Raw genomic sequence first — 57,671 nt, 5'->3', positions numbered from 1 at the left:
CCCAAGTTGTAATTGGTAATACATTGCTGTCTTTCTCCCCTGGGAGTGCCAAGTTATCAGCTTGGGAACGATAAAACTCATTAACCTCAGGTAAGTTGCTCTTGTCTGGGTCAACGAAGAACACCCAGAAGTGATCATTGATAACGTTGAGCGCGAGCTGACCTCGACAGACAGGGCCCTTGATGTAGGCCATGACAGTATTCTGTGCATTGTCGAGCATGAATTTGTAGCGAGACTTGACGGGTAAGTCGATGAATGCGGTCATGGGGTTAGCTGCCACTTTGACTTCGTAACTTGGTAGCTCACTGACGGTGTAATCGGCATTCACAAACCACATTTGCCAGTTCGCGAGTGTGGTTTGGTTGAGATCAAACGGCATGTGTGTTTTATCTACAATCGTTCCTTGTTCAGCGATGATTCGATAGTAGACGCGGTCCACATCTGGGTTGTCGTATGGGCGACGAGTTGAAATACGCTTTACTGGCTCACCGGGCGGTGTAGCAGAGCGAACAAGGCTAAAGAACCTTGGTATTGGGTTGCTGTCGGATGTTAACTCGGAGAAATAGAGGTGAGAGAGAAAAAGATGCTCGTAGATATAGCGTGCTGCTAACTGGTTTTTCAGGTTGGGGTGATTTAGAAAGTCTTCAAAACGCCTGATTTGTTCAATTTCAGGGGTAGTTAAAGGCAAAGGAGCGTTCATGATTGCCCCTGTTTGTAGCCAATTGATGAGTGTCGCGTATTCTTGTCTATCTAAATTCGGCATGCCGTAAGGCATCCCCCAAGTTGGGTAGTCAGCTTCGTATTGGTCGAACTCTGCCATGGTAGGGCATTGCTGTTGACGGTCAATCGCAAAGTCGAATCCCTCTAGCTGCTCTTGTTCTGGGAGCGGATGTTTTTCTTTCTGCATCAACATCCTAGCCACTAATCCCGCCTCTAGGTTAGCGGTTGGGTTTTGTATCCGTTCGTTGAGTATGGGGTGGAAGCCATGTTTACGCCACTGGTTAGTGGTGTCGTGATCCTCAAACAGACGACTAGGTTTCGCGGCAACCAATCGTGTGCCCTCATAAACTAGCTCCTTACTTGCCCCGCGATCAATACCTTCTGGTGACGACATTTTCAGCTGGCAAGGCGCATCGTAGCAGGCATGACAAACAACACAGCGGTTATCGATGATTGGTTTAACATCACTGATATAGTGAACAGCGGCATCGGTTGATATCGAGGCCTGACGATTTTGTACCTTTTCTTCACCGAAAAGTTGGTCATAGTTGAGGCCTGCGTAGGTTGCACAGCCAGAGAAAATGGTGACCAGCAAAAGAATGAGACTTTGTCGTGTTTGCATAAAATGAACTAATTGAGTTTTATCAGTTAATTAAAGCAGAGAAACTCGCTTTCGCCATACGAATAACAGGCTGCACGCAGTAAATGTACAACGCCTGAGTGTGTAAGAAAATGGATGAGGGCAGTGGCCTGCAATCAATACGAGGAGGCACAGCATTGGTTGGAGAATAATTCTTTAGACCAATGAACATTTAATAGGTTAGGGCGTAAGAAATATCGTACGGCATGATAGGGGTATACTATGGATTCTGTGGCTATCGACCTTGCGCGGTTTCAATTTGCTTTCACGGTTTCGTTTCACATCATTTTCCCGGCGTTTACTATCGGTCTCGCGAGCTTTCTCGCAGTGCTGGAAGGCTTGTGGTTAAAAACGGGCGAAGACAAGTACATTCAGCTCTATAAATACTGGCTGAAAATATTCGCAATAAGCTTTGGTATGGGTGTGGTGAGCGGCATTGTGCTCAGTTATCAGTTCGGGACAAACTGGAGTGTTTTCTCTGATAAGACCGGCCCGGTATTGGGGCCTTTGATGGGATATGAAGTTTTCACTGCATTTTTCCTCGAAGCAGGATTCTTGGGTGTCATGTTGTTTGGCATGGAACGAGTAGGCAAGAAAGTGCATTTCGCATCAACCTGTGTGGTCGCATTTGGTACGTTCTTATCTGCCTTCTGGATATTGTCAGTCAACAGTTGGATGCAAACTCCCGCAGGGTTCGATTACAACGAAGCCGGGCAGTTTATTCCGGTAGATTGGTTTGAAGTGGTATTCAACCCATCATTCCCTTATCGCCTCGTACACATGCTGTTCGCTGCTTACCTGACAACGGCCTTCGTCGTAGCCGCCGTTGGTGCGTATCATTTACTCAAAGCGCCTCATAACCCTCTGGCTCGTACCATGTTCTCGATGGCAATGTGGATGGCAGCTATCGTTACACCACTACAAATCGTCGCCGGTGATTTCCATGGCTTAAACACACTTGAACACCAGCCCGCGAAAATCGCAGCGATGGAAGGGCACTTTGAAACCCATCAAGGCGCACCCCTCATTCTCTTTGGCATTCCAGATGAAGAGAACAACAGGATGGATTACGCCGTCGAGATACCTAAGCTTGGCAGTTTGATTTTAACGCATGACTTAAACGGTGAAGTCAAAGGTTTAGACGCTTTCCCTGAAGAAGAACATCCTCCCGTGACCATAGTCTTTTGGAGCTTTAGAGTCATGGTAGGGATTGGTTTCGCTATGCTCGCGATTGGTTGGTACAGCTTGTGGTTGCGTAAAAAGAATAACCTTTACGAGCAAAGGCCCTTCTTACATATTTGTACTTGGTTTGGGCCGGCGGGTTTTATCGCAGTCTTAGCGGGGTGGATAACGACCGAGGTAGGTCGCCAGCCGTACACGGTTTACGGACTACTGACAACAGCCGATTCTGCATCACCGATTGATGCCGCAGCGGTGAGCGTCTCCTTAACCGCGTTCATCGTTGTGTATTTTGTTGTGTTTGGTTGCGGTTTTTTCTATCTCTTACGCCTCATGAGAAAGTCACCATCGAAATATGAGCAATCGCTCGATGCTCGCCTACCTGATGGCAGCGAAGCGCCAGCGACGACTCATTCAAATCACTTAACCTGAGGACTGGAATATGGATTACGCGCTAATTTGGTATGCCTTGATAGGTCTAGCAGTCTTGATTTACGTGATTCTCGATGGGTTTGATTTAGGAATAGGTATTTTGTTCCCAAGCGCACATAGCGACAATGAACGAGATATGATGATGAACAGTGTGGCGCCTGTTTGGGATGGTAACGAGACCTGGTTAGTTTTAGGGGGCGGGGGGCTTTTTGCTGTCTTTCCGCTCGCATACGCTGTGATTATGCCCGCACTGTATGCGCCACTCATTATCATGCTACTCGGGTTGATCTTGCGTGGGGTGTCGTTTGAATATCGATTTCGTACAAAACGGGGTAAGTTTCTTTGGGATACTTCTTTCTTTCTCGGTTCGCTACTCGCCACCTTAATGCAAGGTGTGATGCTGGGTACGTTGTTACAGGGTATCGATGTCGAGGGCAGACAATTTAGTGGGGTGTGGTTCGATTGGTTAACACCATTTAGTCTCTTTTGCGCTTTCGGTCTTTTATGTGCTTACACCTTGCTTGGCGCGTGCTGGTTAATCATGAAACTACCGGATGACTTAGCTGGGCGTTATTACACGATAGCCAAACGTTGGGGGTTAGCGCTGGTGGTTAGTATTGCAGTGGTCAGCCTATGGTTGCCTTTGACCAATGCGTTGGTGTTTGAGCGCTGGTTCAGTGTACCTAACGTGTTTCTGTTTATCGTCATTCCTTTACTGGCGGCGGCATGTGTTTGGCAGTTATTCGCTTCGTTACTGGCGCACAAGGCACTGCGAGCCTACCTGTGTGGCATCGGGCTGTTTCTCATTGCAGCGCTTGGGTTTGGCGTGAGCACATTCCCTTATTTAGTCCCGTTCGCACTCACGTATGCCGAGACTGCTGCACCAGACTCAAGTCTTAAATTCCTTCTTGTTGGCGCGGTGATATTGTTACCCATGATTATTGCCTACTCCGCGTATTCGTATTGGGTATTTAGAGGGAAATTAAAGCACGGGGAGGGGTATCACTGATGAGTGAGAGGTTGAAAAGGGCGTTGTGGTTTTTGGCTATTTGGTCGGCAAGTGTATTGTCGCTGTTTGTCGTTTCTTATGCTATCCGAAGCGTTTTAATGTAAAACGGTGATAGTCCCTAAAAACAGACAAAATAGGTTAAAACGAAAACCAAGATTTAGTATACGCCAATAGTTTCGACCCAGTTAAATAAATGGTGGGTACAAAGAAAAAACCAGATGCTTATCAAGCATCTGGAGAACTAAAAAGGTTCTTAAACAACGTCAGTTGGCTAGGTGACCTAATGACTAGCATAGGTCATAACTAACAATACAATCTGCATGCCAACTATGCGTGTTTATTATATTCAATGACTTACCGAAATGATGTGTGTATGGTTTTATATAGTCATGCTTCTGCTGTTTCAAAATGCAACAGTGATTTGCAATATGCTATGAGCGTGTCAGTTCAAAATCATAAAAAGCAGCGGTGTTGGGCTGTAATCTGTTTCCACTAAACGTATACAGCATGACACCTTGCTCATTACCAGCTAATCGAGGCGTGCTTCCGACCACAACCCAGCTCTCTTCATTTAGTGCTTTATAGCTTGCAATGACGTGCGTTGCGGTGACATCCAGTTTGAAGGCGACAGCAGTGTCGCTGTATCTAATTAACTGGTTAACTCGAGGCAAACCATTCTCTTCTGTGACAAATACCAAAGACAGTTCACCATTAAACATCTCCTTACTGATCTTAATGTAGTTGTCTTTGTTCCAGAACACGCCAATGCCCGCCTGCTCAAAAGTTCGCTGAGGGGTAAGCTCAACCTTAACCTGCACAGAGTATTCGCTCGCACTGATCGGGTGAAGGAACAGATTGTCTTTGGTATCACTGCCCAGCCCCCACATGTTTCCCTCTGCAATTTGCACTCGCAATACATCTTCTTTGATAGACCAAAGCTCATTGTTATTATTGATGATGTTCCATTGGGTTAAATCAAACATAGGTGTTTCCTTAAATCATGCGTTGGCGAAGTTGATAGAAGACGTCGTCTAACACAACAGGGTTCGACATATCTGTTTTAGCGAGCTCGTTTTGTACCGTATCGAAATAAAGCTGATTGTTCATATCTGATAATTCAGTGTAATAGTGAATTCGGCGCCCGAGAATAAAATTGTATTGTTTTTCAACGGGTAGAGATAGGAAATCATCAATGGTCGACAAAAAACGTGCCTTGTCTTGCGGTAAGACACCATTGATTTCCATCAAAAGATTAATCGAATGAAAGTTACCATATCGGCTACTGATACCGTTAAGCTGCTCAATCAAGGCTCTTTGTTCGAGAACCATCTCTTGTTCATTCAGCGGTGTAAACCGGCCAGACTTAACCATGTCATCGAGTTCGGTGCCTTGTTTCACGGCAAGTGACAGCAGGCGAATTTCCTCGGGGTCAATTTGATTGAGTAGATTGGCCGTCTCGGTTACATGCTCTTGTGACAACTCTTTACCGCCGAGACCTAAAATGATGAACGTCATCATCTTCATGCCAGCTTGCTTAGCGTGTTTTGCCGACTTAAGGATAGACTTTGGCGTGATGCCTTTTTTCATTTTTTTCAGTACATCGATAGAGCCAGATTCCATACCGCAATAGAGCATGTTTAACCCAGCGTCGCAGATCGCTTTCATCTCTTGCGCTGACTTTTTCGTCATTGTTTGCGCACGGCCGTACGAGCTAATCTGTTTTAAATCTGGAAAGGCTTGTTTAAGCGTGTTCAAAACCTCTATTAGGTCAGACGTTTCCATCGCAAATGAATCGCCATCTTGCAAAAAGCACGATTCGAATTTACGACCTTTGTAGAAGGCTTTTGCTGCCCAGATGTCGTTTTTGATTTCTTCAATAGGGCGTATTGAGAACTCCATTCCCTTAAACAGTGTGCAGAAACTGCATTTGTTCCACGGACAGCCTTGCGTTGTTCTAATTAACAAGCTGTTTGCTTCTGAGGGCGGGCGAATAGGGCCTTGTTGAAAATGAAGTTGGGACATACTGAATAACTCGACATTTGCTATGTGATGATGAGGAGTTTAATCCTTGTCGTGTTAAAGAAAAACGCTATAGTAATTGATATATTCTCAAATTTGGGTTGAAAGTATGCTCTTGAATGACCTTGTAGTGGTGTTGAAAGTCGCGGAGTTTCGCAGTATTACCGCAGCGGCGAACAGTTTAGATATGCGTATGGCAACGGCGAGTGCGGCGATAAAGCGAGTGGAATCCGCTCTTGGTGTGGAGTTGTTTGTTCGTACCACAAGGCAGCTTAGGTTATCTCCAGCAGGAGAGCGATATTTACCACAGTGCGAGCAAGCTCTTCAGTTGCTCGACAGCGCGAAACAAAACGTTCAGGAAGATATGGATGTATTGGGTGGAGAGGTTCGTATCGCGCTTTCTTCGGATCTGGGTCGAAATGTTGTTACGCCTTGGTTAGATGACTTTCTTGCTGAAAGGCCGGAGGTGGCGTTAAGAAGCAATATCAGTGATAGCAATATAGATTTTTATCGTGATGCAGTCGATATGGCTCTGCGCTATGGTTCACCCAACGATGCAAGCATGTATGGTTTCAAAATTTGTGATGTACCAAGGTTGCTGTGTGCCTCTCATGCATATCTAGATAAAAACGGAACACCTTCAACGTTAGATGAACTCAAGCAACACAACGGATTGTTTTATCAACTGCAAGATATCGTTCAAGACGAGTGGCGCTTTGATCACCATGGTGAAAGTCACAAAGTCAAACTAAAAGGAAACAGAGCGTCAAACGATGGTGATTTGGTTAGGCGTTGGTGTGTATCGGGGCAAGGGTTCGCGATTAAGTCATGCTTAGATATGGCAGATGACTTACTTCAAGGGCGAATCATCAATGTGATGCCCGAGTACAAACCGACACCGACAGAGCTTTGGTTAGTATGTCCGAGTCGTCAGTCCATCACACCTACCGTTCGTTTGCTGCGAGACTTTTTCAGAGAGCGAGCTAGCCAGGTATTAAATCAACTCACCGGGAAGGGGCACATAGATGGCGTTTAGCTTTGTGCCGATGTCGCTTTTCGAACGTCAAAGGTTCGATGAGTATAAAATACCAACCATGATAAGGTGAGAAATCAAAACCGTCGCAGTGAGGGTTTTTCTTAGTGTGAGATAGGCTTCATTGTCCTTAGGCTCGAAAAACCAATTAAACGTGTGAGCGAGAATGAGTCCGATGGTAATAACGGTAAAGTTATGAAAACTTATTGTGCTCAGAGCAATCACAAACAATGTGATGAGGTTCGACATTAAAAGTGCGGTGTTATTCTCACCGTTATTTTCGATGACACGCCCCCAAATTGCTCCTGACATAAAGATCGCAATGCCCGCGCTGTAGGCAAAGTAGGCGTATATCGCTAGCCCGCGTTCCATATCATTTAGAAGCAAGACCGCAGCAGGGAGTGCGATGTAGGGAATCAGTCCCATGTATCCAAGAATATTTCTCATGTGCTTCCTTACGTGCGTACATCGACAATGATCATTGATTTACGAGTTAAGTATAGGCTTGGCTGCCGAACTGGTCTGAGTCATTAGCTGTTCGACTTCACTATAAAGCCAAAGTGTGAATGGGTGGTGTCGATCTCTTAGGTGGCAAAATAGTGAGCATTGACGGCGGAAGGTGTCTTGGTAGAGCTCAGAGGGGAGAGGGTAAGTTTTGAACGTATCTTGAAGCAACTGCATATTCTTAATTGACATCACACCTACGGTATCGCTTTGGCGGATTAGCTCGATCATCATACTGGTATCACTCGAGCGGACACTAACACTTTTTTCAATTTTGTATTTCTTAATCAACATCTCAACTTTAGAGGCTTCGATATACCCAGGTATTACACTTACGCAGATGGGGTAGGTGAGTACGTTACTTAATGAATTGTCACTCAATGGATGATCTTTTCTGGTAACAAGAATGAACTGGTCATCGGGTAGTGGCTTCTCAGAGACATTCTTATTTGTGTCCATAGGTAAGTAACCCACTCCCCACGCGTTTCGAGTCTGTTCTAACGAGTTTAAACTATGGTCGTTCCATGGATGGCAAGTGACCGTCATCTCCGGCGCTAACTGAGTCAGTTTCGCCACAAGTGGCGCAGCGATTGGTGCCATCAGTGTCGTGGGAAAATAAAGCGTTACTTCGCCACGCTGATTATCAATAGACCAAGTTTCATCGGTATATAGTGCATCAAGCTGGTCGAGCAGGGTAGGGATTTTACTGACCAACGACGTACATTTTTGTGTCGGCTCTAAGAGATTATTGTGACGCACGAAAAGTTCATCAGAGAATTGTTCTCTCAACTTTTTTAACATCACACTCACGGTTGGCTGGCTGATATTGAGCTTGCGTGCGGTTGCCACTGTTTGTCTCGTTTCATAGAGGGTGACGAGTAGCTTGAGTAGGTTGTAATCTTTAGTCATAAGAATTCCGAGCACTAGGGTTGTTAAAAAGAACGTTCAAAAATAGAGCGATTAAAATAGCGCGTAATATTGCGGGCCATAGCCATTATTCATAGCATCGACCATTTTGAGTAAGCGTGGAAGAGCGTAACGGAAAAATACTTGATACCCCGTACAAAGCCGGTTCATTGATTGACCTTCTTCGGTTATCTCTGTGCGATTTTTGGGGCACCCACCTTGGCAGAGTAGAAGGAAGTCACACTGCTGACAGGTGGTGTTGAGTTCTTGTTGTTTTGCCTGGCCAAAATTAATCTGCTGTTGGTTATTGACCAGTGATTCGAGGCTTGTTTGCATACCGTTGCCTAGCTTATGACTGTCATAACCATAGTGGTCACAGCTATAGACACTGCCATTGGCTTCCATCATTAATTGCTGACCACAAGTTGGTGCGTGATGGCACATTTGACTGGCATGTCCCATTAATATGAGCAAGCAATTTTCAAAGAACTGAACGTAAACCTTCCCAATATCGTTTTTACACCACTCGTCAAATACATCACATAAAAACTCTCCCCATTGTTCACCCGATAACGACCAATCAAAACGTGAACGACGATCAAGTTCATGGTCTATGCAGGGTTGAAATTGAAGATACTGGCTGCCGTTATCACGCAAAAAACGGTATATGTGCACTCCGTGACGAAAAGTACGATTGTTGACAACCGTTAGCGTGTTGAATTCGACTTGTGCTTGCTTTAGATGGGTTAAACCACGCATTGTTCTCTCAAAGCTTGATTGCCCTTTGAGATCGATTCGTGCCATATCATTGAGTAGATTCGGGCCATCTAAGCTAATGCCGACCATAAAATTATGCTGCTTAAAGAAGGCTGCCCATGATTCGTTGATAAGCGTACCGTTAGTTTGAATGGTGTTAACTATGCGTTTTGTTCCTGCTTGTTGCTTTTGAGAAAGCACGACATTTTGAAAAAACGCTCGACCACGGAGTAAAGGCTCGCCACCATGCCAGATAAAATCGACGTTTTTGCTGTGTTTCGGTTGCGAGTCTATGTGATTCTTAATCACTAGTTTGAGTTGTTCATCAGACATAGGATCACCACACCCAGAGTTGTGGTTGAGGTAATAGCAGTAACTACAATCAAGATTGCATTTAGACCCAACGGGTTTAATAGACAGGCTGTAAGGGACAGAGGAAGTCATGATTTTGTCCTCAATATAGAAATTAAAAAAGCACGCCACTCATTTGTGGCGTGCAAGGAGAGAGTAATGACTCGCGACAGTTTTACTCGATGGTGTCGTTACCCATACCGACACCCGTGCCTTTCTGTGCGGGTGGGTATGCTTCAAGCGATTTTTGATATTTATTGATCGCCTGATAGAAATACGGCAATACCCAAGATTTTTGCTTCATCCAGTGATACCACCCAGGAGTTTCTGGCGTGCGTTCATAAGGGTCAGCTTTTATGTTGACCAAGACACCGAATGGCCATGCTTTGGCGGGTTCAGTCCAGGTTGTCTTGGTTTTTAGGTGTACTTTCCATTCGTTGACACGAACAGCATTCAAGTCTCCTTCGTTGTAGAAGAAGAACTCTTGGCGCTGACTTGGGCCATCGTTTTGCAACATGTCCATTTGGTTGTAGCCATCAAGGTGTGCGACTCGTTCTGTGCCCTCAATATTATGACCATTCAGCAGACGCTGTTTAATGTCATTTTCACCCGTTGCCGCCATGATCGTTGGCAACCAGTCTTCTGCTGACATCATGCCATCGACATAGGTGCCTTGTGGGAGCTGTTCAGGCCAGCTCACGAGCATTGGTACACGGAAACCACCATCCCATGTGGTTCCTTTTTGTCCACGGAAAGAGGCTGCTCCCGCATCTGGCCAGTGATCAGTGTTCACTCCATTATCTGATGTAAACATCAAAATGGTATTATCCAGTTCACCCATTGACTCAAGTTTATTAATCAAAATGCCAACCTGATCATCAAGTTGCTTTAAGGCATCGTAATAGGTAGATGTTTGACTCGCCCCTTCATATTCACGGCTCACGTGCGTGATAGTGTGCATTCGTGAGGGGTTGTACCACATGAAGTAAGGCTGATCGCCATTCATGTTTTTATGGGTTTCAAGCCAGTCTGTTGCGAAGGTTAAGAACTCCTCATCGATCCGTTTCATGCGCTCTTTGCCCAGCTTGCCTTGGTCCGTGATTTTCTGTTTACCGACTTCGCCAAAACGAGGGTCAACGGTTTTATCATGTTGCTGAGTTGCGAGAGAGTGAATGACATTGCGCGGCACGCCAGTGAAATTCGGATCTTTTGGGAATTCAGGCTGTTCTGGCATCTCCATCACGTTAAGGTGATACAAGAAACCGTAGTATTCATCGAAGCCGTGAACCGTAGGTAGATGGCTGTTGTTGTCACCTAGGTGAGATTTACCCACATGAACAGTAGCGTAACCTTTCTGTTTGAGCAGCTCAGCCAGTGTCGGAGTCTCTTTCTTGAGCCCAAGTTTTGACCCGGGTTGACCCACAGACGTTAAGCCACTGCGAAATGGGTATTGACCAGTAATGAAGGCAGCACGGCCTGCAGTCGAACTGCTTTGTGCGTAATAGTCACTGATCATAACACCGCGCTCGGCGATTCGATCGATGTTGGGTGTTTTGATTGCCCCAAGGCCACGGTGATAGGCTGAAATATCCATTGGTGCAACATCATCTACCATGATAGCCACGATGTTAGGCTGTTTGGCGAGTGCTGGGGTAGAAGCCAGCGCGGCTGCCGATGCAACGGTGGCAGCCAGTGCTGTTTTTATCATTTTATCAGGGTGTTTCATGCGTTTATTCTCCAAAGAGGTATGGGGCAAGCGTACAGAAAACCCGCTGAAAATAGCGTGATACCTTCTATTATGATTTTAAATAGATGAAGTCGTATTAATTACACAAGTCTAATTCTTGAATGATGGCATGAAAAACTAAATGAGTTCTACTTGAGCGCAATTCCCTAAATGTTCATCAGAAGTGGGCTGGGTTAACCCTCTCTTAACCTAGGAGTCTTTATCGTACATGTAAACTTCGTACTTACTTGTGTGAGAGATAGCACCAATGACGTTCCGACATTCAGTCATCGCTTTGATGATGACAGGCCTATTAGGGTGTTCGTCAACTAGCAATGTAGATTTTGCAACTCAAGCAACTAACAATCAAATGCAATCAATTGAGTTATTGATCAAGACATACCACCAATCAGAGCCTAAGGTGCATATGCTGCTCGTGATGCCTTTATTGCCTGAGCCATATCAGAAAAAATGGCGTGACGACTTGGTGTGGTTGACCAAGCAGATGATCGCGCTTTATCACGACGATGAAGAGTGGCGATTCTATGGGGCGATTCATCATCCCGCGATGATGAAAATTAACGCCAAACATAACGATTTTGGTCATACCATCAAAGCCTACTGGATGACTTATCTTGTTGGGCAAGCACTCGATAATCCAAAGTGGCAGCGCTTCGCTGAAACAGGTATGGAGAAAACACTAGAGCGTGCGGCGTTTAGTTATCCAAAAACGAACCTTATCGGTGTTTTAAGTGATGCTGAATATCAATCTATTCCTTTTGATGAAATCTACTCTTGGCAGAGTAAGCCATACAGCTATGGCGCGTTCTCCTGGCAGTGGGCAGAGCTTGACCAAGCGCTCATGACCTTAGCGATGAAACAAGGGCAGCAGTTGGATCCGGCACTGGTTAAACAGCTATTCTTTACGACTACCAGTTTTCAACAGTATTGGGTAGACCAGCAGTATGGCGGTGTCGGTTTGATGCCTAAATCGGTTAAGCAGTTTCATTGGGGGAATGGGTATCATCAATTTGAACATGCTTTGGTTGGCTATCTTAGTGCGCAGGCGTGGTATCAGCAGCCTGCAACACTCTATTACGCCTTGCCGGATAACAGTGATGCTTCACTCCAGCCTTATTACTTTAATGGTAAAGAGTTAGAGCGTTCTGTTAGTGAAATGTCGATTGATAAACTCGGTTTAAAGCAGGTAAGAACCCGTTTTGTGATGAACGAGAAGAATCAGTAGACCTTATGTTTACAACCCCAAAATTCGTTGGCTACGTGATGCCGTTAAAGCGATGTATTTGCCTCGCTGATAAGCTTTGGGATGGTATATCATAAACTTGCGCGTTGCTTGTAAGTTAATGTTTAGAAAAGAGTAATAAATTCACCTTAGCATGAGAATAGGGTAGTATTCGCTTCAGTGAATATTTTCAATTGGAATGAAGAACCCATGTTGCTAGAGCAAATCTTAGAAGTCATCGAGTTTACTGACAGCGACCTATTAGAAGATGCAATGTCACAGTGCAATAAAGAAGGCGTGGTGTCGAGTGAGCTGTTTCCATTCTTAAACTGTGTTTTTGAGCTAGCACCGAATGAACTGTGTGCACGTTTATCAAGACTTGGTTTCAAAGGGCAGCTGACAGTAGAAAAAGTCGAATCGAAATCCGGAGTTCAATTCCAGATTGTCGACAATTTACGTCAAGGTATCAACCAAGCGACAACGATGACAGAGCAGCCCGCTTAACTACCTAACCAATACCCACATGAGTATTGGTCTATTTTTAACTTTATATGGCATGGTGTTCTGTAAATTTAAATTGGAATCTTACAGATGTTGATGACTAGGCTTTGCGTGCTCCAACAGGGTGATTTGTGCCCTCACTGTGGTTTCATCATTGTTATGCCTCCAGACCTTGATCCTACATGTATGTGTTGTGGGAAAAATGTGCTCGAGAGTGATGATTGAAGGCAGAGTGACAGTTGTCGGGCTATGCTTGAACAAGATAATTGATTAAGAGCAAGTGACTGAGATTATGTCTCTATTCCATAAGGGTAAAGCTCACAAAAGCGAAGGCGACACTAAGAAATCCAACACGGATAAAGTTAAAGAGTTACTGATTGCAACTCGTTATGGAGTATCAGCATCAGAAATACCCATTATCATCAATGTCGCGCAAGATCAGGCACTGGCGATAATCGATACCCTGAAAAAACAAGGTGAAGATATTCACTCATTGGGTGAGGGCGATAACCCCCCTGAACTGGTGTTGTACTCGATTGGTCAGATTGATCAAGGCATCACCCCAACCGAACAATAGCTAACCATTGTCTTTGCTTTAGTCTTATTTCTTCCCGATTTTCACCTACCAGATTCATACCTTAGTCTAAATTGTCGACAGTTTACTTGATTGTTGACAGATTGATCGTCTATTTTTTGTTCATTGATATGAATTGTAGACAGATTGGACGTTTAGGTTGTGAACAGTATCAGCAGTCACCTTGAGGTGAAATCACCAGCTCTGAGAGAGAAAGAGCATACGAAATCAGAAAGCCTGACAGAGAATTTGATCGAATCGATTGTCAGTGGCGTTATCCCTTCGGGTAGTAAAATCTCCGAGCCCGAACTTGCCAAACAATACCAGGTGAGCCGAGGGCCTTTGAGAGAAGCGATTATGCGTCTTGAAGGCCTTGGACTGATCGAGCGCACACCCAATATTGGCGCACGCGTTATTACACTGTCGGCAGAAAACCTGTTAGAGCTATATACGGTACGGGAGTCTCTAGAGGGCATGGCTGCGCGTCTAGCGGCGCGCAATATATCGCAAGAAGAACTGCTAGGTTTGGAAGTGCTGTTGTCAAAGCATGCTAGCCATATTGACGAAGTGGAGGGCGCTTCCTATTTTCACCAGCAAGGCGACTTCGATTTCCACTATCGCATCATTCAAGCGAGCCGCAATAGCAAGCTCATTGCCTTGTTGTGTGATGAGCTCTATCACCTTTTACGCATGTATCGATATCAGTCCCCAAGGGCAGACTCACGCCCGAATGAAGCATTAGCTGAACACAAATTTATATTGCAAGCGATACAAAATCGAGATGAAGAGTTGGCGGAAATGCTAATGAGAAGGCACATCTCCGGTAGCAGAAAACTGATTGAACAAAACATAGAACACACCTCTGAATCACCAATACAGCAAGGAAACTAGCTATGGGACTCTCACAAGGCGCGAAATTTAGACTCGCCGTAGAACAGAATCATCCATTACAAATTGTCGGAACGATTAATCCCTACTGCGCCATGATGGCAAAGAACATTGGTCATCAGGCCATCTATCTATCCGGTGGTGGGATTGCTAACGCCTCTTATGGGCTACCCGATTTAGGTATCACTACGTTAAATGATGTTTTGGTTGATGTAGAACGCGTGAGTAATGCTTGTGATCTGCCATTGCTGGTGGATATCGATACCGGTTTTGGGGGAGCATTTAATATCAGTCGCACCATAAAAGCGATGGAAAAAGCCGGCGCGGCGGCAGTGCATTTGGAAGATCAGGTTGCACAGAAACGTTGTGGTCACCGACCAAACAAAGCCATCGTTTCACAATCTGAAATGGTCGATCGAGTGAAAGCGGCGGTTGATGCAAGAAATGATGAAGGCTTTGTCATCATGGCACGTACAGACGCACTTGCGGTTGAGGGGTTTGATAGTGCGTTAGAGCGTGCAATTGCCTGTGTTGAAGCAGGCGCTGATATGATCTTTCCAGAGGCGATGACTGAGCTATCACAGTATCAACAGTTTTCAGATGGATTGAAGCAAGCGATAGGAAAGCATGTACCAATCCTAGCCAATATTACTGAGTTTGGTCAGACACCACTATATGGTTGTGACGAGTTGGCAGAGTCGAGTGTCGATATGGTGCTATATCCGTTAACGGCGTTTCGTGCCATGAATGAGGCCGCAGAGAACGTGTATCAGCATTTGATCTCGGTAGGCAATCAAGAAGCGTTACTTGAACAGATGCAAACACGCAAAGCGCTCTATCAACACCTCGATTACCACTCTTACGAAGACAAGTTAGACCAACTATTTAAAAGCGAGCAATAGCATTAATCGAAGCCCAAGAAAACTGATTACCTAATCCAATAACGTGAACACCTGAAATAAGTGATGCCAAAAGAGTATCCAGTCAGGTTTAAAAGGAGTTCAACATGCCACATCAGGACATTGGTGGCGCAGGCTTACGTGGCCAAAGCGCTGGAAGCACCGCATTATGTACAGTCGGAAAAACAGGAACAGGCTTAACCTATCGAGGTTATGACATTACCGATCTTGCTAATTATGCGCAGTTTGAGGAGGTGGCGTTTTTATTGTTGCGTGGTCATCTACCTAATAGTGCGGAGCTCGATGAATACAAAACCCATTTATTGAGCTTGAGAGGTTTACCGAAGCAGCTTAAAGAGGCGTTAGAGCTTGTTCCAGCGGATGCACATCCAATGGACGTGATGAGAACAGGCTGCTCGATGCTGGGTAACTTAGAGCAAGAGCATGACTTCTCACAACAGCTTTCAGCCACAGAGCGTATGTTGGCGTTGTTTCCCGCGATTATTTGCTATTGGTATCGCTTCAGCCACGACGGCGTGCGAGTGGATACTGAAGATAAGTCAGAAGATTGCATTGGTGGTTACTTTTTGAAAATGCTGACGGACAGCGCTCCAAGTGAACTGCACAAACAGGTCATGCACTGCTCCCTGATCTTATACGCTGAGCATGAGTTTAATGCCTCTACTTTTGCCGCTCGCGTGTGTGCTTCAACGCTATCGGATATACATTCCTGTGTAACGGCAGCAATCGGTACTCTGAGAGGGCCGCTGCATGGTGGGGCGAATGAAGCCGCGATGGAGATGATTGAGGATTGGCAAACTCCTGACGAAGCCGAAGCGAATATCATGCGAATGCTGGCCAACAAAGACAAAATAATGGGCTTTGGCCATGCCATTTATCGAGAGAGCGATCCGCGAAATGCCCTGATTAAGCGTTGGTCAAAGGAACTGTCGCAAACGGTGGGAGACACGCACCTATATTCGGTTTCAGAGCGCGTTGAGTCGGTGATGAAGCGAGAAAAGGGACTGTTCTGCAATGCCGATTTTTTCCATGCTTCTGCCTATCACTTTATGGATATTCCTACCAAACTCTTCACCCCGATATTTGTCATGAGTCGTCTAACCGGCTGGGCGGCACACGTCTTTGAGCAGAGAGAAAATAACCGCATAATCCGCCCTAGCGCAGATTATACCGGCCCAGAACATCAAGATTGGGTTCCTATAGAGGATCGCGCATAGCGAGGAAAGGACGCCAAAGATGAATAACACAAAATACCGAAAACCACTGACTGGAACAAATTACGACTATTTCGATGTACGTGAGGCGGTGAATCAACTAACCCCGGGCAGTTATAAGACATTGCCTTATACCTCTCGCATTCTCGCGGAGCAGCTAGTCAGGCGCTGTAATCCAGAAGAGCTTGATGCTTGCTTAATGCAATTAATCGACCGAAAAAAAGATCGTGATTTCCCTTGGTACCCAGCCCGCGTTGTCTGCCATGACATTCTCGGACAAACTGCGTTGGTCGATTTGGCCGGACTGCGTGATGCGATTGCCGAACAAGGAGGGGATCCTGCACAAGTGAACCCTGTTGTTGAAACGCAACTTATTGTTGATCACTCATTGGCGGTGGAGCACGCAGGCTTTGAGCCGGATGCGTTTAATAAAAACCGCGCGATTGAAGAGCGAAGAAACGAAGACCGTTTTCACTTTATTGAGTGGTGCAAAACCGCATTTGAAAATGTCAGTGTGGTGCCTGCTGGTAATGGCATTATGCACCAGATAAACCTTGAAAAGATGTCGCCAGTTGTACAGACAAAAGATGGGATTGCTTATCCTGATACGTGTGTTGGTACAGATAGTCATACCCCTCATGTAGATTCTCTTGGTGTGCTGGCCATCGGCGTTGGTGGCCTAGAAGCGGAAACGGTGATGCTTGGTCGTCCCTCGATGATGCGTCTGCCTGATATTGTGGGTGTGGAGCTGATAGGAGAGCGACAAGCGGGGATCACCGCAACCGATATTGTACTCGCACTGACTGAATTTTTGCGTGATGCGAAAGTGGTATCGTGTTATCTCGAATTTTTCGGCGAGGGTACGAACACACTCACCATCGGCGATCGCGCCACGATTTCAAACATGACACCCGAATATGGGGCAACGGCGGGGATGTTTGCGATAGATCAGCAAACCCTTCAATACCTTAAACTGACCGGGCGTGAAGAGCAGCAAGTTGAGTTGGTTGAGCTGTATGCCAAAACAATAGGCTTATGGGCAGACGATTTGAGCGAAGTCGAGTACGAGCGTGTTTTACAGTTTGATTTATCTACTGTGACACGCAATATGGCTGGCCCGTCAAACCCACACCGTCGATTGCCAACATCAGAGCTTGCGGAGCGCGGTATCGCGGCGAATTATCAACAAACCGAAGGTGAGTTGCCTGATGGGGCAGTGATCATTGCTGCCATTACTTCCTGCACCAATACCAGTAATCCGCGTAATGTAGTGGCGGCAGGCTTGCTAGCGAAAAAAGCCAATCAGTTGGGGCTGGCTCGCAAGCCATGGGTGAAGTCGTCATTTGCGCCAGGCTCTAAAGTTGCCAAGTTGTATTTAGATCAAGCGGGTTTGCTTGAAGAGATGGAAGCCTTGGGTTTTGGCATTGTTGCCTATGCGTGCACGACCTGTAACGGCATGAGTGGTGCGCTTGATCCAGAGATTCAAGACGAGATCACCAGGAGAGATCTCTATACCACCGCAGTGCTTTCGGGTAATCGCAACTTTGATGGTCGTATTCATCCGTATGCGAAACAGGCATTTCTCGCTTCGCCGCCACTTGTAGTGGCTTACGCACTCGCAGGTTCCATCCGTTTTGATATTGAGCGTGACGCATTAGGTTATGACCAGCAAGGTAACGCTATTTATCTTAATGACCTGTGGCCAAGCGATGAAGAGATTGATGCAGTTGTGGGGGAGTTTGTGAAGCCTGAACAGTTCAATCAGGTGTATATCCAGATGTTCAAATTGGAACAAGGAGAATGTGCTGAAAGTCCACTCTACGACTGGCGACCAAAAAGTACTTATATTCGCAGGCCGCCGTATTGGGAGGGGGCACTAGCAGCACCTAGAACGCTAAAAGGCATGCGACCGCTTGCTGTACTTGGTGACAACATCACAACTGATCACCTTTCCCCTTCTAATGCCATTTTATCTAGCAGCGCAGCGGGTGAATACCTAGCCAAAATGGGATTAGATGAAGCGGACTTTAACTCTTATGCTACACATCGCGGCGACCACTTAACAGCGCAAAGAGCGACGTTTGCTAACCCAAAGCTTCTCAATGAAATGGTGCAAGAAAACGGTCAAGTCAAGCAAGGCTCATTAGCTCGAGTTGAACCCGATGGCGAAGTGGTTCGCATGTGGGAAGCAATAGAAAGCTACATGCACCGAAAACAGCCTTTAATTGTGGTGGCAGGAGCCGATTACGGCCAAGGTTCATCACGTGATTGGGCTGCAAAAGGGGTGAGACTTGCGGGTGTTGAGGCGATAGTTGCCGAAGGCTTTGAACGTATCCATCGAACCAACTTGGTCGGTATGGGGGTTTTACCGCTTGAGTTTACAGGAGGGGTGACACGCAAAACACTACAACTGGACGGGAGTGAGCTCTACGACGTTGTTGGTGAGATCACACCGGGCACCAATCTGGCGTTAATCATTACCAGAGCCAACGGTGAAAAGCTGGATATCGCCGTCAAATGTCGCCTCGATACGCAAGATGAAGTCAAGGTGTATCAAGCCGGTGGCGTGTTACAGCGCTTTGCGCAAGATTTTCTCGCTTAAAGGAGCAAACGATGGTTATGGATAAACAAATTCGTGTTGCAGCAACCTATATGCGGGGCGGAACAAGCAAAGGCGTGTTCTTTCGGTTAGAGGATTTACCAGAGATCGCACAGACAGCAGGGCAAAGTCGGGATGATTTGTTGCTGCGTGTGATTGGAAGCCCAGATTCCTATGGCAAACAAATTGATGGCATGGGAGGCGCAACCTCCAGTACTAGTAAAGCTGTGATTGTGAGTAAGAGTGCGAAGCCTGATCATGATGTGGATTATCTATTTGGACAAGTGTCGATAGACAAAGCCTTTGTCGATTGGAGTGGCAATTGCGGTAACTTATCCGCCGCCGTTGGCCCGTTCGCATTACATTCTGGCTTTATCCCTCCTGAACGTATTCCCCACAACGGTGTCGTGTCAGTGCGAATTTGGCAAGCCAATATAGGCAAGACCTTGGTGGTGGAAGTGCCGATACAAAATGGTGAAGTGCAAGAGCTCGGGGATTTTGAACTGGATGGGGTGACATTCCCAGCAGCAGAAATCAAAGTGGACTTTGTTCGTCCAACGGGAGAAGACGAGGCTTTGTTTCCGACCGGAAACCTGATCGATGACCTTGAGCTTCCCGGAATCGGCACGCTTAACGCCACGCTAATCACCGCTGGCATTCCTACCGTTTTCATTGATGCGGAATCTGTTGGTTACACGGGTGTTGAGCCGCAAGAGGCAATCAATAGTGATATTGAAGCGTTGAGTCTGTTTGAAACTATCCGAGCGTATGGCGCGCTCAAAATGGGATTAGTGAGCGATATTGAGCAAGCGAAAACGCGCCAACATACACCTAAGGTCGCGTTTGTTAGCCGTGCTAAACCTTATCAAACTTCCAGTGGTAAACAGATCAATAGCAAAGAGATAGATTTGAACGTTCGAGCGCTGTCGATGGGCAAATTGCACCATGCAATAATGGGGACTGCCGCAGTCGCAATCGCCTCAGCAGCAAGTGTTCCAGGGACGTTAGTCAATCACGCCGCAGGTGGTGGTGAGAGGCAGGGGATCACATTTGGTCACCCTTCCGGGAAGCTGACGGTAGGGGCTCATGTAACAAACACCGATGCAGGGTGGCAAGTGGAAAAAGTGAGTATGAGCCGCAGCGCGCGTATCATCATGGAGGGCTTTGTGCGTATTCCCTCCGATATTGTTAAATAGAAATCAGTGATGCCTAGGACAGGCAAAGCGTCACTAGAGGGAATGTTATGTCAGCATACGAGCAAGAGTACAATTGGGCGAAAGGTAACCCACAACAGTTTTGGTTGACCCAATCTCAACATATTGATTGGTTTACGCCACCAAAGACGGCACTAGCTACCGATGAGAATGGCATCGAACGTTGGTTTCCTGATGGTGAGCTGAACACCGCTTGGATCGCCTTGGATTACCATTGCGAACAGGGGAGAGGAGAGCGAGTCGCGCTGATATATGACTCGCCCGTAACGGGCACTGCGAAGCAATACACATACAATGAACTGCGTGATCAAGTAGCAAAAATAGCAGGCATGCTTGCACAGCAAGGCGTCGTCAAAGGTGACCGTGTTGTTATCTACATGCCGATGATTCCAGAGGCGGCGATGGCGATGCTTGCTTGTGCAAGGCTTGGTGCGATTCACTCAGTCGTGTTTGGTGGTTTCGCTCCTAATGAGCTTGCGGTACGCATCGAAGATGCAGAGCCAAAAGTGGTGATGACCGCGTCTTGTGGCATTGAAATCAATAAAGTGCTTCCATACAAGCCGCTGGTGGATAAAGCAATAATGGACAGCCGTTGGAAGCCTGAACATGTAGTGGTGCTACAACGAGGCCAATGCATCGCAGAGCTCAATCAAGAGCGCGACATTGATTGGCATGACGCAATAGAGCTAGCTGAAGCTCACCCATGCGTTGCCGTGAAATCGACCGACCCTCTTTATATTCTCTATACCTCTGGCACGACAGGGAAGCCGAAAGGCGTTGTGAGAGACAATGGCGGGCATGCGGTCGCGATGAAATATTCAATGAGCGCACTGTACAACATGCCACAAGATGGCGTGTACTGGGCTGCCTCTGATGTGGGTTGGGTTGTGGGACATTCCTACATTGTCTATGGGCCGCTAATTCATGGCTGCACGACGATTTTATTTGAAGGAAAGCCAGTGCGCACACCCGATCCTGGTGCATTCTGGCGTGTGTGTGAACAATACCAAGTCAATGTACTGTTCTCTGCGCCTACCGCGTTTAGAGCGATTAAAAAAGAAGATCCAAACGGTGATTGTCTAAGTCAATATGACCTTAGCCATCTAAAAACGATCTTCATGGCAGGCGAACGTCTCGACCCACCGACCCTAGAGTGGGTTGAAAGCAAAACTCACAAACCCGTAATAGACCATTGGTGGCAAACAGAAACGGGTTGGGCGATAGCAGGCAACCCAACAGGCATAGAGCAGATGCCAATCAAAGCAGGTTCTGCCACGAAACCTATCCCGGGCTATCAGGTTGAGATTCTAAATGAAGTCGGTGAGCCGCAAATCACCAATCAACAGGGCTTTGTCGCATTAAAACGCCCATTGCCACCAAGCTGCTTACCGACGGTGTGGCGCAATCATGACCGTTTTGAATCAGGGTATTTAAGTCAGTTCCCCGGATACTACGTCTCAGGTGATGGCGGGTATCTAGACGATGATGGGTATCTGTTCATCATGGGGCGTATAGACGATGTGATTAACGTTGCAGGCCATAGGCTCTCGACTGGAGAGATGGAAGAGATTGTTGGCGGCCATCCTGCTATTGCAGAGTGCGCAGTAGTCGGTGTACATGATGATTTGAAAGGTCAATTGCCTTTAGGTTTTGTGGTGCTCAAAGATGGCGTTGATGTTGATCTAGAGGAGCTTGAGGGACAGTTAGTGGGGAAAGTGCGAGATGAAATTGGGGCTGTTGCTTGCTTCAAACATGCGTTAGTGGTGGAGCGTTTACCAAAGACACGTTCAGGAAAAATTCTACGTAGAACCATTCGTCAAATTGCGGATGGGGAGCATTATACGGTGCCGTCTACGATTGATGATCCTACGAGTTTGAATGAGATTGAGAGAGTGCTTGGGTAGAACGAAAAAGCCCCAGAAATGGGGCTTAAACTAGACTTTTACTATTAGTTAATACGTTAAGTATTACTCAGGTAGATGCTCTGGTTGAACTTCAATTGGGTGCTCTGGGCTTACACAGAAGTCAGGGTGGTCGATGTTATCTTCATCATCATGACATACTGGGTTTTGAATTTCAGGTGTTAGGTCATTATCGATAATTTCACGATTATTTGCATTTTCGAGAGCAACAATTGCATTTACATCACTTTGTGATGCGGTTGATGCAGGTTCAAAGTCGAACAAGTAACCCGCAAGCTTAGAGTGAGCGCTATCGTATTCATGGAATCGAATGTACTGGTACTCTGAGATGCTACCTAGGTTATAGAAGTTAGGGATAGTTACTGAATCAACATTTGTTGAGTAAATTGCATGTTCAACACCGTCATCCCAAAAAGTCCATACAAACTGTAGATCAGGATTGAATCCGTTGAACTCAAATGTGAAGTTCTCTGGTTGAGTTGGGTGACCAACTTTTAGGTAAGCGTCTGGATCCATTGTGGTTAAAGCTGTGTTACCACCTTCAACCACTGTACGGCTTGTGTGAGTAAAGCCTAGCCCTTTGTGCTCAGCATTTTGAGAATATGCAACAAATGACTGGCCTTCAATTGAAGGGAAGTTTGCGATATCAATAACAGCTTCAGGTTTGGCCTCTTGATAGAAGTGGTCGTAAGCTTCACCATCAATCAAGTAGTGAACGCCAACATATGACTCCCAGTTATCCACATTCACAGGAGAAGAACTGTATGCATTTAGCGCAATCACAGTGTCTAGTGGCATATCAACATCAGACTCGATGATAGATAGAATTTCGTTATTATCAGATAGCGATTTTAGTTCTTCAATAGTTACAAATTTAGCAAAGCTGAGAGTACTATCTAGATCAGTACCAGGTCCCCAGCCAGTACTACGATCTTCTTTGTTATAACTTAGCTCTAGTAGAATGCCTGGAATGTCTGAGCGTACTTCGTAAACTAAAACATCTTCAAAAAAACTATCATCGCCCGCAAATTGGATGTGTTCGTCACCCATAGCAAACACAACGCTATCTGGCTTACGAATGCGAACATAGAAAGAGTCGTTTTCGATGTCAGAGATAACACAAGAATCGCCGGCCGTAACGTAACCATCAACTTCGATAGTTGTTGGCATACGCACTAGTTCTTTTTGGTATGATACTAGTTCGTTTACTGCGCGAGTTGGAACAGCAGTAAAGTAATGACCCGCTGGAATATCGCCTAAAGTGATTGAGCCATTGTCATCAGTTACCAAAGTATCAACATGATTGCCGTTAGCATCATGTAGAAAAACATCTAGGTTAGGTATGCCGCAAGTCTTCTCACGGTTTAGACTCATACCTGACGTAGTTGTAAACGTAATCGGAGTATTAACTGATACCTCTGGCGCGTCAGAACTAGAGCTAGAATTACAACCCGCTAATAAAGCCGAGCCAACCAATGCTGTAAGCAATTTGATTTTCATTATTATTTCCCATAGTTATTGTAAATATCTGCGCGGAATTTTATATACCGAAAAAATATAAATGTAATTAATAAATTGGCACCATGAATTGAGATAAAACCATTAGTTACATCTTGAGATGGAATCGAACACAAATAACTCAACAAGTGACAATTAGATGACATTGACATGGCTTGGGCATGACATAATTGGTCATCATTTGAACTGATTGTTGGCTTTTTGAGAGATTGCTCCAAAATTATAAATGCTATCGATTGATTATCATGTTGTTGCGTTTGGTTTGGGTGAGTTGAGGTTTGAGTGAAAATGTTAATCGTAATGTTGGTTATATTTAATGTGTAATAGTTACTGTTCACGGGTTTTTAATGTGCTGCTTTGGGTGGTTTTTAATAATGTTAGTTGGGTGAATTTGAACTTGAGAAAACATTTCCAAAATTAATTTACGGAGTTTATTTTATTTATACGTCCATGGTAATTTTGTTTAAATACCCTTCAAGATAATTAAAGGTGTTCATTACCCTATTTCAGATAAATAGATCGCTAACCCAGAGAGAATGTGCTTCTGGACAATACAAACGGTAACTATATAAGCGAAAGCCCCTTTCAGTCATTCATCAGTTCAGCAGGTTAAGCTATCGGCATCGCATTGCAGGTTAGGTAAGGTTAACCGTCAATCAGACATAGATGTTGGTTAACACAAGGAAAAGAGTAAACAATAGGTGTTTTATAGAGAAAATCGGCTTAGTTGTTTATAAACACAACTTTTACAGTCTCAATCCTCATTTAGTATGACAAATAAAGCATGCTGGGTGAATATGGAAAGTATATAGAAGAGCAGTGGGGGATTTTGCGATTCTAGTCACATAGGAAGAGGTTTTTGAAACTGGCTTTCATTATTGCCTAAGTGCTCCCATCGCTGATATAGCCTTGTTATTTCTCGGCAGAAAATAGGTATTCTAACTATGAAGTCAGTTGAAGGAAGGGGATGTCCAATGATGAGTTTATTTAGATTTTATTTTTTGCGTGGTTTAGAGTCAAAGTCGCAAACCATTTCAATTTGTACTGGGCTACTGTTTGTTATGTTAACTGTCACTGTTGGCGTTACAATGGGCTACTTAAGTAATCAAAATCTAGCTGTAGCAATGGTTTGGATGCTAAGTCCAGCATTTGTCTTTAGATTGTATATGTTGATGTCACCTTACTACCGTGCTGCAGCGATGAAAACTTGGGGGTAACGTCGGTTAAATTGGATACGGTGATTTGCTCAACCATTATAATTTTATTCTTCTAAAGATTACTTAGTCCATGAAAAAGCCAAGCGTTAGCTTGGCTTTGTTGATCTTGCAATAGCCTAACGACTAACCGTTAGACTCAGCCTTAGATTTTTCAGCAAAGATATCAGCCACTTTCTCTCTTTCTAGCTCACCCTGCAGATGACCCTCTTCATCAACCACTGGCAATGAGTAGTCATTTGACATTGAATCAGTTAGCACCTCTTCGATGGCGAGATCAGGAGAGACAGTTGGAACGTCTTCATAAAGCTCAGGCTCAATGATGTCGGATATGGAATTGTCCTCTGCAGCCTCGGTTAAGCCCTCTTTCGTGATCAGGCCTTGATACTCGTTGTCGGTAACGTGATAACCGTAGTCTTGCTTTTTCATCTTCATCTGTTTGAGTGCGTCTTCAATCGTCAATGCAGTGATACGCAAAGCCGGCTTTTGCATGACGGTTTCAACGGTTAACGCACGAGCACGGTTAACGTCTTTGACAAACGCTTCGACATAATCGTCGGCTGGGTTGAGAAGAATATCGTCAGGAGTACCTTGTTGTACCAACTCACCATCTTTCAGAATCGCGATACGATCGCCTAAACGCAGTGCTTCATCAAGGTCATGGGTGATAAAGACAATCGTCTTGTGTAGCTTCTCTTGCAGTTCGATAAGCTGATCTTGCATTTCACTGCGAATCAAAGGATCAAGTGCCGAGAAAGCTTCATCCATCAACAGAATTTCAGCATTGGTGCACAGGGCTCGAGCGAGGCCGACACGCTGCTGTTGTCCTCCAGAGAGTTGAGAAGGGTATTGGTCTTCATAGCCTTTCAATCCGACCGTCTCAAGCCACTCTCTCGCATGTTGATTACGATCTTCCTTCTTCATGCCTTGAACTTCGAGCCCATAGCCTACGTTATCAAGCACTTTTCGATGAGGGAAGAGGCCAAAGCGTTGGAATACCATCGACATTTTGTGTCTGCGAAAGTCTTCAAGCTCTTTAGCGTTCATCTGCATCACATCTGAGCCTTCAACATCAATTTGCCCTTCGCTTGGGTCAATTAAGCGGTTGAAGTGTCGGATAAGGGTAGATTTACCTGAGCCAGATAAGCCCATGATGACGAAAATCTCACCTTTGTGGATCTCGAGATTGATGTCTTTCAAGCCAACAGTATGACCAGTTTGAGCCAATACATCGTCTTTACTTAGACCTTGCTTTACTAAAGGCAGAACAGACGCAGGCTTTGGACCAAACACCTTATATAGGCCAGAGATTTTAATGAGTGGCTTAGTCATGTTTGTGATCCCCTAAGTGCTCTTGCGTGCGTTTGGCATAGGCTTGTGATGCTCGGTCAATCAAGATTGCCATCGCAACAATCGCGAAACCGTTGAGTAGCCCTAGTGTGAAGTATTGGTTAGTGATTGACTTCAGAACGGGTTGCCCTAAACCTTTTACGCCGATCATCGAGGCAATGACCACCATAGACAGTGCCATCATAATGGTTTGGTTGATACCCGCCATGATGGTTGGCATCGCAAGGGGAAGTTGAACGCCCATCAAACGCTGACGCTTACTCGCACCGAAGGCTGTAGCGGCTTCCATCACCTCTTTATCAACTAAACGAATACCGAGGTTGGTCAAACGAATGACAGGAGGGATAGCGTAGATTACCACTGCAATCAGTCCTGGGACTTTACCGATACCAAGTAGCATAACCACAGGGATCAAATAGACGAAAGCAGGCATGGTTTGCATAATATCAAGCAGGGGGGTGACAAAGGCCTGAACTCGATTGGAGCGCGCCATCGCGATGCCGATAGGGATACCTAGCACGATGGCGAGAAGTGTACACACGGTAATAATACTCAAGGTACGCATGGTGTCTTCCCACATACCAAAGTAACCAATCAACAAGAGTGAAATAACACAGGCTACCGCCAATTTTACCGAGCGACTCGCGACGTAAACCAATCCGGTACAGACTATGAGTACTAGCCACCATGGGGTGCTGAGGAGAAGCTTTTCAAACCAGATTAGGAAGGAGAGGAGGGGGTCGAATATCGATTCAATCAAGTCACCGTATTCGCGAGAAAAATCTTTATATGCACCATCGAGTGTTTTTCTAATGGTGCGCATAGTTGACCGTTCCATCTCTGGAAAACTCGTCAACCAACTACTGTCAGCCATTGTTCTATCCTTAAACAACGTTATTCAACTCAAAACCTTATGAGTTGTTGTAACAACTACTGTAACAAATTTACAACGCCCAAGTACAGTTAATCACCGTACTTGGGCGTGAGGGGTAATTAAAGCTGTGCGGAGATTTTCTTCGCCACGTCTTCTGAAACCCAAGTTTTCCAAATCTCAGGGTGAGACTCTAGGAAGTGGAACATTGCGTCTTCGGCATCTGCTTGCTCGTCTTCCATCCACGCTAATAATGCGTTCATATCCGCATTTTTGAAGCCTCGTTTACTCAGGTAATCCATCACATCTGGATTAGACTTGGAGAATTCAGATGCAACGACGGTACTGACTGGTGACTTAGGATACATAGTGACTTTAGGGTTGCTACAGTCAACTTGCGTCGTGCAAGACAAGAACTCTTCTTCATCTACACCACTACCAAAGTCGACTTTAACCATATCGTACTTACCGAGTATGGCCGTTGGCGCCCAGTAATAGCCCGCCCAACCTTCACCGCGCTCGTAAGCCTTAGCAATAGAGCCGGAAAGACCTGCACCAGAGCCTGGATCGATCAGCTCGAAGCCTGCTTTATCCATTTCCAATGCGTCAAATAGATTCGATACCGAAATCTGGCAACCCCAACCCGCAGGACAGCCATACAGGCCACCGACATCTGGATTTTCTGGGTGTTTGAATAGCTCTGGGTGTTTCTTAAGCCCTTCAGCCGTTGCTAATTCTGGATACTTTTCGACGAGGTATGCAGGCACCCAGAAGCCTTCTTCGCCCCCTTCAACAAGGGATTCACCTGCGCGAGTTAGGCGTCCTTCAGCGATACCTTGCTCCAACGCCTCTTTCACAGAGTTCGTCCAAAGCTCTGGAGCAATGTCTGGCTGGCCTTTCTCGATCATTGAGGTGGCGGTTGGCATGGTGTCACCGGGTACAAGTTCGGCGTCACATCCATAACCGTGTTCAAGAATAAAGCGGTCTACGTTAGCGATGAGGCTAGCCGAGTTCCAGTTCATATCGGCAATACTGACCTCGCCACAATCTTGTGCGTAAGCTTGCGCACTTAATGTGGTTGCCACGGCTAAAGCCGCCAATTTCCATTTCATAATTTGTCCTTAAATATCAATGAAGTCATGTTAAGGTTAATGAATGTATTGTGTAAAAACAAGTCATTGGAAATTAACGCAAATGTTAATAAGTGGGTTTTGCAGGCGCTACATGTGTGTAAGGTTATGAAATGATTAAGGTATTTTAGGAGAGTGATACGGGACTAAATAGTGGGCTTTATTTCAAGCCCACAGTAGAAATAAGTGCTTAGACGAGTTTAAAGGTGATCATAAATAGTTTGTCGATGTTAGGATAAATATCACGAATCAACGTTTTTAATTCCGCTAGAGGAATATGCTCTTGCTCTGCGTGAAATTCACCAATGTCATCGAAATGAAGTGGTTCAACGGCTTCTATTTTGATTTTGCCTACATACGCCTTTGATTTTAACGTGTAGACATCAACCACCGTGCCCGGAACATAGTGAGACTCTGCTTCATCACGAATCGTGATGGTTTTTTTACCTTCAGTGATCAGTGGCGTCAGGAACTCAAAAAAGGTGATTTCGGTTGGTGCGTCCATCAGTCTTCCTTGTTCACTCGTTTGTGTTTAGGCACATAGTTAAGAATTGAGATAGGTACAGGTTTGCGCGGTTCAAAACCTTCCACTTCGCGACGTTCAATCAAGTGACCCAAGCGGCTCTCAATCATACACAAATTCTTGAAATTATCTTTTGATACAAATGAGATCGCTTCACCTTGCGCATCTGCACGACCGGTACGACCAATGCGGTGGACATATTCGTCGGCAGGGAAAGGCAGGTCGTAGTTAATTACTCGGCTCAAACCTTCGATATCAATACCACGTGCACCAACGCCCGTTGCAATCATATATTTGATTTTACCCGCTTTAAAATCCGCAAGTAGTTGAGAACGCACCGCTTGGCTGCGACCACTGTGGAAAGCTTCTGCAACAATACCTCGCTTCTCTAATTGCGAAGCAAGTTTAGCGGCCCCGTGCTTGGTCTCGATAAAGATCAATGCTTGGTCCCAATCGTTTTCATTGATGAGGTGGCTTAAAAGGGAAGATTTTTTATCTTTGTCGACGGTGATCAGCCATTGTTCGATGTTTTTCTTCGAGGCCGCGTTTGCAGCGATAGAGATTTCGTATGGATCATGTACTGCGGTTTTCGCGAGATCACGTACTTTGTTTGACAGCGTAGCGGAAAAGAGCAAGTTCTGAATATCGACAGGTAAACGGTCAAGGATCTTGTTGATGTCGTCGATAAAGCCCATATCCAACATACGGTCTGCTTCATCAAGTACAAGAATTTCTACTTCTTCGAAATAAACCGCGCGCTTGCCATACATATCGAGCAGGCGGCCTGGTGTCGCGACGAGAATATCCACACCTTCGATAAGAGCTTGTTTTTGCGCCTGTTCGTCAACGCCGCCATACATTGCAAGAGAAGTTAGGTCTAGATGTTGAGCATAGTCTCTGACTTTTGATTCAACCTGAATGGCGAGTTCACGAGTCGGTGCAAGGATCAGCGCGCGAATACGTTTCTTTTTCTGGGTTTGTGTATCTTTAAGCTTTTCCAAAATAGGCAAAACAAAGCTCGCGGTTTTACCAGTACCCGTTTGCGCTGCAGCGATGAGGTCTTCACCCTCTAAAATGACGGGAATCGCTTTATTTTGAATGACGGTTGGTTTTGTATAACCAAGTTCATTGATAGCGTCAGTAATCGGTTGGCTAAGGCCTAGTTTGGAGAAGGACATGCTTTTTCTCTTGATACAAATAGAACGGGGAGCACCCCAAAGATGGGGTAGAGTTTAGCATGTTCAAGGTGACATGGAGAATCAAATAGATAAGAAAACAAGCCATACACTCTTATGGTGGCGATAGCGGGTTAATTTGGTCATACTGACAGGATAACTCTATGCACAGTAAGGCATAGAGTACCCCATATAGAGCTTATAGAACGAATATGATGTTGGATAAAATTAAAGCGTTTATCAACCCTGCCGAAAATCCTGACTTAACTCGGGCGCATGAATACCAACGCCAGCATTTGCCGACGCTGTGGTTGTTAGGTAAAACGGGCGCAGGGAAGTCCTCGTTAGTACAAGCTGTAACGGGCGAAAGTGAAGCGCAAATTGGTAATGGCTTTGAGCCTTGCACCATGAACTCCGCATCATATGACTACCCTTCAGAACAGCCGATAATCCGATTTCTTGATTCAAGAGGCTTAGGAGAGGCGGGCTATGACCCCAATGATGACTTGGAATTTTTGTCAGAAACGAGCCACGCACTTGTGGTTGTGATGAAACTTGGGGAAGTCGAGCAAAGCGCTGTGCTTGAGGCCTTAAAGCTGGTCAGAAAGCAGAAAAAAATACAGCATATGTTATTGGTTCATACGGCTGTGTTGGAGTATGCGCCAACCGAGCGCCAGCGCTTGGTCACTCATCAGATAGAACAGGTGACAAAATGTTGGGGTAAAGGTTTGAATCATGTTGAGGTGGATTTTTGCACACAAGATGATGAAATATACAATGAAGCTTTGTTGTTTGATGCACTCTCTGCTCTCTTGCCCGTGGTGAGCTTGATGGTGGACAAAGGTGAGCACAGCGATCTAGAAGAGCAGAATTTTGCGCGTTTAGAGAAAGAGGTGTTGTGGTTTAGCGGCAGTGCAGCGGCATCTGACCTCATCCCAGCTGTGGGTCTTGTGTCAGTGCCAGCCATTCAAGGAAAGATGCTACATAGCCTAGCAAATCAATATGGTGTTGAATGGAATAAACGCGCGTTTGGTGAGCTAGCAGGGGCGTTAGGAAGCAGTGTCGCGATTCAGTATTCGGTCAAGCTCGCATCACGGCAAATTGTGAAATTGATTCCGGGGTATGGGCAAACGGTTGGAGCCATTACCGCAGCAGCGATGAGCTTTGGCACAACGTATGGCCTTGGCAGAGCGGCTTGTTACTATTTTTACAGCAAAAGTAAAGGCGAAGATGTATCGCCAGATAAGATGCAAGCCATCTATCGAGAAGCACTGAAAAAAGGGAAAGCAGTGTCCGGTTATGAAAAAGATTAAGCACTTGTTTGTACTGCTCTCACACTTGTCGGGTGGCCGCTGGGGGATAGCCGTGGTATCCGCCGTATTGCCCATTCTTATCATGGCGTTGTTTGGTGTAGGGTTGGCATTTCAGTATGGTTATTTGCTGCCGTTATCGCTCACTGTCGCGATGGCGACACTCTTGGTTTCATTGCCTTTATACTGGGTGCATCGCAGTGACACGCAGTCGGCAGCGCGAGAGCCTGAGATTTCACCGCAAGAAGGTGATGATCAGCAGCAGAATGTGCTCAAGCAGGGCTTAGTTAAAGCTTCTGATGATTGGTCTGAGTCTGAAGTGAAAATTTGGCAGCGCAGTCGCGCTTATGCACACAGCTTACTCGAACAGAACGAAGAGTGGGGCAACCTTGATAGCGCTGGGTTAAGTGTGCTTGAGTTCGTTGCGGTGGAGTACGGAAAAAAAGCGTTAGATTTTTCAGTACCTGAAGGGTTAAAACTATTCGAAGAAGTGAGTCGACGCTACCGAGCGCTGCTGGATGACTATGGCTTTGCGGTTGATGCTGTGAAGGTTTCCCATATTAAATCAGGCTACGATCTCTATGACCGCTATGGTGATGTTGGCAAGCACGTATTTAAAGCGGCGATTTGGCTCAATCACGCTAAAAACCTATACATCAATCCGGCGAAAGCCATATCCGATATTGGTACGCAGCAATTCAGCGCCAATATGACCCGAGGAATGGTGGATGACCTGCAACGTGCCGCCAAACAGGCCTTGCTTGATGAAGTCGCGTTTGTCGCCATAGAACTTTATAGCGGTCGATTTAGCTTTGAACAAAGTGATGTGACGCCGTCACAAGCTTCAGTCTTAGACCAAAAGCGCGAAGCGATAGTGCTTGAGCCGATTCGTATTGTATTAGTAGGGCAGACGGGAGCGGGTAAATCTTCGATTGTGAACCTGCTCAAAAGGAATTTGTCGCTGAGGTTGACGTGCTGCCTTCGACCGACAATACAACGACTTACAGCGCAATGGTTGGTGACCAACCGGTCGTTGTTGTTGATTTACAAGGACTTGATGGCACTCAAGAGACCAGTCAAATAGCGTTGAAAGAGATGGCGGAAGCAGATGTGGTGTTGTGGGTATTAAAAGCCCCTCAATCAGCCCGATCTCTGGATGCTGATCTGATGCAGCAGTTTGATGATTTCTATACTGACAAGCAGCATATTTCAAGAAAGCGTCCAGTGATACTCGGTGTATTAAATCAAGTTGATAAGCTTCAACCTGCCGCGCAGTGGTCGCTACCGATGGATTTAAGTCATCCAAGCAGTGAAAAAGAACACACCATCATCAAGGCAATCGAGTATAACCAACAGCTGTTGGGTTTTTACCAAATATTGCCGCTCTCGATTGACCCAAACAAAGCACATTTTGGCGTGCAAGCCCTACAAGAGTGGCTTGTTGAAGGAATTGCTGATGCGTTCAATGTGCAGCGTAATAGACAGCGTATGGAAGCAGCAAAGCGAGGACAAGGGTTGAAGAAACAGTGGAGCAGACTGGCGAAAACCAGTAAAAAAGTCACGCCAACTCTTGCCAAAGCAGCTGTGCCTAAAGCTTTGGAGAGTTTGACCAAAAAGTGGCGCAAGTAACAGAATCAACGTGATGTAACCACTGAGATGTGACTGCAAGTCTCTTTCGACTAAAGTCTAATGCCGAGAGTGGTTTAGAGTGACTACGCTAACTGTGTTTATTGTTAACAATGTTTGTTCGCTAACAACATCACAAGGCGTAATATAATGAAAAAACTATCAAAAGGACTTGTTGCCGCGCTAATTGCAGGTGCGGTTTCCTTCTCGGCTTTCGCAGAAAACTACACCATTGGGACTGGTAGCCAAAGTGGTACTTACTATCCGCTAGGGGGGACACTCGCTAAAATTTGGGGTGAAACACTGCCTGATTTTAATATGCGAGCAGAGGTGACAGCTGGCTCGGTTGAAAACAGCATCAAGGTAGCCACAAACAAACAGTTGGCGGGTATCGCTATGGGGAGCGTGGTGCTTAAAGCCTACAACGGTCAAGAACCATTCCCTGCAAAAATGAACGTTGCTGTCGTATCTGCACTTTACCCTAATGTCGTCCACTTTATGGTTCCGGCTAACTCTGACATTCAATCAATTAAAGATCTCAAAGGTAAACGCGTTTCATTGGGCGCGCCGGGTTCGGGCACAAGAACCAGTGCAATTGGAATTTTAAGTGCGCTAGGTATTGAAGAGAGTGAGTTGAAAGCGCAAAGCCTCAACTATACTGCGACGACTTCAGCGCTTGCTAACGGTCAGATAGATGCGGGTGTGATTGTGGGTAGTTTAGGCGTTGGTGCGGTGACAGAACTCGCACTGACACGAGAGATCCGAGTGCTGTCATTCACAGAAGATGAGTTGGCAAAAATCAGTGAAGCCATGCCTTCATTTCAACCTTTAGAAGTTCCTGCTGAGGCGTATCGAAAAGTGCCAGCATTCAATACACCAGCAGTTTGGAATGTTCTGGTTGTAAATAAGGATGCAGATACAGACTTGGTATATTCAATGACCAAATCTATGTTTGAGAGCATCGACCAAGTTCGCCAAAGCATCAAAGTCACCAGTTATACCACGCTAGAAAATATGGAAAAACTGGCGGGTGTTCCACTTCATCCCGGTGCACAAAAATATCTAGATGAAATGAAGTAGAGGTAGGTCAATGCCAGAGTCTAAGTCGTCTTTTCTGGTTGATGTCCCACTAAAAATAGCCGCGCTTGCGGCTATTGCTTTGTCTGTATTTCAAATATGGCAAGGGATCACTGCCGAAATCTCCGCTCCTGTTTTTCGCCCAATTCACCTGACTTGGGTGATTGTTTTAGTGTTTTTGACCCATCCGTTATTTGCTCATCACGAGAAAAGTCTAGGCTTTAAGCTGGGCAGGATACTTGATAGTCTTTTTTCCGTTGCGATTATTTGGTCTGCTTGGCGCATTGCCCAGTTTGATTATGATGACATCATGTTCCTTATAGAAGGTGTCAACGATGTCGATAAACTTGCAGGTTGTATCACTATCGTATTACTCCTCGAAGCAACACGAAGAACCGTTGGAATGGTGATGGTAGCCATCGCACTGCTCTTTTTGGCCTATGCGATGTTTGGCAACTATTTGCCTGCTCAAATCGCAAGTAATGGTTTTCCGCTTGAGGATATTATTCGATTCCATATTTTCTCAACGAATGGTGTTTACGGAGCACCACTTGCGATAGCCGCTGGCGTTGTGTTCATCTTTGTCTTGTTTGGTGCATTCTTACAGGTGACGGGAGCGGGTAACTTCTTTATCGATGCGGCGTTTGCGATTGCAGGAAAATATCGCGGGGGGCCTGCGAAAGCCAGTGTTATCTCTTCTGCTGCCCTTGGGTCGATTTCAGGTTCAGCCATCGCCAATACGGTCACTACCGGGTCACTGACCATCCCAATGATGAAAAAGCTTGGCTATAAGCCAGAGCAAGCGGCAGGTATCGAAGCCGCAGCTTCAACTGGTGGGCAGATTATGCCACCGGTGATGGGCGCTGGTGCATTTGTTATGGCGCAGTTTACCGGGATTCCCTACAGCGAAATTTTGATCGTATCGATCATGCCCGCCATATTGTATTTTGCTTGTACGTTGCTCTATGTGCATATCATGGCGTGCAAGTTGGGTCTCAAGGGGATGGACAGCTACGAGAAACTTATGGTGGTGATGGAGCGTGGGTGGCATTTCCTTGTGCCGTTGGTGTTGATTACCGCTCTGCTTATGATGAGTTATTCGCCTGTCTTGGTGGGGATAGCAGGTTGCGCTGCGATTCTCATTGCCTCAATGTTACGTAAGCATAGCCGCATAACATTTGGGTTGTTCTTTGAAGGAATGAAGCAGGGCGCGATTCTCGCATTGCCAATTTCAGTGGCTTGTGCAACTGCCGGAATTGTGGTCGGTGTAGTAGGGCAAACGGGGATTGGGTTGCAGTTTACCCAGTTTCTTATTGCGTTGTCGGGTGGTTATCTTTTTAGTGCGCTGGCATTGATTGCACTCGCAGCGGTTATTTTGGGTATGGGCTTACCAGTAACAGCAGCCTATATTGTCTTATCTATCATGGCCGTACCAACCTTACTGGATTTTGGTGTTAGCTTACTAGCGGCGCATATGATTGTATTTTGGTTGTCGCAGACTTCAAATGTCACTCCTCCGATTGCCCTTGCGGCTTTCGCTGGGGCAGGTATCGCGAAATCCTCTCCGATGAGGTCTGCTGTTCAAGCGTTCAAACTGGCGCAAGGTTTCTTCTTGATTCCGATGATGATGGCATTTTCAGGTTTGATCTGGGTAGATGGTGAAGCCGGAAGTTTTGTGATTGCTACACTGAGCACTATCGCTTTAATTATTGCGTTTGCTGGCAGTATTGAGGGTTATATGTTCGGAAAACTATCACTGTTAGAGCGTATCTTGTGGCTAGCGACTGCGGTGATCATGGTGTTTGGTTCAGCGATCGTAGAGATTGTTGGTATGGCGGTATTAGCAGGGTTAGTTGTATGGAATATGAAAAAATCGCAACCCCCTGTTGTGGCTACATGACGATTTTTCACCTGGGATAAAACGCAAAAAGGAAGCGACTTTCGATCGCTTCCTTTTTTAATGGATTGGCAGTTGCTGGATTAGCCGTCAATACCTTTTGACTTTAGGAACTCAGCATAAGTGCCACGGAAGTCGTTAATCTTACCGTCTTTGATCTCTAGGATACGAGTTGCTAGAGAGTCTACGAATACACGGTCGTGCGATACGAAGAATAGAGTGCCTTTGTACTCTTCAAGTGCATTATTTAATGACTCGATCGATTCCATATCCATGTGGTTAGTTGGTTCGTCCATTAGCAGCATGTTTGGTTTGTGCATCATGATCTTACCAAGCAGCATACGACCTTGCTCACCACCCGAAAGAACTTTTACTGACTTCTTGATGTCGTCTTGACCAAACAGCATGCGACCTAGGAAGCTACGAATTACTTGTTCGTCGTCACCAGGTTGACGCCATTGACCCATCCAGTCCATTAGGTTCATGTCTTCTGCGAAGTCATGTGCATGGTCTTGTGCGTAGTAACCAATGTTTGAGTTCTCAGACCATTTATATTCGCCAGTGCGAGGCTCAAGAGCACCTGAGATTGTGTTCAATAGTGTAGTTTTACCCACACCATTTTCACCGATGATAGCAACACGTTCACCCACTTCAAAAATCGCGTTAAAGTCTGTGAATAGGTCATCTTCAAAACCTTGTGATAGGTTTTCAACGATTAGTGCGTTACGGAACAGCTCTTTCTCTTGGTCAAAACGGATGAATGGGTTTTGACGGCTTGAAGGTTTGACTTCTTCAAGCTGAATTTTGTCGATTTGCTTAGCACGAGATGTTGCTTGCTTCGCTTTCGATGCGTTTGCAGAGAAACGTGCAACGAAGGTGTTTAGCTCAGCAATTTGCGCTTTCTTCTTAGCGTTGTCAGCTAGCAGGCGCTCACGAGCTTGGTTCGCTGCTACCATGTACTCATCGTAGTTACCTGGGAATAGGCGAAGTTCACCGTAATCCAAGTCAGCCATGTGTGTACACACTGAGTTTAGGAAGTGACGGTCGTGCGAGATGATGATCATCGTACAGTTACGTTGGTTTAGCGTCTCTTCTAGCCAACGAATCGTGTCCATATCCAAGTTGTTGGTTGGTTCGTCAAGTAGCATGATGTGCGGGTCAGCGAACAGAACCTGCGCCAAAAGCACACGAAGTTTCCAACCTGGAGCCACTTCACTCATTAGGCCAAAGTGCAGGTCTTCTGAGATACCTACAGCAAGAAGAAGCTCACCAGCTTTTGCTTCTGCCATGTAGCCATCCATTTCAGCGAACTGAACTTCAAGATCAGCCACCTTCATGCCATCTTCTTCGCTCATTTCTGCAAGCGAGTAGATACGGTCGCGCTCTTGCTTAACAGCCCAAAGCTCTTTGTGACCCATGATAACCGTGTCGATTACCGTGAATTCTTCATAAGCGAATTGATCCTGATTTAGTTTAGCAACACGCTCGTTCGGGTCGTAGCTTACGTTACCGCCTGTTGGCTCTAGCTCACCAGAAAGGATCTTCATAAATGTAGATTTACCACATCCGTTTGCGCCGATCAGACCGTAGCGATTGCCTTCGCCAAACTTAACAGAGATGTTTTCGAAGAGTGGCTTAGCGCCAAATTGCTGCGTGATATTCGCGGTAGAAATCAAAATCGATACCTTTTCTAGTGAGAAATTGAGGAAACCGCGTCACGGTACTGACTCAGAGAGATAAGTTCAAGTGGTTTTGTGATCTTTATCTACTTTACATGGCCAAGGTGACAATCAGATACAATTTGGATTGATAAAGTAAGAATAGTTTGAATTACACGACATTTCAGAGAGTTAGTTAAAGTCTGTCGGGAATTCTGGCTAATCACTCCCTATACTGGTATCAAATTATGATAAAGGAACTAGTTCAATGGATATGAAGCCTTCTGTTTTTATTCTCGCTGCCTTAGCAACGACTTCCGTTCACGCAAATGAATGTGGAGAGTTCACTATCGCTGACATGAACTGGAACTCCGCTAGCCTTATGGCACATGTGGACCAGTTTATTCTAAATAATGGCTACGGCTGTGACGCCGACTTAATTCCAGGCGATACCGTTCCTACTGGTACTTCAATGATTGAGAAGGGACAGCCTGATGTGGCACCTGAATTATGGACTAATGGTATTAAAGAGGCGCTGGACAAGGGGGTTGAAGATAAACGTCTACGCTATGCGGGAAATTCGCTCACTGATGGTGGTGAGGAGGGCTTTTGGGTGCCTGCCTACCTGGTTGAGCAATACCCAGAAATGGCGACCATCGAGGGTGTCATTAAGCACAAGGCACTATTTGAACATCCAGAAAGTGATGACCAATTTGCTTTCTACACTTGTCCAGCTGGATGGACATGTCAGATCACCGCAGGTCATCTTTTTGATGCACTTGGTCTAGAAGAGCATGACTTTGATATGGTCGACCCAGGTTCTGGCGCAGCTTTAGCCGGGATTCTGGCGAAAAACTATGAGCGTGAAAAACCTTGGTTTGGCTATTACTGGTCACCAACACCTGTACTGGGTAAATACGATATGGTTATGGTTGATTTTGGTTCGGGAGCAGATGTTGATGAATATCGCAACTGCACGACACAACCAGACTGTGAAACACCTAAAGTGACTATGTATCCACCATCACCTGTGCATACCGTGACGACGGAGCAGTTCGCTCAAGATGAGCCGTATGCGTTCGAGTATTTCAGCAATCGAGGCTATTCAAATCAACTAATGAGCAAAATGCTCGCTTGGATGGAAGAGGAACAAGCGGACTCAGAAGATGCGATGTTTTACTTCTTAGAGACGTATCCAGAGGTATGGAAAGGTTGGGTATCTGCTGAGGTTGCAGAGAAAGTGGAAAGCGCTATTTAACCCAAAATCCTAGTCTGAAGCTGATTTGAAAAAAGAACCCAGTGTTGAGCACTGGGTTCTTTTTTAGGATTAACGAGGGACTTGTTGAGTAATGCAGTGGATGTTTCCACCTCCCAATAGTATTTCTCGTGCACTAACACCGACGATATCGTAGTCAGGGAACGCTGTTTCCAATGCTTCTTTGGCCGCACCGTCATGGTTCTCATCAAGAAGTGGGAACACGATCTGCCCATTAGTAATAAGAAAGTTAGCGTAAGAAGCCGCCAATCTTTCACCGGCTTCACGTTCCATTCCATCACTTTGGTCGATTCCTTGTGCTTCCTCTTCGCCCATAAAAAGAGGGCCGGGCATTGGAAGCTTGTGAACTTTAATCTGACGGCCTTTTGCATCTCGCTCTGTGCTAAGCAAATCAAATGCTTCGCGGCTGATCTCATACTGAGGATCATTTTCATCTTCACACCAAGTAAGGGCGACTTCACCAGGCTTAACTACGTGCATGATATTGTCCACGTGGCCGTTGGTCTCATCATTGTAAAGACCTCGTGGCAGCCAAATAACCTTTTCAATGGCAAGATAGGACTTTAGCTGTTCCTCAATATCTTCTCTAGATAGGTCTGGGTTGCGGCTAGGGTGGAGTAGACACTCTTCGGTGGTATAGAGCGTGCCCTCACCATCAGTATGAATCGATCCTCCTTCCAGAACAAATGGGGCTTGATAGCCGGTATCTTGGGTGATATTGAGCATCTTAGGTGCGACAGCATCATCGAGATCCCACGGGAAATAGAGACCATCTACAAGCCCACCCCAAGCATTGAACTGCCAACTGATACCACGTCGATTTCCATTGTCATCGACGACGTAAGTCGCGCCAATATCTCGCATCCAGCAGTCGTTATAGGACATTTCAATTACCCGGATGTGGGCGGGTAGCTGAGAGCGAGCATTGTCGAATTGATCATGATTGACCAACATAACCACTGGCGTCTTTTGAGAAATCGCCACGGCAACGTCAACAAAGGCTTGTTGGGCTAACTTACCGCTGTATCGCCAATTGTCACTCCGCGTTGGCCATGCCATCCACACCTCATCGTGCGCTTCGTGCTCACCAGGCATGCGAAAGTTATCTTGCTTAGGCTGTGTTGATATCATCTTACTCATGCGATTTTCTCCACGACAGCGTTGTTAGCGACACGATTGGCACGACTAAGTAAAATTTCTCCAATAGCGATGGTGATTAATACACCAACCAATATGGGTAGCGAATATTGCCAGTCGACGGAAGCGAATACGATATCAGGGAAGATAAACAGCACCACAGCTTGAAGAATGATACTAAAGCACACAACCGTCATCAGCTTTTGTACCCATAATGCGCCAGGCACTTTGAAAGGACGCGGTGTTTTGGTATCGGTTAGTTTTAGCTTTAGATAAGCTGGGAACATAAACAGATATGGCATCAAGAACACGCAACTTGAGAAGGCAAACATAGACCAAAATAGCTCGTCGTTGGTGTTGGCAAAAAGTGCATAAATAATGATGACAGTTGTTGATACGGCACCGGTGATTGTGTTTGCACCCACTGGCGTATCGTATTTCTTTGAAGTCTTGGCAGCAATCGCTGGTAATTCACCTTCTTTGGCTGCCTCGGCTGCCGCGCGGCTAGAGCCCATTGTCCAGCTGACCATGTTTCCTACAAAGGTGAACAAGGTAACAATACCTAATGCGTAAACCATGAATTGACCAAGAGCCCCATCGCCAAGCAGCACTTTAAGTGTGTCAACAATACCCGTAACGAGACCAATTTCTTCGACTGGAAGTGCCATCAGGATGCCAACCGTACCTACTATGTATAAGAAGGCGGTGATCGAGATAGCAAGGAAGACAACTTTAGGCATTTGCTTAACGTCTTTCATCTGCTTAGTCATTGTCGCAACTAGTTCAAAGCCCATCAGGTTGAACACAAGAGCAGGTAAGAACTCGACACCAGAGTCAAACGAAGGCATGAGAGCAGCAAAACTAAACTCATTGGCTACGCCATTGTTTGCCGCGTAGACAAAGCCACCAATGCCTAGCACTGAAATAACGACGACTTTCAAAATGGCGCAGAAGTTGGTGATCATAACGCCGATATCAGTAGAGATGTTACAAACCCAAACCGTGCCCCAAGTGAGCGCGATACAGATAGCCACTTGTGCAATTAGAGAAAGGTCAGGCGCAAACAGTTCTGCGAACATGCCTGCAAATAAGATGTAGACCGCTGGCATCCATAGACCGACATTGATCCAGTAGAACCAAGTTGTTCGGATCGCCCAATTTGAGCCAAATGCTTTTTTAACCCAGTCGTAAATACCCCCTTCGCCAGGGTATGCTGAGCTTAGCTCGGATGTGATAAGGCCATACGGCAAGACAAACACAACTAGGACGAGTGCCCACCATCCAATGGAGCTGACACCAATAGAAGCCGATGCGGTCAATGTATCCACTACTAGAACAGCACATAGGCTGAATAGGGCAAGGGGCGTGATACCCATTTTCTTATCTTCCATAAGAAGTTACTCCTTTACTTGTCCATCCAATGTCATAAGAGGTTGGTAATGTTCTGGTCGACGATCTCTAAATAGACCCCAGGCACTGCGTTGAAAGCCGATGTCATCTAAATCAAATTCATGAACGATAACACCCGATGTGTCACGATCCGCCTTCGTAATGATTTGACCTGTGTAATCAGCAATGAACGACGAGCCGAAGAAGGTAATTTCAAGGTCACGATGCTGTGCTTGCTCCGTGCCAATACGGTTTGAGGCAATCACCGGTACTTGGTTTGCTGCCGCGTGACCTTGCATAACACATTGCCAATGTGGCTGAGAGTCCATTTCCGGCTGACTTGGCTCACTGCCGATCGCTGTTGGGAAGAAGAGTAGTTCTGCGCCTTGTAGTGCCATGCTGCGCGCTGTTTCTGGGAACCATTGATCCCAACAGATGCCAACACCGACTTTCGCGTAGCGCGTGTTCCATACTTTGAAGCCTGTGTCGCCAGGGCTAAAGTAGTACTTCTCAAGATAACCATCGCTGTCTGGAATATGGGTTTTTCGGTAAACACCGAGCATAGAGCCGTCAGCATCAATCATGGCAAGAGAGTTAAATCGAACATTTCCTGCTTTTTCAAACCAGCTAAAAGGCAGCACCACTTCAAGCTCTTTAGCCAGCTTAGACAGGCGTTGAAACGCTTCATTCTCCTCTAGCGTCGTCGCCAACGCGTGATAAGACTCGTGAATCTCAATGCAGAAGTAAGGGGTTTCAAACAGTTCTTGCAGCAGAATGATCTGCGCTCCCTTGGCTGCAGCGTCACGAACAAGCTTCTCTGCGTTGTCGATATTAGCTTTAACATCCCAAGTACACGCCATTTGGGTGGCAGCTACAGTTACTTTTCTCATCATAATCCCTATGTATTTCTTAGTGTTACTTATATTTTTAATCGTGATTAAGTTATTATGGAAGTGCATAATTTTTATTTCTATATGAAGGATTTCGATAACCTATGGATGTGGATATCAATCAGTTACGCTTGTTGGTAGTGCTAGAGCGTGAGAGAAACTTATCGAAAGCGGCGCAGAAGTTATTTATGAGTCAATCGGCGGCAAGCCATGTGCTGGCGAAGTTGCGCAGTCGTTTTGACAATCCATTGTTTATTAAGACGCGTTCCGGTATGGAGCCGACACCGCTGCTTGAAACCTTGTTACCCGATATTCAAAAGGGTTTGAGCTCAATTGATATGGCGTTTGATCGGATGAAGCCGTTTGACCCGCTGATGGATGCCAAAACGTTTTATATCGGTGCCATTGATTACTTCGAATTTTACGCCTTGCCTAAGCTTGGTAAAAAGTTTGAGGAGCATGCGCCTAATGTACGGATCGCCATTGATATTTTGTCGGAAAACATGCAAATGGAGCGAATTGAGCAAGGCCGTCTTGATTTGATTTTAGGCGTTGATGAGCTTCAAGTGATGCCACGGTACTACAACCGTTATCACTGGCTAACGGACCCTTACGTAGGTATTGCCGCAAAAGAGTCGAAAATAAAGTCGAAGCTCACCCTCAATGAGTTTGTACAAACGGCGCAAATTCATTTGCCCCTGATAAACACCGGGGCAGACCCGATTGATCGTTGGCTTCACCAACAACATCACTCTCGCCACATTTCGATGATTGTACAAAGTTATGCTGTTGGTGGCATGGTCACCGCACAGACCAATAATTTGATGTGCGTTCCTTTGCACGTTGCACAAGAGCTAGAGCAAATGTTGCCATTGCGAATTATCGAGCTACCTCAGGGCGCGCCGGAGCTATCGCTGAGTATGTTTACCCACCAACTCTACGATAGCCAAGACAGCATTCAATGGCTGATCAAGCAGATCTATGGTTGCACGTAACTCAGTATCCTAACTCAATGATTTGACGAATTAACCATTGAGTTGACTCTTGTTGGTCGTAGAGTTTGTGCGAAATGATACTCAACTCAAGTGCTGGGATTTCATTCGGAAGCTCGATGATCTTGAGTGGAATCATTTCACACAGAAGCATCGCGACCCGATAAGGGACAGGGAAGAGTAATCCGGTTTTGGCACTGATCATTCCGCCAATAGGGTAGCTTTGCGTCACCATGTGAATGTTCCGATATAGGTTTTGCTCGTAGAGCCAGCTATCAATCACGTCTGATGCATTGGACGTGAGCGGCAAGTGGATTTGTGATTCACTGGCGAATTCTATGGTAGAGAGTTTATCGGGTATCTTGCGCCAGTCAGCGACCACCGCCACATAGTGGTCATTTAGCCATTTACGGCTGTTAAAGTTCTTGGTTGGGTGTTGAGAGTTATCAACACCGATGTGTAAGTCTAAGCGCCCACTCTCGACTCGCTCCATCTTAATGTGCTCGGATGCAATATCGATAGACAATCTGATGTTTGGAGCGCTTTCGATAAACCGTTCTGCCAATCTTGGCATTCCAACAAACTCGAAGTAATCACAGGCACCAATGTAGAAAGTGTGTGCATCAGTTAAAGGGTCAAAAGAGGATTGCATATCTGCTGCGCGAGCAATATTTTCAACGCCTTGCCGAAGTATCGGCAACATGGTTTGTGCAAAAGGCGTAGGGTTCATTCCTTGGCTAGTTCGGACAAATAGGGGGTCATTAAATCGCTCTCTGAGCTTAGCAAGATTATGACTGGCTGCAGATTGGCTGACGTATAGCCGCTCAGCCGCCTTAGTGATATTTCGTTCATCATCTAACGCAACAAGAATACGCAACTGGTTTATGTCTAAGTTCATTGGGCTCCTTCCACTATGAATCTCACTCATAGAAACATGATAACAACCCATTTCAAATCATTCAGCTAACTGACTACATTAAAAATGAATCTACTGTGACACGCAGGTTAACTTTGCATTTATGCCATTTCAGATTCGATGGAATGTTTAAGGTGCAATTTTCTACTGGTAACGTGAAATCGATACCATTTTTCACGAAGCGATGCTTGCAGTACAAACGAATACAATAAAGGGCTAGGTGGTCGAAATGGATTATTCAAAACGCAATGTCGATGAAGCTTTCTTTGAAGCAATGAAAATGGTGGATCTTATCTCAAAGGATGAGTCTGAAATTAGCCTAGAAGAGCGTACTTGGGTCGCTGAAACAACCTATGAAAACTTCGAACAACATATTAATAAAGGTTTTTTAGAGTACCGCAAATCGGTAACCGAGACAGAAGGGATCGCTTTAACGGATTGGTCTGGCCAAGGTTCAATGCTTAAAGACATTTTGGGTCGTGAGTTCATTGATATGCTAGGTGGATATGGGCTTTACTCTCCCGGTATACGTCACTCTAAGATTGTAGCAGCAGCCAAAGCTCAGCTTGATCGCAGTCCACAATACAGCCAAGAGATGCTTGACCCTCTTCGCGCTCACTTAGCAAAAGTTATCGCTAAATTGACTCCTGGTGATATTCAGTATGGTTTCTTTGCCAACTCGGGCACTGAAGCAGTTGATGGCGCGATGAAGCTAGCCAAAATGTATACAGGCAAGAAAGGGTTTATCTCAACGTTAAAAGCGTTCCACGGTAAGTCGTTAGGTGCTTTGTCACTCCTTGGTAAAGCGGTTTATCGTGAACCCGTTGGCCAGTTGCTTGATGGCGTTCGTCATGTCCCTTATGGCGATGCAGATGCGGTAGAAGCGCAACTTAAAGCCGCACAAGAGGTAGGAGAGGGCATTGCAGCCGTAATTGCAGAGCCGATTCAAGGTGAGGCTGGTGCGATTGTTCCACCGGATGATTACTGGCCAAGATTGCGTGAAATCTGTGACAAATACGAGGTGCTGCTGATTGCGGATGAGGTTCAAACAGGCTTTGGCCGCACAGGTACTTTGTTTGGTGTTGATCACTGGAATGTCACGCCAGACATCATGTGTTTTGGTAAAGCGTTAGGTGGTGGCGTGATTGCGATGTCAGGCTTCTTTGCTAGTGCGAAGCTGTGGAAAGTACTTGAGCCAAACCCATTTATGCACACCACAACAACGGGCGGAAACCCAGTGGCATGTGCTGCGGCACTTGCTCAAATCTCTGTTCTTCTTGAGGAGAACTTAGCAGGACAAGCAGCAGAAAAAGGGGAGTACATCAAGAGTAAACTGGGTGTAATGACGGACAAATATCCAGGTGTGCTTACCGATGTCACTGGTAAGGGGCTGCTATTAGGGATGGTTTTTGCCGATGATGAGGTGGGCTTCCAAGTTGTCTCTAACCTTTTTAAGCGAGGCATCCTAATTGCGGGTACGCTCAACAACTCACAAGTAGTTCGTATTGAACCTGCGCTAAACATTTCTTACGACTTGATTGATAAGTTCCTTGTAGAACTCGAAGAAGTCATCAAATCACTATAAATCCGAAGAGGATAGTCGTTAAACGGCGGTCCTCTTCCTTGTTAAAACGAAAAAGCGATTAGAACAAAAAGATAGTGAAACCGAGAATGCAGTTAATCAAATGGAAATGAGTTTATATAGAGGGAGTTAGTTTATGGCTGACAATGAACTATCGATTAAACAGGTCGATATGAATGAATCGGTGAAGAAGATATACATAGGAAATAAGTTCTTTATCACTTTGTTGATCTGTTTAAGTGTTTACGCTGCATTTTATTTGCTGGCAGCAAATCATGTCGAAGGTACCGATTGGGGATGGCTTTCGATTTTACCGACAGTGTCGGTACTAGGCATTGCAATACTTTCACGTCGCCCCTTTGAATCAATGCTGGCAGGTGTGTTAGCCGGTCTTATTATGATCAATCCGCACAATATCATTACGCCATTTTCTGATAGTGTCTCGTCTGTGATGGGTGACGAGACCATTGTATGGATTATCTTGGTTTGTGGATTGATGGGTGGGTTTATTCGCATCTTAGAGATCAGTAGTTGCTTGGATGGTTTCACTGAATGGTTAAAAACGAAAATCCAATCACGACGCCAATCAACAATTGCAACGGTGTTACTTGGCGCGGTTGTATTTATCGACGACTACCTAAGCTGTCTAGCTGTCTCATCGTCTGTTAAAAAGCTGACGGACTATTACCAGGTTTCACGCGAGAAAATCGCTTACCTCATTGACTCTGCCGCTGCACCCATGTGCGTAATTGTACCGATTTCGACGTGGGCTGTTTTTTTCGCAGGCTTACTTGAAGATAACGAAATAGCAGAGTCAGCTCAGGGACTTAATCTGTATATTTCCTCTATTCCTTTTATGGCTTACGCATGGATTGCACTAGTGATTGCTTTCCTTGTCGGAGCCGGTTACATCAAAGACATCGGCCCAATGAAAAAGGCGGAAGAACGTGCACGAAGCGGCCATCCTATTCCACCCGATTTCGAAGGCAGTGAGTTAATTAATAAATCTAAAGCAAAACGTAAACTAAGCATGCCGACTCAATTATTTAACTTTTTCTTTCCGGTTATACTGCTCGTCGCATCAACAGTTTACTACGATATTGATTTACTTAAGGGTGTGATTATCACTTGTGTCGTCACGATAAGCTTGTACTACATCCAAGGACTGCTGTCTTTTGAAGACCAAGTGGATGCATTATTTCAAGGTTTCAATACGATGCTTTATCCGTTGTCTACGGTCATTGGTGGCTTCTTACTCAAAGAGATCAATGATCAGCTTGGAATGACTGAGTTTATTATTGAAACCGCAACGCCATACTTAAGTCAGATAACGTACCCCGCGATTGTATTTGTACTGCTTTCTCTGGTTGTATTTGGTACTGCATCAAGCTGGGGTGTGTTTGTAATTGCGATTCCTATTGTTATTCCAATAGCACTTCATCTAGATGTACATATGCCTTTGGTGATCGGAGCACTGTTATCAGCATCGGCATTTGGCAGTCATTCTTGTTTCTTTAGTGACTCTTCCATTCTCGCATCACAAGGCGCGGGTTGTTCCCCAATGGCTCATGCCTTCTCTCAGTTCCCGTATGCGCTGTTAGGCGCTATCTTAGCAGTGTTCGCCTTCCTTGGCCTTGGCTATATGTACGCGTAGTGCCTCTGGCTTCACTTAATCGGTGAAGCCAAGCGTTCGATTGTCGGAAATAGAAAATACGGATTCAGTTTATAAGGATGATTAAATGAAACACAAAATATGGATCAATGGTTTAGCTTGTGAAGCCATCAATGGCGAAACAATGGATATCGAAAACCCGGCAACGGGTGAGGTGATTGATTGCGTACCTTTAGGTGGTGCTGAAGATGCGGATCTAGCGGTAGCGGCGGCAAAAGAAGCTTTTGATGATGGCCGTTGGTCAAAGAAAACGCCTGGTGAGCGATCTGCCATCCTTTATAAAATGGCCGACCTTATCGAGCAAAATATTGAGGAGTTTGCTCGAGTTGAATCTGAAGATACAGGCAAGCCCTACGAGTTTGTGAGTTTGGGTGGTGATATTCCTTTTGTCATTGATAATTTGAGATTTTTTGCAGGCGCGGCAAGAGATATTACTGGTGCAGCCAGTGGTGAATACGCTGAGGGTTACACTTCAATGTTGCGCCGTGAGCCATGTGGTGTAACTGCTGGCATCACACCATGGAACTATCCACTATTAATGGCGATATGGAAGATTGGCCCAGCATTGGCTGCTGGTTGTACTAGTGTGATTAAGCCTGCGCCAACAACACCCCGTACGACATTGATGCTTGGTGAAATTGCTCAACAGGCAGGTTTGCCTGATGGTGTTTTGAATATTGTTTGTGGTGGGGCAGCACCGGGAGAAGCATTGTCTACTCACCCAGATGTCGCGATGGTAAGCCTTACGGGATCAAGTCTCACAGGAAAGGCGATTATGAAATCAGCGGCTGAGACTTTAAAGCGCGTTCATTTGGAGCTAGGAGGTAAAGCTCCACTGATTGTGTGCGAGGATGCGGATATAGATATGGTCGCGGAGAAGGCAACCATTGGTGGCTTTTTAAACTCTGGTCAAGACTGTACAGCGGCTACTCGCATCTTGGTTCACGAGTCAATTTATGATCAAACGGTTTCAGCTCTAATTGATGCGACGAACAAGTTCAAGTTAGGTGACCCATTTGACAGTGATACGATGATTGGCTCTATGGTGTCACAAGTTCATCGTGACTCTGTTGCAAGGTTCGTAGAGCGCGCAAAAGCTGAAGGTGCGACAGTGGTTGCTGGTGGTGAAGTGGTTGCTAGAGCGGGGTATTTCTACCCGCCGACGTTGCTTGTAGATGTAAAACAAGATTCGGAAATCGTTCAAGAGGAGGTGTTTGGGCCAGTGATGACGGTTCAGCCCTTCAAAACGGACGATGAAGCTTTGATGATGGCGAATGACGTCAAATACGGCTTAGCTTCTTCAGTGTTTACTCAAGATATTCGACGTGCGATGAGCTTTTCTCGTGATTTAGTGTTTGGAACAGTGTGGATTAACGATCATTTACCCCTAGGTTCTGAAACGCCACATGGCGGCTTCAAGCAATCGGGTTTTGGTAAGGACTTATCTGCCGAAGCGATTAGTGATTATATGGTTACAAAACATGTCATGGTTGCTATCTAGTTAGCAAAACCTATCAGTGAAAGCCACTTTAAGCTCGCTTAAAGTGGTCTTTTCTTTTTTTAAGCTCATTGAACATCGATAATAACCCTCTGATTAGGTATCTCCTCGTTATCAATACTCTCTATTGGCACCACCGGCACGACATGAATATCGACCACTCGAGCATCTCTCCAAAGTGTATCGGCGATAACTTGCGTTTGGTTAAAAGCATGGATCTTTGATTTTGCTGCAAACGGGTTATCGTTAAGCACGACACGTTTGCCACTAGGAAACTCGATAGTCGGATAAAATGATTGTTTCAGTTCCATCAAATGTTTGGTCTTGGTGTTCGTTTGAGAAGATTGCGTATTCCTAGGCCGTTATTATCATTACGTTTCAAATAACGCCTCTTTCCATGACAGCCGTCTATAGTTGGTCAGCTACTTTGACACTCAAAAAATACGATTGTGTGAAAGGCAGAACTGACATTGGTTTTCGATAGCTTTGTTGCGTAGTGTATGTTCAGTAGGGATAAGTGCCTTGTCATTGCAGTTTGGGCACTGGTAGGTGAAGTATTTTACCTGTTTAGCTAGGATAATATCATCACTGTGAATAAAGGCATTTCTGTGATGAGTGAATTTGTATACCGCGAACAATACTATCCAGTAGCCAACGACTGCCAAAGCCGCTTGAGACACCAGTATATCTTCTTGCATGACTAACGCGATGATGACGGTAACATTACTGAGGATAGCGAAGATGTTAAAAGGGTGCAGGTAGTAGCGATTAAAAAGCATAGTCATTCCTAACAGGTGAGAGTGTATACGCTAAGAACGACTATACGTCGTGATAAGTTAAATCGCGTTGATTAGGATTTGAGTAACGTTGTTAGCAGTTCATCGAACTTCGATAACCCCTCTGTAATGATCTCGTTTGATGCCGTGAGAGGAGGTAAAAATCGGATCACGTTACCGTAAAAGCCACAGGCTAATAGTATCAAGCCATATTGAGGTGCATGCTTAATCAATGCTTGAGTAAGTTCAATGTTCGGCTGCTCTGAGTTACCCTGAGAGACTAACTCTATGGCGATCATTGCCCCCTGATGTCTCACTTCCAGTATGGTGTCTGGAAAGCGTTTTTTAAGGAGCTCCAACTTAGTCGAAAATAGTTCACCGATCTCATTTGAACGTTCGAGTAAGTTCTCATCTTTTATAATATCTAATACTTCAAGTGCAGCCGCACAAGCGATGGGTGAACCACCATAAGTGCCTCCCAGCCCACCGGGCAGCGGTGCATCCATTATCTCTTTTTTACCAACGACAGCAGAGATTGGGTAGCCTCCTGCGATTCCCTTCGCCATTGTGATCAAGTCAGGCTCTACATCTGCATGTTCAATACTGAACATTTTTCCTGTTCGTCCAAAGCCTGTTTGAATTTCGTCAGCGATAAGAACAATACCTTCTCGATCGCAAAGCTCACGAAGAGCAACAAAAAACTCTTTAGGTGCTGCGTAAAAACCCCCTTCACCTTGCACGGGCTCAATGATGATCGCGGCCACATCACTGGCAGCGATATCAACTTTGAACAAGTTCTTCAATGCAGTCACACTATACTCTACCGAAATACCGTGAGCACTGATAGGGTAGGGAACATGATAAATATCACTCGGGAAAGGCCCAAATAGTTGCTTGTAAGGGGCGACTTTACCTGTCAGCGCCATTGCCATATTCGTGCGGCCATGAAAGCCACCATTGAATGCAACTACACCACGGCGTTTTGTATAGGCACGTGCGATTTTGACACTGTTTTCCACCGCTTCAGCGCCAGTGGTGACAAATATGGCTTTCTTATCAGAGCTACCTGGTGCGATATGAGTTAATTGCTCTGCGAGTTCTACTGCATTTTCGTATGGGTTAACCATGACACAGGTATGGCTAAATTTTTCGACCTGTTGTTTAACCGCTTCAACGATTTTAGGGTGACTGTGTCCGGTATTACACACCGCGATGCCTGTAGCAAAATCAATGTAACGGTTGCCCTCTACATCCCACACCTCTACGTTTTTTGCTCGTTCAACAAATACCGGGTAGGCATTCCCTTGCCCACGAGCAAATACGTTATCTTTTCTTGCTTGTAAGTTTAAATTTTCCATGTCTGTTTGACCTTATAACCCGCCCATACACAAATATTTGATTTCCATATATTCATCAAGCCCATATTTCGACCCTTCACGCCCAAACCCGGACTGTTTTACTCCACCAAATGGAGCCGATACATTTGAAATAGCACTATCGTTGATACCTACCATGCCGTACTCCAATGATTCACCCACTCGCCAAATACGACCAATGTCGCGGCTGTAGAAATAGGCCGCTAATCCATATTCCGTGTCATTGGCTATTTCAATCGCATCCTCTTCACTATCGAAAGTGATGATGGGTGATACAGGACCAAAGATTTCGTTGCGTGCGACTGGCATATCTTTAGTCACATTGGTCAATACTGTTGGAAGATAGAAGTTATTGCTGTCGGGAGTTCGTTCTCCACCCAACACAACTTTTGCACCAACCGAGACTGAGTTATTCACTAGTGTCTCAACATCGCTCACCGCATCTACGTTAATGAGAGGGCCAATATCCGTGTCTGGTGAGATCCCTTCGCCAACTTTGAGCTTAGATACTGCTTCAACAAATTTACTGGTGAAGGTTTCTGCAATTCCGCTTTGCACCAAAATACGATTGGTGCAGATACAGGTTTGGCCCGCATTTCGATATTTTGAGGCTACAGCACCGGCAACCGCAGCATCAATCTCTGCATCATCAAATACAATGAATGGGGCATTGCCACCAAGTTCCATTGAGACTTTTTTGACGGTGCTACTGCACTGATTAATCAGTGCTTTGCCGACGACTGTTGAGCCTGTGAAGGTAAATTTGGCAATATCAGGATGTTGCGTGAGCACTTTTCCCATCCCTCTAGAATCACTACCGACAACGACGTTGAATACGCCTGCAGGGATGCCGGCTCTTTCGGCAAGTTCTGCAACTGCAAGTGCAGAAAGCGGTGTCTGCGTGGCAGGGCGAACAACAAAAGTACAGCCGGCCGCGAGTGCTGCACCAGCTTTTCGGGTGATCATCGCGTTAGGGAAGTTCCAAGGTGTAATTGCTCCAACCACGCCTACAGGCTGCTTGATAACAACGATTCGTTTATCTGTAGAAGGAGAAGGGATAGTATCGCCATAGGCTCGTTTAGCTTCTTCCGCGAACCATTCAATGAATGCAGCACCGTAGAGTATTTCTCCTTTGGCTTCAGCAAGCGGTTTACCTTGCTCAAGAGTGAGAATTTTTGCTAGGTCGTTTTGATGCTCTAGCATCAGCTGGTGCCATTTTTTTAGCACCGCAGAACGCTGTATCGCGGTCTGAGACGACCAATGCTTTAGTGCTTTTTTTGCTGAACGAACAGCAAGCTCTGTTTCTATTACACCCGCGTTCGCAATATTGGCAATGACTTTACCATTAGCCGGGTTAGTTACTGCCAATTGAGCTTCACTAGAATGCCAGCTGCCGTTGATATAGGAAAACGGTTTAAGTAATTGATTATCTGATAACTCTAGGTTCATGATCTCAGTCATAAAATTTCTCCTTTTCTTAGCACCTCTATTGAAGATTAAAATTCAACTTGGTTAAATATCAAACTATCAACCTAATGTTTGATACAGATAAAACTAAAGGATCTAGGAGTAGCCATGGCCAGGGAGTCGATAATTCCCAAACCAGTAACGGAATATGATTTGCGATTATTGAGAATTTTCCTTGTTGTGGTTGAACACGGTGGGTTTTCGGCTGCGGAGAATGCACTTGGGATAACGCGATCGACCATAAGCGTGCACATGACAAACCTTGAGTCGAGAATGCAGTTAACGCTGTGTCGAAGAGGGCGTAGTGGGTTTTCACTTACCGAAGAAGGCCAGATGGTTTATCACGGGGTTAATAAGCTGTTTGAATCGTTGGAAGATTTCTCCTTGTTAGTTGGGAACTTGGGTAAAGACCTTAGTGGTGAGTTGGTGATTATGTCGTCCGATCAATTGGATGAGAAGAAGCAGCGCAAATTAGCGTCGGTCATCGAACAACTTCATGACAAAGCACCCAATTTACATATCGTACTTGATGGCGATACCTTATCTAATATTGAAAAACAGATCCTAAAAGACAAAGTGCACGTTGGTATTCTTCCTCAGTACCAAAGTGTTGAAGGTCTAGAATATATACCGTTATCGAGTGAACCCAATTACCTGTGCTGTGGTGAACAACACCCATTTTTTGGGCTGTTAGATAGTGAAATTGATGCAAACTTGTTTGCGCAGGCATACACTATCCACCCTGGTATTGATTTAAAACTGGACGGGATGACTCAGCTAAGAAAGCTAAATCTAAACGCCAAGTCTTATCAATTTGATATGCGAAAAACGATGATCTTATCAGGAAAATATTTGGGGTATATGCCACAAAGCTATATTCAGCAGGAGCTCAACCAAGGGCGAATTAGAATTATCCAACCCAGCTTGATGACCTATCAGTTTGACTTGAGTTTGGTAAGAAAGCGTTCACCCCGTGAGCCCAATAAGGTTGATCTAGTCATGAATGTGATAGGTAATGTTTTTGATCTTTGATAGTTAGTTTGACATTACACTCTGTCGAGTTTTAGATTATGAACTAAACTGCAGTGTTGTATGTGGTTGGTATTTTGGGGAAAAGTGATGGCAAAAAATAGAACACGACGTTTACGAAAGAAACTCTACGTTGACGAGTTTGCAGTGCTTGGTTTTGGCTTTTCTTGTCAAGTGGATATTGATTCTGACACTGGCTATGAAGCGATACTCAATGAGTTCTTTGACTTCCTTGAATCAAGAAACTTAATTATGGGTGGTGGTGCCAACCAGCATAGCTTTGATGGTTTTGTGATTGGAGAGGGGCGCTATGACTCGACGACCGACGAAGATAGAAAGGCCGTCGAGGAGTGGTTAAGTGCTCGCAGTGAATGCTCCGATGTAAAGGTAAGTGAGTTACTTGATTCCAATGGTGGTGATGACTAAAAAACAGAGGCACAACGTTTGGTTGTGCCTCTGTTTTTGCGCCCATTATTCTAAAATTTAGGCTTTCAAGCTCTGTTTCCATTCACACAGAGCCTGAATATGCTTAGGGCCAATGCCGCAGCAACCGCCAATAATGGTTGCACCGAGTTCATGCCAGCATTTTGCGAATTTCACATAGTCTTGTGGTGATAACTCACGAGTGCACTGCAGTGTGTCATTGGCCTCGTGTTCGTTATCAATGGGTGCAAAGTTATTGGCATAAATACCCAGCTCGAAGTCATCACCTTTGGTTTTGAGTAGAGGTTGAACGGCAATGAGTGCAGCTTCCATTACCTCAGGTATTGAGCAATTAAACATGACGCCTTTTGCATTTGAATCAAGGAGTAAATTCGCCAAGACGTCTACGGTTTCACCTGAACGAAGTGAGGCTGGACCTTGAACGTCGTCCGCTAAACTAAATGCGTAATAACAAGGTCTAGCTGACTTAGAAAGCCTTTCTTGAGTGACTTGAAACTCGTGAACACTGCACAGCGTTTCAGCAATCCAAATGTCTACATAGGGCTCTTGCGCTTGTATGAGGGCATCAAGAACTGGCACTGCTTTTTGCTCAACAAACAGATCAGAGCGATAGCTGCCTAAGGGAGGAGGAATTGAGCCCGCAACGATAACCCCATTCTTATATTCTTCTGCACATTGCCTGGCTATCTTTGCAGCTTTTGCTGCCAATGCTGCCCCTTTCGTGTCATAGAGATCTTTCCCTAAGTGAAATGGCACACAGGCGTAACTGTTCGTGGTAATTATCTCTGCACCGGAATCGATAAAGTGTTGATGAGCCTCGTGAACAAATTGGGGGGCATCCATGAGCGCTTGCGCACTCCAAAAAGGTTGAGAAAATCTTGTAGCTCGCGTCCCATACCACCATCAAGGATTGTCAGTTGTTTCATTGATTTACTGCCTGTACCACTACTTACTCTCACAATAGCAGATTGTGTTTTGTAGAAACAAGCATCGAAAGACTTGGTCTATATTTAAGAGAACACAGAGGAGGAGTGTCATGAGCTACAAACAGTTATTGTTTTCCTTTCAGGGGCGGATTAATCGTAGAACATTCCTATTCTGTACTGCCATGCTATCGTTGTGGAGCTTCTTTGTACGCCAACTTATTGACCCAACAGCATTGGATGATGTCGATTCTTCGGGGGCGGTTATCTTTACGTTAATCAACTTTATTGTCGTTTTGTGGATCTATTTGGCCATTCAAGCTAAGCGACTTCATGATAGTCATCGCTCCTCACGATGGCTGTTTTTACATATCATTCCTCTGATAGGGCAGGTCGTTATATTTGTGGTGTGCGTTTTGATAGAGGGTTCTGCTGGAGAAAATAGTTACGGCCCTAAGCCCCCGTCTAAGTTGAACTTGGGGGCTGGGAGTTAATCAACGCTATTTGATAATCACATTCACGTAGTCATTGCCACGACGTTGGTAGTAATGGCCGCCTACTTTTGCATACGTGAAGTTGCCGATTTTAATGTAAGTAGTGTGTTTAGGCATACGTTTGTAGTGGTAGTGACGGTGCTTAGGGCGCTTCTTTGGTGAAGGGTGATACTTTTTAACTACAACCACTTCTTTATGACCGTGCTTGTGCTTATGTTTGCCTTTATGCTTCCCGTGCCCATGAGGATGAGCGAGTGATGAAAAGCTTACCAAGCTTATTATTACGGCAATTAAAGGAATCAATTTTAGCTTTTTCATAGTGATGCTCTGTCGATGTTTCTTTGAAGCTAATTATTCACGAGCTCAATATGTATTTGTCAGACATGAGTGAGTCAAGGTGAAGCCTTTGAAAGAAGGAGGCTTCTAAAGTCAGAGGTTAACCATTGCTTACACTTATTTATGTTTCGTTATTCTTTGAGGGGCGCAATGCTTCGTAGTGGGACATTGAGCGCGAATAATGCGATGTGAATATGCGAGACTTCTATGTATATAACAAACAAATACTTAGGTAAATCATGAAGTCAGTCATCGTTACAGGTGCAACGAGTGGTATTGGTTACGAGTTAACAAAGTCATTGTGCGAAAAAGGGCATAAAGTCGTCGCTTCTGGTAGAGATTTGGAGCGCTTAACGGCTCTTCAATCGCTGACTGGGTGCGAGATTGTTCAGGCGGACCTTGCCGATGCGGAACAAGTAGTCGATCTGTTCCAAGTTGCTGTTGAAAAGTTAGGGACGTTGGACGTGCTTATCAACAACGCGGGTATGAACACTCGAAAATGTGACATTGATGAGTTAACCATTGAAGAGTTCGACCAACAGTATGCTGTTAACTTGCGAGCGCCGGCTATATTGAGCCGTGAAGCATTAAAAGTCATGAAGCCACAACAAAGTGGACAAATCATCAACGTGGTTTCTACTGTCGCGAAGCGCGCAAATGAAACCATGAGTGTTTACACAGCAATGAAACAAGGCCTAGCTGGCTTTAGCGCTATCTTAATGAAAGAAGCCCAACCACACGGTATTAAAGTCACTTCTTTATTCCCTGGTGGCACGGATACCAACTTTAGAGAAGCTGACCGACCTCAATATATGCATCCTAAAAGTGTAGCCGAAACAATTGCACTGCTATTAGAACTGCCTGATGATGTCGTAATGCATGAGATGACCTTCCGACCTCCAGTTGAACTCGAGTAACCAAAGAAAAGACCTAGCACGCAGTATCTGATGCTACTAGGTCTTGCTTTATTGCATTTAAGCTCCTCAACATTTAAAAGTCCAAAACAGGAGAACTTAGAAAGGCGTTGGCTCGTTGTCCCTATTTGGACTTGACCATCTTTTTCAAGTTGGTCATAAAGTCTTTAAAGTGTGGGAAGAAATTCGCAAACAGCGGATGTTTTCTGTCTTTCATCATTACTGGACCCATCAAGCGTAATGCGACGGCAAGTCGTGTTGCTTCATTTTCCGCTAAGCCACTTTTGGCCTTTAAGGCTTCAACAATCGCAAGTAAGTCTTCACGATCTTGCATCTCAAAGGTAAGTGTTTTTGGTGTGTCGATGTTTTGTTCTTCAATGGTAATTGTGTAGGTTTTCATTGTTGTACTCCGAATTAAATTAGTCGATTAGCTGCGTAAGAAACGCTCAATTTTTGGCTTAATTGTCATGGATATTGTCATCATTAAGACCAGCCCAATCGGTAAAGCTGTCAGGAGGCTTTGTCCCCATTGAGTGGTGAAGTCTGTGTTTCCAACCCATCCCATGTTGTTCACAGTGGTAGTAAAAGCCATGATGGATTCCATGATCACAGCCATTGTTATGCCTACCAGTAGGTTACGTTTATTTTCACTTACGCGTGTTAAATAGCGATTAGCAAGGGTAGTAATTGCGGTCATCAGGGTAAATCCGATCGGCATCATTACAAGTGCCGTTGTGATAAAGGCAGATATCCACTCTCTGAAAAACGAGCTCGAATACCCCAGATTCATATACGTCATAACACCTGTCAGTGTTCCTCCAATAATAGTCATCATCCCTGCGATCAGTGCGACTTTATAAA

General features: G+C 45.3%; 51 protein-coding genes and 2 pseudogenes (2 of these 53 running past the window's edge). 27 read left to right on the top strand and 26 right to left on the bottom strand.

All coding sequences use genetic code 11. The annotated features are described in order from the left end of the window. Window positions 1-1,342: the 5' portion of a fatty acid cis/trans isomerase gene (locus QWZ05_RS20935; protein ID WP_290300488.1), read on the bottom strand. The gene continues 1,025 nt to the left of window position 1, outside the view; 1,342 of the gene's 2,367 nt are visible here — the first part of the coding sequence; its start codon is at window positions 1,340-1,342; its stop codon lies off the left edge, out of view. Window positions 1,343-1,582: 240 nt separating this feature from the next. Between QWZ05_RS20935 and QWZ05_RS20930 the strand changes: the two genes are divergently transcribed. The 3 genes from QWZ05_RS20930 to QWZ05_RS22330 are packed head-to-tail and all read left to right on the top strand — an operon-like array spanning window position 1,583 to window position 4,084. Continuing rightward, window positions 1,583-2,971, top strand: a complete 1,389-nt coding sequence (locus QWZ05_RS20930) for a cytochrome ubiquinol oxidase subunit I (RefSeq protein WP_264875404.1) — start codon at window positions 1,583-1,585, stop codon at window positions 2,969-2,971. 10 nt (window positions 2,972-2,981) lie between these two features. After that, on the top strand, window positions 2,982-3,980 hold the full coding sequence (cydB, locus tag QWZ05_RS20925; RefSeq protein WP_290300484.1) for a cytochrome d ubiquinol oxidase subunit II: 999 nt from the start codon (window positions 2,982-2,984) through the stop codon (window positions 3,978-3,980). Continuing rightward, a complete protein-coding gene (locus QWZ05_RS22330; RefSeq protein ID WP_353958913.1) occupies window positions 3,980-4,084 on the top strand; it encodes a DUF2474 family protein in 105 nt (34 codons plus the stop codon). Before cydB ends, QWZ05_RS22330 begins: the two co-directional genes overlap by 1 nt. A 327-nt stretch (window positions 4,085-4,411) precedes the next feature. On the opposite strand, the gene QWZ05_RS20920 is transcribed toward QWZ05_RS22330, so the two are convergent. Both QWZ05_RS20920 and QWZ05_RS20915 read right to left on the bottom strand, forming a co-directional pair. Then, window positions 4,412-4,963, bottom strand: coding sequence for a beta-xylosidase family glycoside hydrolase (locus QWZ05_RS20920; RefSeq protein WP_290300483.1), 552 nt, complete (start codon window positions 4,961-4,963; stop codon window positions 4,412-4,414). Window positions 4,964-4,973: 10 nt separating this feature from the next. Beyond that, window positions 4,974-6,002, bottom strand: coding sequence for a B12-binding domain-containing radical SAM protein (locus tag QWZ05_RS20915; RefSeq protein ID WP_290300481.1), 1,029 nt, complete (start codon window positions 6,000-6,002; stop codon window positions 4,974-4,976). Between the two features lie 106 nt (window positions 6,003-6,108). On the opposite strand from QWZ05_RS20915, the gene QWZ05_RS20910 reads away from it, so the two are divergent. Next, on the top strand, window positions 6,109-7,035 hold the full coding sequence (locus tag QWZ05_RS20910; protein ID WP_290300480.1) for a LysR family transcriptional regulator: 927 nt from the start codon (window positions 6,109-6,111) through the stop codon (window positions 7,033-7,035). Window positions 7,036-7,062: 27 nt separating this feature from the next. On the opposite strand, the gene QWZ05_RS20905 is transcribed toward QWZ05_RS20910, so the two are convergent. The 4 genes from QWZ05_RS20905 to QWZ05_RS20890 form a co-directional block, all read right to left on the bottom strand. Next, on the bottom strand, window positions 7,063-7,479 hold the full coding sequence (locus QWZ05_RS20905) for a DUF3429 domain-containing protein (protein WP_290300478.1): 417 nt from the start codon (window positions 7,477-7,479) through the stop codon (window positions 7,063-7,065). Window positions 7,480-7,518: 39 nt separating this feature from the next. Next, window positions 7,519-8,445 carry a LysR family transcriptional regulator gene (locus QWZ05_RS20900; RefSeq protein ID WP_264875410.1) on the bottom strand — a complete coding sequence of 309 codons (927 nt, stop codon included), beginning with the start codon at window positions 8,443-8,445 and terminating at the stop codon, window positions 7,519-7,521. Window positions 8,446-8,496: 51 nt separating this feature from the next. Continuing rightward, the gene (locus QWZ05_RS20895; protein ID WP_290300475.1) at window positions 8,497-9,642 is read right to left on the bottom strand and encodes an anaerobic sulfatase maturase; all 1,146 of its coding nucleotides are present in this window, start codon (window positions 9,640-9,642) and stop codon (window positions 8,497-8,499) included. 82 nt (window positions 9,643-9,724) lie between these two features. Continuing rightward, the gene (locus QWZ05_RS20890; protein ID WP_290300474.1) at window positions 9,725-11,275 is read right to left on the bottom strand and encodes a sulfatase-like hydrolase/transferase; all 1,551 of its coding nucleotides are present in this window, start codon (window positions 11,273-11,275) and stop codon (window positions 9,725-9,727) included. A gap of 268 nt (window positions 11,276-11,543) precedes the next feature. Between QWZ05_RS20890 and QWZ05_RS20885 the strand changes: the two genes are divergently transcribed. From QWZ05_RS20885 to QWZ05_RS20845, 9 genes are all read left to right on the top strand, one after another. After that, window positions 11,544-12,521: a hypothetical protein gene (locus tag QWZ05_RS20885; protein WP_290300471.1), complete on the top strand. Its 978-nt coding sequence runs from the start codon at window positions 11,544-11,546 to the stop codon at window positions 12,519-12,521. Window positions 12,522-12,728: 207 nt separating this feature from the next. Beyond that, window positions 12,729-13,022: a hypothetical protein gene (locus tag QWZ05_RS20880; RefSeq protein ID WP_264875414.1), complete on the top strand. Its 294-nt coding sequence runs from the start codon at window positions 12,729-12,731 to the stop codon at window positions 13,020-13,022. Window positions 13,023-13,311: 289 nt separating this feature from the next. After that, window positions 13,312-13,596, top strand: coding sequence for a hypothetical protein (locus tag QWZ05_RS20875; protein ID WP_290300468.1), 285 nt, complete (start codon window positions 13,312-13,314; stop codon window positions 13,594-13,596). A 168-nt stretch (window positions 13,597-13,764) separates the two neighbouring features. Continuing rightward, entirely contained in the window at window positions 13,765-14,484 is a 720-nt protein-coding gene (locus QWZ05_RS20870; RefSeq protein WP_290300853.1) for a GntR family transcriptional regulator, read from the top strand. A 2-nt stretch (window positions 14,485-14,486) separates the two neighbouring features. Further along, entirely contained in the window at window positions 14,487-15,383 is an 897-nt protein-coding gene (prpB, locus tag QWZ05_RS20865; protein WP_264875416.1) for a methylisocitrate lyase, read from the top strand. A 104-nt stretch (window positions 15,384-15,487) separates the two neighbouring features. Beyond that, window positions 15,488-16,618 (top strand): bifunctional 2-methylcitrate synthase/citrate synthase, encoded by a 1,131-nt coding sequence (gene prpC / locus QWZ05_RS20860; protein ID WP_290300466.1) that lies wholly within the window; start codon window positions 15,488-15,490, stop codon window positions 16,616-16,618. A 19-nt stretch (window positions 16,619-16,637) separates the two neighbouring features. Next, entirely contained in the window at window positions 16,638-19,217 is a 2,580-nt protein-coding gene (acnD, locus tag QWZ05_RS20855; RefSeq protein ID WP_290300464.1) for a Fe/S-dependent 2-methylisocitrate dehydratase AcnD, read from the top strand. A gap of 17 nt (window positions 19,218-19,234) precedes the next feature. Continuing rightward, window positions 19,235-20,410, top strand: coding sequence for a 2-methylaconitate cis-trans isomerase PrpF (gene prpF, locus QWZ05_RS20850; protein ID WP_290300462.1), 1,176 nt, complete (start codon window positions 19,235-19,237; stop codon window positions 20,408-20,410). Between the two features lie 47 nt (window positions 20,411-20,457). Then, the gene (locus tag QWZ05_RS20845; RefSeq protein WP_290300460.1) at window positions 20,458-22,332 is read left to right on the top strand and encodes a propionyl-CoA synthetase; all 1,875 of its coding nucleotides are present in this window, start codon (window positions 20,458-20,460) and stop codon (window positions 22,330-22,332) included. Between the two features lie 63 nt (window positions 22,333-22,395). Here QWZ05_RS20845 and QWZ05_RS20840 read toward each other — a convergent pair whose 3' ends face one another. Next, window positions 22,396-23,850, bottom strand: coding sequence for a hypothetical protein (locus tag QWZ05_RS20840; protein WP_290300458.1), 1,455 nt, complete (start codon window positions 23,848-23,850; stop codon window positions 22,396-22,398). A 992-nt stretch (window positions 23,851-24,842) separates the two neighbouring features. Between QWZ05_RS20840 and QWZ05_RS20835 the strand changes: the two genes are divergently transcribed. Then, a complete protein-coding gene (locus QWZ05_RS20835) occupies window positions 24,843-25,085 on the top strand; it encodes a hypothetical protein (RefSeq protein WP_290300456.1) in 243 nt (80 codons plus the stop codon). Window positions 25,086-25,208: 123 nt separating this feature from the next. Here QWZ05_RS20835 and QWZ05_RS20830 read toward each other — a convergent pair whose 3' ends face one another. From QWZ05_RS20830 to QWZ05_RS20810, 5 genes are all read right to left on the bottom strand, one after another. Continuing rightward, on the bottom strand, window positions 25,209-26,414 hold the full coding sequence (locus QWZ05_RS20830; RefSeq protein ID WP_264875422.1) for a quaternary amine ABC transporter ATP-binding protein: 1,206 nt from the start codon (window positions 26,412-26,414) through the stop codon (window positions 25,209-25,211). After that, window positions 26,407-27,306: an ABC transporter permease gene (locus QWZ05_RS20825; protein ID WP_264875423.1), complete on the bottom strand. Its 900-nt coding sequence runs from the start codon at window positions 27,304-27,306 to the stop codon at window positions 26,407-26,409. The genes QWZ05_RS20830 and QWZ05_RS20825 overlap by 8 nt, the downstream gene beginning before the upstream one ends. A gap of 119 nt (window positions 27,307-27,425) precedes the next feature. After that, window positions 27,426-28,415, bottom strand: a complete 990-nt coding sequence (locus QWZ05_RS20820) for an ABC transporter substrate-binding protein (protein ID WP_264875424.1) — start codon at window positions 28,413-28,415, stop codon at window positions 27,426-27,428. A gap of 208 nt (window positions 28,416-28,623) precedes the next feature. Then, complete coding sequence (gene yqfB / locus QWZ05_RS20815) at window positions 28,624-28,938, bottom strand: N(4)-acetylcytidine aminohydrolase (protein WP_390216287.1); 315 nt, start codon at window positions 28,936-28,938, stop codon at window positions 28,624-28,626. Continuing rightward, window positions 28,938-30,134 (bottom strand): DEAD/DEAH box helicase, encoded by a 1,197-nt coding sequence (locus QWZ05_RS20810; protein WP_290300455.1) that lies wholly within the window; start codon window positions 30,132-30,134, stop codon window positions 28,938-28,940. Before QWZ05_RS20810 ends, yqfB begins: the two co-directional genes overlap by 1 nt. A gap of 212 nt (window positions 30,135-30,346) precedes the next feature. Here QWZ05_RS20810 and QWZ05_RS20805 point away from each other — a divergent pair, with 212 nt between their 5' ends. The 4 genes and pseudogenes from QWZ05_RS20805 (at window position 30,347) to QWZ05_RS20790 (ending at window position 36,044) form a co-directional block, all read left to right on the top strand. Beyond that, window positions 30,347-31,444 (top strand): YcjF family protein, encoded by a 1,098-nt coding sequence (locus tag QWZ05_RS20805; RefSeq protein WP_290300848.1) that lies wholly within the window; start codon window positions 30,347-30,349, stop codon window positions 31,442-31,444. Beyond that, window positions 31,431-33,070: pseudogene (locus QWZ05_RS20800) on the top strand (GTPase family protein). Before QWZ05_RS20805 ends, QWZ05_RS20800 begins: the two are co-directional and overlap by 14 nt. A 147-nt stretch (window positions 33,071-33,217) precedes the next feature. Further along, window positions 33,218-34,147, top strand: a complete 930-nt coding sequence (locus QWZ05_RS20795) for a TAXI family TRAP transporter solute-binding subunit (protein WP_290300454.1) — start codon at window positions 33,218-33,220, stop codon at window positions 34,145-34,147. 10 nt (window positions 34,148-34,157) lie between these two features. Beyond that, the gene (locus QWZ05_RS20790; RefSeq protein ID WP_290300453.1) at window positions 34,158-36,044 is read left to right on the top strand and encodes a TRAP transporter permease; all 1,887 of its coding nucleotides are present in this window, start codon (window positions 34,158-34,160) and stop codon (window positions 36,042-36,044) included. 80 nt (window positions 36,045-36,124) lie between these two features. Here the strand turns inward: QWZ05_RS20790 and QWZ05_RS20785 are convergent, their stop codons facing one another. Beyond that, window positions 36,125-37,717 carry an ABC-F family ATPase gene (locus QWZ05_RS20785; protein WP_264875429.1) on the bottom strand — a complete coding sequence of 531 codons (1,593 nt, stop codon included), beginning with the start codon at window positions 37,715-37,717 and terminating at the stop codon, window positions 36,125-36,127. Between the two features lie 250 nt (window positions 37,718-37,967). Here QWZ05_RS20785 and QWZ05_RS20780 point away from each other — a divergent pair, with 250 nt between their 5' ends. After that, entirely contained in the window at window positions 37,968-38,957 is a 990-nt protein-coding gene (locus tag QWZ05_RS20780; RefSeq protein WP_290300450.1) for an ABC transporter substrate-binding protein, read from the top strand. Between the two features lie 69 nt (window positions 38,958-39,026). Here QWZ05_RS20780 and aguA read toward each other — a convergent pair whose 3' ends face one another. From aguA to aguB, 3 genes are read right to left on the bottom strand one after another with little or no spacing between them, the layout of a single operon-like run. Then, window positions 39,027-40,115, bottom strand: coding sequence for an agmatine deiminase (gene aguA / locus QWZ05_RS20775; RefSeq protein ID WP_290300449.1), 1,089 nt, complete (start codon window positions 40,113-40,115; stop codon window positions 39,027-39,029). Next, window positions 40,112-41,503, bottom strand: a complete 1,392-nt coding sequence (locus QWZ05_RS20770) for an APC family permease (RefSeq protein WP_290300447.1) — start codon at window positions 41,501-41,503, stop codon at window positions 40,112-40,114. The genes aguA and QWZ05_RS20770 overlap by 4 nt, the downstream gene beginning before the upstream one ends. Before the next feature lie 6 nt (window positions 41,504-41,509). Continuing rightward, entirely contained in the window at window positions 41,510-42,394 is an 885-nt protein-coding gene (aguB, locus tag QWZ05_RS20765; RefSeq protein WP_290300446.1) for an N-carbamoylputrescine amidase, read from the bottom strand. A gap of 101 nt (window positions 42,395-42,495) precedes the next feature. Between aguB and QWZ05_RS20760 the strand changes: the two genes are divergently transcribed. After that, window positions 42,496-43,386 carry a LysR family transcriptional regulator gene (locus QWZ05_RS20760; protein ID WP_290300445.1) on the top strand — a complete coding sequence of 297 codons (891 nt, stop codon included), beginning with the start codon at window positions 42,496-42,498 and terminating at the stop codon, window positions 43,384-43,386. A 1-nt stretch (window position 43,387) separates the two neighbouring features. On the opposite strand, the gene QWZ05_RS20755 is transcribed toward QWZ05_RS20760, so the two are convergent. Further along, window positions 43,388-44,281, bottom strand: a complete 894-nt coding sequence (locus tag QWZ05_RS20755) for a LysR family transcriptional regulator (protein ID WP_290300444.1) — start codon at window positions 44,279-44,281, stop codon at window positions 43,388-43,390. Between the two features lie 247 nt (window positions 44,282-44,528). Between QWZ05_RS20755 and QWZ05_RS20750 the strand changes: the two genes are divergently transcribed. The 3 genes from QWZ05_RS20750 to QWZ05_RS20740 all read left to right on the top strand — a co-directional run bounded on the left by QWZ05_RS20750 (window position 44,529) and on the right by QWZ05_RS20740 (window position 49,054). Continuing rightward, window positions 44,529-45,884, top strand: a complete 1,356-nt coding sequence (locus tag QWZ05_RS20750) for a putrescine aminotransferase (protein ID WP_290300443.1) — start codon at window positions 44,529-44,531, stop codon at window positions 45,882-45,884. A 133-nt stretch (window positions 45,885-46,017) separates the two neighbouring features. Further along, a complete protein-coding gene (locus tag QWZ05_RS20745; RefSeq protein WP_290300442.1) occupies window positions 46,018-47,535 on the top strand; it encodes a Na+/H+ antiporter NhaC family protein in 1,518 nt (505 codons plus the stop codon). Between the two features lie 85 nt (window positions 47,536-47,620). Next, entirely contained in the window at window positions 47,621-49,054 is a 1,434-nt protein-coding gene (locus QWZ05_RS20740; protein WP_290300441.1) for a gamma-aminobutyraldehyde dehydrogenase, read from the top strand. Between the two features lie 65 nt (window positions 49,055-49,119). Here QWZ05_RS20740 and QWZ05_RS20735 read toward each other — a convergent pair whose 3' ends face one another. The 4 genes from QWZ05_RS20735 to QWZ05_RS20720 all read right to left on the bottom strand — a co-directional run bounded on the left by QWZ05_RS20735 (window position 49,120) and on the right by QWZ05_RS20720 (window position 52,664). After that, window positions 49,120-49,362, bottom strand: a complete 243-nt coding sequence (locus QWZ05_RS20735; protein WP_290300440.1) for a hypothetical protein — start codon at window positions 49,360-49,362, stop codon at window positions 49,120-49,122. 123 nt (window positions 49,363-49,485) lie between these two features. After that, entirely contained in the window at window positions 49,486-49,830 is a 345-nt protein-coding gene (locus tag QWZ05_RS20730; RefSeq protein WP_290300438.1) for a hypothetical protein, read from the bottom strand. Window positions 49,831-49,901: 71 nt separating this feature from the next. Next, window positions 49,902-51,185, bottom strand: a complete 1,284-nt coding sequence (gene gabT, locus QWZ05_RS20725; protein WP_290300436.1) for a 4-aminobutyrate--2-oxoglutarate transaminase — start codon at window positions 51,183-51,185, stop codon at window positions 49,902-49,904. Window positions 51,186-51,197: 12 nt separating this feature from the next. Beyond that, window positions 51,198-52,664 (bottom strand): NAD-dependent succinate-semialdehyde dehydrogenase, encoded by a 1,467-nt coding sequence (locus QWZ05_RS20720; RefSeq protein WP_290300434.1) that lies wholly within the window; start codon window positions 52,662-52,664, stop codon window positions 51,198-51,200. 114 nt (window positions 52,665-52,778) lie between these two features. Between QWZ05_RS20720 and QWZ05_RS20715 the strand changes: the two genes are divergently transcribed. Both QWZ05_RS20715 and QWZ05_RS20710 read left to right on the top strand, forming a co-directional pair. Beyond that, window positions 52,779-53,702, top strand: coding sequence for a LysR family transcriptional regulator (locus QWZ05_RS20715; protein WP_290300431.1), 924 nt, complete (start codon window positions 52,779-52,781; stop codon window positions 53,700-53,702). Between the two features lie 87 nt (window positions 53,703-53,789). Then, on the top strand, window positions 53,790-54,125 hold the full coding sequence (locus tag QWZ05_RS20710; RefSeq protein ID WP_290300429.1) for a YggL 50S ribosome-binding family protein: 336 nt from the start codon (window positions 53,790-53,792) through the stop codon (window positions 54,123-54,125). A gap of 57 nt (window positions 54,126-54,182) precedes the next feature. Here the strand turns inward: QWZ05_RS20710 and QWZ05_RS20705 are convergent. Beyond that, window positions 54,183-55,069, bottom strand: a pseudogene (locus QWZ05_RS20705) (homocysteine S-methyltransferase family protein). Window positions 55,070-55,179: 110 nt separating this feature from the next. Between QWZ05_RS20705 and QWZ05_RS20700 the strand changes: the two are divergent. Next, entirely contained in the window at window positions 55,180-55,560 is a 381-nt protein-coding gene (locus tag QWZ05_RS20700; RefSeq protein ID WP_264875436.1) for a DUF805 domain-containing protein, read from the top strand. Window positions 55,561-55,566: 6 nt separating this feature from the next. On the opposite strand, the gene QWZ05_RS20695 is transcribed toward QWZ05_RS20700, so the two are convergent. Next, window positions 55,567-55,878 carry a VPA0510 family protein gene (locus QWZ05_RS20695; RefSeq protein WP_264875437.1) on the bottom strand — a complete coding sequence of 104 codons (312 nt, stop codon included), beginning with the start codon at window positions 55,876-55,878 and terminating at the stop codon, window positions 55,567-55,569. A gap of 257 nt (window positions 55,879-56,135) precedes the next feature. On the opposite strand from QWZ05_RS20695, the gene QWZ05_RS20690 reads away from it, so the two are divergent. Next, a complete protein-coding gene (locus tag QWZ05_RS20690; RefSeq protein ID WP_264875438.1) occupies window positions 56,136-56,813 on the top strand; it encodes an SDR family oxidoreductase in 678 nt (225 codons plus the stop codon). Window positions 56,814-56,934: 121 nt separating this feature from the next. On the opposite strand, the gene QWZ05_RS20685 is transcribed toward QWZ05_RS20690, so the two are convergent. Both QWZ05_RS20685 and QWZ05_RS20680 read right to left on the bottom strand, forming a co-directional pair. Next, entirely contained in the window at window positions 56,935-57,210 is a 276-nt protein-coding gene (locus QWZ05_RS20685) for a DUF3861 domain-containing protein (protein ID WP_264875439.1), read from the bottom strand. A gap of 27 nt (window positions 57,211-57,237) precedes the next feature. Continuing rightward, window positions 57,238-57,671, bottom strand: partial view of a DUF2798 domain-containing protein gene (locus QWZ05_RS20680; RefSeq protein ID WP_290300427.1) — the 3' portion only. It continues 58 nt past the right edge of the window; only the last 434 of its 492 coding nucleotides appear in the window; its start codon lies off the right edge, out of view; its stop codon occupies window positions 57,238-57,240.

This window comes from Vibrio agarivorans (assembly GCF_030409635.1).
In the GTDB taxonomy this organism is placed as follows: Bacteria; Pseudomonadota; Gammaproteobacteria; order Enterobacterales; family Vibrionaceae; genus Vibrio; species Vibrio agarivorans.
Note: the sequence above shows the minus strand (reverse complement) of the source record. Positions and strands in the feature narration are given on the sequence as shown.

Excerpts from the sequence above, each read along its gene's own strand:
- QWZ05_RS20930 (WP_264875404.1), top strand. The coding sequence starts at position 1,583 with ATGGATTCTGTGGCTATCGACCTTGCGCGGTTTCAATTTGCTTTCACG.
- cydB (WP_290300484.1), top strand. The coding sequence starts at position 2,982 with ATGGATTACGCGCTAATTTGGTATGCCTTGATAGGTCTAGCAGTCTTG.
- QWZ05_RS22330 (WP_353958913.1), top strand. The coding sequence starts at position 3,980 with ATGAGTGAGAGGTTGAAAAGGGCGTTGTGGTTTTTGGCTATTTGGTCG.
- QWZ05_RS20920 (WP_290300483.1), bottom strand. The coding sequence starts at position 4,963 with ATGTTTGATTTAACCCAATGGAACATCATCAATAATAACAATGAGCTT.
- QWZ05_RS20915 (WP_290300481.1), bottom strand. The coding sequence starts at position 6,002 with ATGTCCCAACTTCATTTTCAACAAGGCCCTATTCGCCCGCCCTCAGAA.
- QWZ05_RS20910 (WP_290300480.1), top strand. The coding sequence starts at position 6,109 with ATGCTCTTGAATGACCTTGTAGTGGTGTTGAAAGTCGCGGAGTTTCGC.
- QWZ05_RS20905 (WP_290300478.1), bottom strand. The coding sequence starts at position 7,479 with ATGAGAAATATTCTTGGATACATGGGACTGATTCCCTACATCGCACTC.
- QWZ05_RS20900 (WP_264875410.1), bottom strand. The coding sequence starts at position 8,445 with ATGACTAAAGATTACAACCTACTCAAGCTACTCGTCACCCTCTATGAA.
- QWZ05_RS20895 (WP_290300475.1), bottom strand. The coding sequence starts at position 9,642 with ATGACTTCCTCTGTCCCTTACAGCCTGTCTATTAAACCCGTTGGGTCT.
- QWZ05_RS20890 (WP_290300474.1), bottom strand. The coding sequence starts at position 11,275 with ATGAAACACCCTGATAAAATGATAAAAACAGCACTGGCTGCCACCGTT.
- QWZ05_RS20885 (WP_290300471.1), top strand. The coding sequence starts at position 11,544 with ATGACGTTCCGACATTCAGTCATCGCTTTGATGATGACAGGCCTATTA.
- QWZ05_RS20880 (WP_264875414.1), top strand. The coding sequence starts at position 12,729 with ATGTTGCTAGAGCAAATCTTAGAAGTCATCGAGTTTACTGACAGCGAC.
- QWZ05_RS20875 (WP_290300468.1), top strand. The coding sequence starts at position 13,312 with ATGTCTCTATTCCATAAGGGTAAAGCTCACAAAAGCGAAGGCGACACT.
- prpB (WP_264875416.1), top strand. The coding sequence starts at position 14,487 with ATGGGACTCTCACAAGGCGCGAAATTTAGACTCGCCGTAGAACAGAAT.
- prpC (WP_290300466.1), top strand. The coding sequence starts at position 15,488 with ATGCCACATCAGGACATTGGTGGCGCAGGCTTACGTGGCCAAAGCGCT.
- acnD (WP_290300464.1), top strand. The coding sequence starts at position 16,638 with ATGAATAACACAAAATACCGAAAACCACTGACTGGAACAAATTACGAC.
- prpF (WP_290300462.1), top strand. The coding sequence starts at position 19,235 with ATGGATAAACAAATTCGTGTTGCAGCAACCTATATGCGGGGCGGAACA.
- QWZ05_RS20845 (WP_290300460.1), top strand. The coding sequence starts at position 20,458 with ATGTCAGCATACGAGCAAGAGTACAATTGGGCGAAAGGTAACCCACAA.
- QWZ05_RS20840 (WP_290300458.1), bottom strand. The coding sequence starts at position 23,850 with ATGAAAATCAAATTGCTTACAGCATTGGTTGGCTCGGCTTTATTAGCG.
- QWZ05_RS20835 (WP_290300456.1), top strand. The coding sequence starts at position 24,843 with ATGATGAGTTTATTTAGATTTTATTTTTTGCGTGGTTTAGAGTCAAAG.
- QWZ05_RS20830 (WP_264875422.1), bottom strand. The coding sequence starts at position 26,414 with ATGACTAAGCCACTCATTAAAATCTCTGGCCTATATAAGGTGTTTGGT.
- QWZ05_RS20825 (WP_264875423.1), bottom strand. The coding sequence starts at position 27,306 with ATGGCTGACAGTAGTTGGTTGACGAGTTTTCCAGAGATGGAACGGTCA.
- QWZ05_RS20820 (WP_264875424.1), bottom strand. The coding sequence starts at position 28,415 with ATGAAATGGAAATTGGCGGCTTTAGCCGTGGCAACCACATTAAGTGCG.
- yqfB (WP_390216287.1), bottom strand. The coding sequence starts at position 28,938 with ATGGACGCACCAACCGAAATCACCTTTTTTGAGTTCCTGACGCCACTG.
- QWZ05_RS20810 (WP_290300455.1), bottom strand. The coding sequence starts at position 30,134 with ATGTCCTTCTCCAAACTAGGCCTTAGCCAACCGATTACTGACGCTATC.
- QWZ05_RS20805 (WP_290300848.1), top strand. The coding sequence starts at position 30,347 with ATGTTGGATAAAATTAAAGCGTTTATCAACCCTGCCGAAAATCCTGAC.
- QWZ05_RS20795 (WP_290300454.1), top strand. The coding sequence starts at position 33,218 with ATGAAAAAACTATCAAAAGGACTTGTTGCCGCGCTAATTGCAGGTGCG.
- QWZ05_RS20790 (WP_290300453.1), top strand. The coding sequence starts at position 34,158 with ATGCCAGAGTCTAAGTCGTCTTTTCTGGTTGATGTCCCACTAAAAATA.
- QWZ05_RS20780 (WP_290300450.1), top strand. The coding sequence starts at position 37,968 with ATGGATATGAAGCCTTCTGTTTTTATTCTCGCTGCCTTAGCAACGACT.
- aguA (WP_290300449.1), bottom strand. The coding sequence starts at position 40,115 with ATGAGTAAGATGATATCAACACAGCCTAAGCAAGATAACTTTCGCATG.
- QWZ05_RS20770 (WP_290300447.1), bottom strand. The coding sequence starts at position 41,503 with ATGGAAGATAAGAAAATGGGTATCACGCCCCTTGCCCTATTCAGCCTA.
- aguB (WP_290300446.1), bottom strand. The coding sequence starts at position 42,394 with ATGATGAGAAAAGTAACTGTAGCTGCCACCCAAATGGCGTGTACTTGG.
- QWZ05_RS20760 (WP_290300445.1), top strand. The coding sequence starts at position 42,496 with ATGGATGTGGATATCAATCAGTTACGCTTGTTGGTAGTGCTAGAGCGT.
- QWZ05_RS20755 (WP_290300444.1), bottom strand. The coding sequence starts at position 44,281 with ATGAACTTAGACATAAACCAGTTGCGTATTCTTGTTGCGTTAGATGAT.
- QWZ05_RS20750 (WP_290300443.1), top strand. The coding sequence starts at position 44,529 with ATGGATTATTCAAAACGCAATGTCGATGAAGCTTTCTTTGAAGCAATG.
- QWZ05_RS20745 (WP_290300442.1), top strand. The coding sequence starts at position 46,018 with ATGGCTGACAATGAACTATCGATTAAACAGGTCGATATGAATGAATCG.
- QWZ05_RS20740 (WP_290300441.1), top strand. The coding sequence starts at position 47,621 with ATGAAACACAAAATATGGATCAATGGTTTAGCTTGTGAAGCCATCAAT.
- QWZ05_RS20735 (WP_290300440.1), bottom strand. The coding sequence starts at position 49,362 with ATGGAACTGAAACAATCATTTTATCCGACTATCGAGTTTCCTAGTGGC.
- QWZ05_RS20730 (WP_290300438.1), bottom strand. The coding sequence starts at position 49,830 with ATGCTTTTTAATCGCTACTACCTGCACCCTTTTAACATCTTCGCTATC.
- gabT (WP_290300436.1), bottom strand. The coding sequence starts at position 51,185 with ATGGAAAATTTAAACTTACAAGCAAGAAAAGATAACGTATTTGCTCGT.
- QWZ05_RS20720 (WP_290300434.1), bottom strand. The coding sequence starts at position 52,664 with ATGACTGAGATCATGAACCTAGAGTTATCAGATAATCAATTACTTAAA.
- QWZ05_RS20715 (WP_290300431.1), top strand. The coding sequence starts at position 52,779 with ATGGCCAGGGAGTCGATAATTCCCAAACCAGTAACGGAATATGATTTG.
- QWZ05_RS20710 (WP_290300429.1), top strand. The coding sequence starts at position 53,790 with ATGGCAAAAAATAGAACACGACGTTTACGAAAGAAACTCTACGTTGAC.
- QWZ05_RS20700 (WP_264875436.1), top strand. The coding sequence starts at position 55,180 with ATGAGCTACAAACAGTTATTGTTTTCCTTTCAGGGGCGGATTAATCGT.
- QWZ05_RS20695 (WP_264875437.1), bottom strand. The coding sequence starts at position 55,878 with ATGAAAAAGCTAAAATTGATTCCTTTAATTGCCGTAATAATAAGCTTG.
- QWZ05_RS20690 (WP_264875438.1), top strand. The coding sequence starts at position 56,136 with ATGAAGTCAGTCATCGTTACAGGTGCAACGAGTGGTATTGGTTACGAG.
- QWZ05_RS20685 (WP_264875439.1), bottom strand. The coding sequence starts at position 57,210 with ATGAAAACCTACACAATTACCATTGAAGAACAAAACATCGACACACCA.